58 protein-coding genes (2 of these 58 cut by a window edge) are annotated in these 57,671 nt (G+C 25.4%); 48 read left to right on the forward strand and 10 right to left on the reverse strand.

The features are described 5' to 3' along the window. The 8 genes in view from ACZ5OA_RS02225 to ACZ5OA_RS02260 are tightly spaced (at most 2 nt apart) and all read left to right on the forward strand, a layout consistent with a single transcriptional unit that may run on beyond the window. A protein-coding gene (locus tag ACZ5OA_RS02225; RefSeq protein WP_464907898.1) for an MATE family efflux transporter crosses the window boundary here: on the forward strand, positions 1-415 show its 3' end. Its footprint begins 785 nt before the window's first position; only the last 415 of its 1,200 coding nucleotides appear in the window; its start codon lies off the left edge, out of view; it ends in the stop codon at positions 413-415. Continuing rightward, positions 412-1,464 (forward strand): glycosyltransferase family 4 protein, encoded by a 1,053-nt coding sequence (locus ACZ5OA_RS02230; protein ID WP_464907899.1) that lies wholly within the window; start codon positions 412-414, stop codon positions 1,462-1,464. Before ACZ5OA_RS02225 ends, ACZ5OA_RS02230 begins: the two co-directional genes overlap by 4 nt. Next, positions 1,464-2,354, forward strand: coding sequence for a glycosyltransferase family 9 protein (locus ACZ5OA_RS02235; protein ID WP_464907900.1), 891 nt, complete (start codon positions 1,464-1,466; stop codon positions 2,352-2,354). Before ACZ5OA_RS02230 ends, ACZ5OA_RS02235 begins: the two co-directional genes overlap by 1 nt. Beyond that, positions 2,327-3,334, forward strand: a complete 1,008-nt coding sequence (locus tag ACZ5OA_RS02240) for a glycosyltransferase family 2 protein (RefSeq protein WP_464907901.1) — start codon at positions 2,327-2,329, stop codon at positions 3,332-3,334. Before ACZ5OA_RS02235 ends, ACZ5OA_RS02240 begins: the two co-directional genes overlap by 28 nt. Beyond that, on the forward strand, positions 3,318-5,444 hold the full coding sequence (locus ACZ5OA_RS02245) for an STT3 domain-containing protein (RefSeq protein ID WP_464907902.1): 2,127 nt from the start codon (positions 3,318-3,320) through the stop codon (positions 5,442-5,444). The genes ACZ5OA_RS02240 and ACZ5OA_RS02245 overlap by 17 nt, the downstream gene beginning before the upstream one ends. Beyond that, positions 5,441-6,031 (forward strand): sugar transferase, encoded by a 591-nt coding sequence (locus ACZ5OA_RS02250; RefSeq protein ID WP_464907903.1) that lies wholly within the window; start codon positions 5,441-5,443, stop codon positions 6,029-6,031. Before ACZ5OA_RS02245 ends, ACZ5OA_RS02250 begins: the two co-directional genes overlap by 4 nt. Positions 6,032-6,033: 2 nt before the next feature. Next, positions 6,034-7,113 (forward strand): aminotransferase class V-fold PLP-dependent enzyme, encoded by a 1,080-nt coding sequence (locus ACZ5OA_RS02255; RefSeq protein WP_464907904.1) that lies wholly within the window; start codon positions 6,034-6,036, stop codon positions 7,111-7,113. Beyond that, entirely contained in the window at positions 7,091-8,821 is a 1,731-nt protein-coding gene (locus ACZ5OA_RS02260) for a polysaccharide biosynthesis protein (protein WP_464907905.1), read from the forward strand. The genes ACZ5OA_RS02255 and ACZ5OA_RS02260 overlap by 23 nt, the downstream gene beginning before the upstream one ends. A gap of 104 nt (positions 8,822-8,925) precedes the next feature. On the opposite strand, the gene ACZ5OA_RS02265 is transcribed toward ACZ5OA_RS02260, so the two are convergent. Genes ACZ5OA_RS02265 through ACZ5OA_RS02295 form a run of 7 tightly spaced genes read right to left on the reverse strand, consistent with a single transcriptional unit; the run spans position 8,926 to position 17,889 of the window. Next, a complete protein-coding gene (locus tag ACZ5OA_RS02265) occupies positions 8,926-10,086 on the reverse strand; it encodes a TolC family protein (RefSeq protein ID WP_464907906.1) in 1,161 nt (386 codons plus the stop codon). Beyond that, a complete protein-coding gene (locus ACZ5OA_RS02270; RefSeq protein ID WP_464907907.1) occupies positions 10,083-10,634 on the reverse strand; it encodes a TetR/AcrR family transcriptional regulator in 552 nt (183 codons plus the stop codon). The genes ACZ5OA_RS02265 and ACZ5OA_RS02270 overlap by 4 nt, the downstream gene beginning before the upstream one ends. Positions 10,635-10,643: 9 nt before the next feature. Next, the gene (locus ACZ5OA_RS02275; RefSeq protein WP_464907908.1) at positions 10,644-11,852 is read right to left on the reverse strand and encodes an ABC transporter permease; all 1,209 of its coding nucleotides are present in this window, start codon (positions 11,850-11,852) and stop codon (positions 10,644-10,646) included. Beyond that, positions 11,843-12,505: an ABC transporter ATP-binding protein gene (locus ACZ5OA_RS02280; RefSeq protein WP_464907909.1), complete on the reverse strand. Its 663-nt coding sequence runs from the start codon at positions 12,503-12,505 to the stop codon at positions 11,843-11,845. The genes ACZ5OA_RS02275 and ACZ5OA_RS02280 overlap by 10 nt, the downstream gene beginning before the upstream one ends. Then, entirely contained in the window at positions 12,502-13,683 is a 1,182-nt protein-coding gene (locus ACZ5OA_RS02285) for an efflux RND transporter periplasmic adaptor subunit (protein WP_464907910.1), read from the reverse strand. Before ACZ5OA_RS02285 ends, ACZ5OA_RS02280 begins: the two co-directional genes overlap by 4 nt. Continuing rightward, the gene (locus ACZ5OA_RS02290) at positions 13,683-16,802 is read right to left on the reverse strand and encodes an efflux RND transporter permease subunit (protein ID WP_464907911.1); all 3,120 of its coding nucleotides are present in this window, start codon (positions 16,800-16,802) and stop codon (positions 13,683-13,685) included. Before ACZ5OA_RS02290 ends, ACZ5OA_RS02285 begins: the two co-directional genes overlap by 1 nt. Before the next feature lies 1 nt (position 16,803). After that, a complete protein-coding gene (locus tag ACZ5OA_RS02295) occupies positions 16,804-17,889 on the reverse strand; it encodes an efflux RND transporter periplasmic adaptor subunit (RefSeq protein ID WP_464907912.1) in 1,086 nt (361 codons plus the stop codon). A 102-nt stretch (positions 17,890-17,991) separates the two neighbouring features. On the opposite strand from ACZ5OA_RS02295, the gene ACZ5OA_RS02300 reads away from it, so the two are divergent. Further along, entirely contained in the window at positions 17,992-19,686 is a 1,695-nt protein-coding gene (locus ACZ5OA_RS02300; RefSeq protein WP_464907913.1) for a mechanosensitive ion channel family protein, read from the forward strand. A 1-nt stretch (position 19,687) separates the two neighbouring features. Then, entirely contained in the window at positions 19,688-20,752 is a 1,065-nt protein-coding gene (locus tag ACZ5OA_RS02305) for a mechanosensitive ion channel family protein (RefSeq protein WP_464907914.1), read from the forward strand. Between the two features lie 48 nt (positions 20,753-20,800). On the opposite strand, the gene ACZ5OA_RS02310 is transcribed toward ACZ5OA_RS02305, so the two are convergent. From ACZ5OA_RS02310 to ACZ5OA_RS02320, 3 genes are all read right to left on the reverse strand, one after another. Continuing rightward, on the reverse strand, positions 20,801-21,142 hold the full coding sequence (locus ACZ5OA_RS02310) for a helix-turn-helix domain-containing protein (protein WP_464907915.1): 342 nt from the start codon (positions 21,140-21,142) through the stop codon (positions 20,801-20,803). Between the two features lie 9 nt (positions 21,143-21,151). Further along, entirely contained in the window at positions 21,152-22,393 is a 1,242-nt protein-coding gene (locus ACZ5OA_RS02315; protein ID WP_464907916.1) for a type II toxin-antitoxin system HipA family toxin, read from the reverse strand. Positions 22,394-22,572: 179 nt separating this feature from the next. Next, positions 22,573-23,400: a M90 family metallopeptidase gene (locus ACZ5OA_RS02320; RefSeq protein ID WP_464907917.1), complete on the reverse strand. Its 828-nt coding sequence runs from the start codon at positions 23,398-23,400 to the stop codon at positions 22,573-22,575. Positions 23,401-23,506: 106 nt separating this feature from the next. On the opposite strand from ACZ5OA_RS02320, the gene topA reads away from it, so the two are divergent. From topA to yidD, 38 genes are all read left to right on the forward strand, one after another. Then, positions 23,507-25,711 carry a type I DNA topoisomerase gene (gene topA, locus ACZ5OA_RS02325; RefSeq protein ID WP_464907918.1) on the forward strand — a complete coding sequence of 735 codons (2,205 nt, stop codon included), beginning with the start codon at positions 23,507-23,509 and terminating at the stop codon, positions 25,709-25,711. Further along, on the forward strand, positions 25,708-26,220 hold the full coding sequence (locus tag ACZ5OA_RS02330) for a metallophosphoesterase family protein (protein ID WP_464907919.1): 513 nt from the start codon (positions 25,708-25,710) through the stop codon (positions 26,218-26,220). Before topA ends, ACZ5OA_RS02330 begins: the two co-directional genes overlap by 4 nt. Further along, positions 26,217-27,047: a biotin synthase gene (locus ACZ5OA_RS02335; protein WP_464908312.1), complete on the forward strand. Its 831-nt coding sequence runs from the start codon at positions 26,217-26,219 to the stop codon at positions 27,045-27,047. Before ACZ5OA_RS02330 ends, ACZ5OA_RS02335 begins: the two co-directional genes overlap by 4 nt. Beyond that, positions 27,047-28,198, forward strand: coding sequence for a cation:proton antiporter (locus tag ACZ5OA_RS02340; protein WP_464907920.1), 1,152 nt, complete (start codon positions 27,047-27,049; stop codon positions 28,196-28,198). Before ACZ5OA_RS02335 ends, ACZ5OA_RS02340 begins: the two co-directional genes overlap by 1 nt. 210 nt (positions 28,199-28,408) lie before the next feature. Then, positions 28,409-28,690, forward strand: a complete 282-nt coding sequence (locus ACZ5OA_RS02345; protein ID WP_464907921.1) for a DUF2018 family protein — start codon at positions 28,409-28,411, stop codon at positions 28,688-28,690. After that, positions 28,683-29,174, forward strand: coding sequence for a hypothetical protein (locus ACZ5OA_RS02350; protein WP_464907922.1), 492 nt, complete (start codon positions 28,683-28,685; stop codon positions 29,172-29,174). Before ACZ5OA_RS02345 ends, ACZ5OA_RS02350 begins: the two co-directional genes overlap by 8 nt. Further along, positions 29,167-30,018 carry a polyprenyl synthetase family protein gene (locus ACZ5OA_RS02355; protein ID WP_464907923.1) on the forward strand — a complete coding sequence of 284 codons (852 nt, stop codon included), beginning with the start codon at positions 29,167-29,169 and terminating at the stop codon, positions 30,016-30,018. Before ACZ5OA_RS02350 ends, ACZ5OA_RS02355 begins: the two co-directional genes overlap by 8 nt. Before the next feature lie 4 nt (positions 30,019-30,022). Then, positions 30,023-30,757, forward strand: coding sequence for a TIGR02757 family protein (locus ACZ5OA_RS02360; protein WP_464907924.1), 735 nt, complete (start codon positions 30,023-30,025; stop codon positions 30,755-30,757). 80 nt (positions 30,758-30,837) lie between these two features. Continuing rightward, complete coding sequence (locus ACZ5OA_RS02365) at positions 30,838-31,515, forward strand: F0F1 ATP synthase subunit A (protein WP_464907925.1); 678 nt, start codon at positions 30,838-30,840, stop codon at positions 31,513-31,515. 11 nt (positions 31,516-31,526) lie between these two features. Next, on the forward strand, positions 31,527-32,039 hold the full coding sequence (locus ACZ5OA_RS02370; RefSeq protein WP_464907926.1) for a thiamine phosphate synthase: 513 nt from the start codon (positions 31,527-31,529) through the stop codon (positions 32,037-32,039). Between the two features lie 28 nt (positions 32,040-32,067). Further along, on the forward strand, positions 32,068-33,015 hold the full coding sequence (gene waaC / locus ACZ5OA_RS02375; RefSeq protein ID WP_464907927.1) for a lipopolysaccharide heptosyltransferase I: 948 nt from the start codon (positions 32,068-32,070) through the stop codon (positions 33,013-33,015). Further along, positions 33,002-33,790, forward strand: coding sequence for a lipid A biosynthesis lauroyl acyltransferase (locus ACZ5OA_RS02380; RefSeq protein WP_464907928.1), 789 nt, complete (start codon positions 33,002-33,004; stop codon positions 33,788-33,790). The genes waaC and ACZ5OA_RS02380 overlap by 14 nt, the downstream gene beginning before the upstream one ends. Continuing rightward, positions 33,787-34,488, forward strand: a complete 702-nt coding sequence (locus ACZ5OA_RS02385) for a glycosyltransferase family 2 protein (RefSeq protein WP_464907929.1) — start codon at positions 33,787-33,789, stop codon at positions 34,486-34,488. The genes ACZ5OA_RS02380 and ACZ5OA_RS02385 overlap by 4 nt, the downstream gene beginning before the upstream one ends. Next, positions 34,485-35,543, forward strand: coding sequence for a putative lipopolysaccharide heptosyltransferase III (gene rfaQ / locus ACZ5OA_RS02390; RefSeq protein ID WP_464907930.1), 1,059 nt, complete (start codon positions 34,485-34,487; stop codon positions 35,541-35,543). The genes ACZ5OA_RS02385 and rfaQ overlap by 4 nt, the downstream gene beginning before the upstream one ends. Beyond that, entirely contained in the window at positions 35,540-36,595 is a 1,056-nt protein-coding gene (locus ACZ5OA_RS02395) for a glycosyltransferase family 4 protein (RefSeq protein ID WP_464907931.1), read from the forward strand. The genes rfaQ and ACZ5OA_RS02395 overlap by 4 nt, the downstream gene beginning before the upstream one ends. After that, a complete protein-coding gene (locus ACZ5OA_RS02400) occupies positions 36,592-37,344 on the forward strand; it encodes a polysaccharide deacetylase family protein (RefSeq protein ID WP_464907932.1) in 753 nt (250 codons plus the stop codon). The genes ACZ5OA_RS02395 and ACZ5OA_RS02400 overlap by 4 nt, the downstream gene beginning before the upstream one ends. Before the next feature lie 22 nt (positions 37,345-37,366). Next, on the forward strand, positions 37,367-38,410 hold the full coding sequence (locus tag ACZ5OA_RS02405) for a glycosyltransferase family 4 protein (protein WP_464907933.1): 1,044 nt from the start codon (positions 37,367-37,369) through the stop codon (positions 38,408-38,410). Next, the gene (locus ACZ5OA_RS02410; RefSeq protein WP_464907934.1) at positions 38,407-39,342 is read left to right on the forward strand and encodes a glycosyltransferase family 9 protein; all 936 of its coding nucleotides are present in this window, start codon (positions 38,407-38,409) and stop codon (positions 39,340-39,342) included. The genes ACZ5OA_RS02405 and ACZ5OA_RS02410 overlap by 4 nt, the downstream gene beginning before the upstream one ends. Continuing rightward, positions 39,339-40,334, forward strand: coding sequence for a glycosyltransferase family 9 protein (locus ACZ5OA_RS02415; protein WP_464907935.1), 996 nt, complete (start codon positions 39,339-39,341; stop codon positions 40,332-40,334). The genes ACZ5OA_RS02410 and ACZ5OA_RS02415 overlap by 4 nt, the downstream gene beginning before the upstream one ends. A 45-nt stretch (positions 40,335-40,379) precedes the next feature. Beyond that, positions 40,380-41,393 carry a glycosyltransferase family 9 protein gene (locus ACZ5OA_RS02420; protein ID WP_464907936.1) on the forward strand — a complete coding sequence of 338 codons (1,014 nt, stop codon included), beginning with the start codon at positions 40,380-40,382 and terminating at the stop codon, positions 41,391-41,393. Beyond that, positions 41,390-42,469 carry a glycosyltransferase family 4 protein gene (locus tag ACZ5OA_RS02425; RefSeq protein WP_464907937.1) on the forward strand — a complete coding sequence of 360 codons (1,080 nt, stop codon included), beginning with the start codon at positions 41,390-41,392 and terminating at the stop codon, positions 42,467-42,469. Before ACZ5OA_RS02420 ends, ACZ5OA_RS02425 begins: the two co-directional genes overlap by 4 nt. Then, positions 42,466-43,602, forward strand: a complete 1,137-nt coding sequence (locus tag ACZ5OA_RS02430; protein WP_464907938.1) for a glycosyltransferase — start codon at positions 42,466-42,468, stop codon at positions 43,600-43,602. The genes ACZ5OA_RS02425 and ACZ5OA_RS02430 overlap by 4 nt, the downstream gene beginning before the upstream one ends. Beyond that, a complete protein-coding gene (locus ACZ5OA_RS02435; RefSeq protein ID WP_464907939.1) occupies positions 43,592-44,803 on the forward strand; it encodes an O-antigen ligase family protein in 1,212 nt (403 codons plus the stop codon). The genes ACZ5OA_RS02430 and ACZ5OA_RS02435 overlap by 11 nt, the downstream gene beginning before the upstream one ends. Next, on the forward strand, positions 44,778-45,848 hold the full coding sequence (locus ACZ5OA_RS02440) for a glycosyltransferase (protein WP_464907940.1): 1,071 nt from the start codon (positions 44,778-44,780) through the stop codon (positions 45,846-45,848). Before ACZ5OA_RS02435 ends, ACZ5OA_RS02440 begins: the two co-directional genes overlap by 26 nt. Beyond that, on the forward strand, positions 45,820-46,827 hold the full coding sequence (locus ACZ5OA_RS02445; protein WP_464907941.1) for a glycosyltransferase family 4 protein: 1,008 nt from the start codon (positions 45,820-45,822) through the stop codon (positions 46,825-46,827). Before ACZ5OA_RS02440 ends, ACZ5OA_RS02445 begins: the two co-directional genes overlap by 29 nt. After that, positions 46,811-47,719 (forward strand): lipopolysaccharide heptosyltransferase II, encoded by a 909-nt coding sequence (waaF, locus tag ACZ5OA_RS02450; protein ID WP_464907942.1) that lies wholly within the window; start codon positions 46,811-46,813, stop codon positions 47,717-47,719. The genes ACZ5OA_RS02445 and waaF overlap by 17 nt, the downstream gene beginning before the upstream one ends. Continuing rightward, a complete protein-coding gene (gene gmhB / locus ACZ5OA_RS02455) occupies positions 47,697-48,185 on the forward strand; it encodes a D-glycero-beta-D-manno-heptose 1,7-bisphosphate 7-phosphatase (RefSeq protein ID WP_464907943.1) in 489 nt (162 codons plus the stop codon). Before waaF ends, gmhB begins: the two co-directional genes overlap by 23 nt. Further along, positions 48,182-49,174, forward strand: a complete 993-nt coding sequence (gene rfaD / locus ACZ5OA_RS02460) for an ADP-glyceromanno-heptose 6-epimerase (protein ID WP_464907944.1) — start codon at positions 48,182-48,184, stop codon at positions 49,172-49,174. Before gmhB ends, rfaD begins: the two co-directional genes overlap by 4 nt. Further along, positions 49,171-50,565 (forward strand): D-glycero-beta-D-manno-heptose-7-phosphate kinase, encoded by a 1,395-nt coding sequence (gene rfaE1, locus ACZ5OA_RS02465; protein ID WP_464907945.1) that lies wholly within the window; start codon positions 49,171-49,173, stop codon positions 50,563-50,565. The genes rfaD and rfaE1 overlap by 4 nt, the downstream gene beginning before the upstream one ends. Further along, positions 50,559-51,110: a D-sedoheptulose 7-phosphate isomerase gene (gene gmhA / locus ACZ5OA_RS02470; RefSeq protein ID WP_464907946.1), complete on the forward strand. Its 552-nt coding sequence runs from the start codon at positions 50,559-50,561 to the stop codon at positions 51,108-51,110. Before rfaE1 ends, gmhA begins: the two co-directional genes overlap by 7 nt. A 98-nt stretch (positions 51,111-51,208) precedes the next feature. Beyond that, positions 51,209-54,265: an SNF2-related protein gene (locus ACZ5OA_RS02475; protein ID WP_464907947.1), complete on the forward strand. Its 3,057-nt coding sequence runs from the start codon at positions 51,209-51,211 to the stop codon at positions 54,263-54,265. Positions 54,266-54,305: 40 nt separating this feature from the next. After that, a complete protein-coding gene (locus tag ACZ5OA_RS02480; RefSeq protein ID WP_464907948.1) occupies positions 54,306-55,481 on the forward strand; it encodes a M48 family metallopeptidase in 1,176 nt (391 codons plus the stop codon). Beyond that, positions 55,478-56,401 carry a DNA polymerase III subunit delta gene (gene holA / locus ACZ5OA_RS02485; protein ID WP_464907949.1) on the forward strand — a complete coding sequence of 308 codons (924 nt, stop codon included), beginning with the start codon at positions 55,478-55,480 and terminating at the stop codon, positions 56,399-56,401. Before ACZ5OA_RS02480 ends, holA begins: the two co-directional genes overlap by 4 nt. A gap of 43 nt (positions 56,402-56,444) precedes the next feature. Continuing rightward, entirely contained in the window at positions 56,445-56,681 is a 237-nt protein-coding gene (locus ACZ5OA_RS02490) for an antitoxin (protein ID WP_464907950.1), read from the forward strand. Further along, positions 56,674-56,985, forward strand: a complete 312-nt coding sequence (locus ACZ5OA_RS02495) for a type II toxin-antitoxin system PemK/MazF family toxin (RefSeq protein WP_464907951.1) — start codon at positions 56,674-56,676, stop codon at positions 56,983-56,985. The genes ACZ5OA_RS02490 and ACZ5OA_RS02495 overlap by 8 nt, the downstream gene beginning before the upstream one ends. A gap of 118 nt (positions 56,986-57,103) precedes the next feature. Then, positions 57,104-57,238 (forward strand): 50S ribosomal protein L34, encoded by a 135-nt coding sequence (gene rpmH / locus ACZ5OA_RS02500; RefSeq protein WP_464907952.1) that lies wholly within the window; start codon positions 57,104-57,106, stop codon positions 57,236-57,238. A gap of 53 nt (positions 57,239-57,291) precedes the next feature. After that, positions 57,292-57,540: a ribonuclease P protein component gene (locus ACZ5OA_RS02505; protein WP_464908313.1), complete on the forward strand. Its 249-nt coding sequence runs from the start codon at positions 57,292-57,294 to the stop codon at positions 57,538-57,540. Further along, positions 57,516-57,671, forward strand: partial view of a membrane protein insertion efficiency factor YidD gene (gene yidD, locus ACZ5OA_RS02510; protein ID WP_464907953.1) — the 5' end (the start) only. 159 nt of this gene lie beyond the right edge of the window; only the first 156 of its 315 coding nucleotides appear in the window; it begins with the start codon at positions 57,516-57,518; its stop codon lies off the right edge, out of view. The genes ACZ5OA_RS02505 and yidD overlap by 25 nt, the downstream gene beginning before the upstream one ends.

Here is a 57,671-nt window from a genome sequence, read left to right on the forward strand (position 1 = left end):
TAAATTTATTGCAAATAAAGAAATTTTTGAAATAGTTAGAATAGAAAAAAAACTTATTAAATATTTAATTATCTTTTTTCTATTACTTTGTTTAAGTACATTTTTTACAAAATTTATAATTACTTTTGTTTTTCCTCCAACATATAAAGATAGTTATAAATTACTTAATTATATGTTACCTTTTTTACCATTTATTGCTTATACAACATTTGCACTAAATATTATAAAGGGAAGTAATAGATTTGATTTAGCATTAATAGTTAGGGTAACAGGAAGTTTAACTTTTTTTATAGTTTTTTATCTACTTTTTAAACTAAATATAGAACCAGCTAAAACTTTAATCTTTAGTTTGGATAGTGCTTTTTTTATAATGTTTTTGTTTTCAGTTATATATAGAAAAAAGGTTTTGAAATGAATATACTTTTTATTCCACATGTTCCAAACACAACAGTTATAAATAGAGTTTATGAATTTGCAAAAAATAGTAATAGTTATTATTTATATTGGGAAATTAATAATTCATCTTTATTATCTAAAATAAAATCACAAATTTTATCTTTAAAATATGAAATTAATGGAAAAAAAATAAAGATTCCTTTATTATTCAAACCAGAAAAATTTGCAACTAAAATAAATACTTTTATGTTAAATAAACTTATTAAAAAATTAAAAATAGATGTTGTTGTAAATGCAAATGCACTATTATTTGATATAAAAAATATATTTGTTCCTGTTATTTATGATTTAGTAGATGACCATATTAGCGAAAATAGTGATATTGGACTAAACAAAACAAGAGTTAAAAAAATTAAAAAAGATATTAAAAATTCTAAAGGTGTTATTTGTGTTACAGAAATTTTAGAAGAAAAAATTAAAAGTTTAAATAAAAAGACTATAACAATAGAAAATGGTGTCTATATTGATAGATTTCAAAAAGCAAAAAGTTTAAAAAAAGAATTAAATTTAGAAGGAAAAAAAGTTTTTGGTTTCATTGGTGGAATTGAGAAATGGACAGGTATAGAAAAAGCAATAAAAGAGTATTTAAAAATAAAAAATAATTCAACTAAATTTTTGATTGTAGGTGGAAATAATGGAGAGTTTTATAAAAATTTAGTTAAAAAATATAATAAAGATGTTCTTTTTATAGGGAGAATTTCACCAAGTGAAGTAGCAAATTATTTTAAAACAATAGATGTTGGCTTAATTCCATTTGAATTAAATAATTTTACAAATAATGCTTTACCTATCAAAGCACTTGAATATGGACTAGCGGGAAGTTATGTTATTTCAACTCCTTTAAAAGGGTTAAAAATAAAAAATTTTCCTTTTATTGAATTTTGTGAAATAGATAAATTTCATAATTGTATGAAAAAAGAGTTTGATGAGGTTAAATATGATTTTAGTTCTTATGCTTGGAAAAAACAGAGTAAAAAAGTTGAAAAATTTATTAAAGGTTTAATTTGATGAAAAAAATATTAGTTCTTCACTCGTGGGGCATGGGAGATTTAATTTTGGCAACTCCTATGCTTAAAAGTCTTAAAGAAAGTGGATATAAAGTTGATTTAGCGGTTTTTGGAGGTTTTGCAAAAGTTATTTTAAAAAATAATTATTTTATAGATAAAATTTATGAATTAAAATCTTATAAAGAACTTATAAAATTTTTTATGAAATATGATTATTTAGTAGCAACTGCGGGAACAAATCCTAAAAAAATTAAATTTCTTGGAAAAATGTTAATGATTAAAAAAATATTTTCTATGGAACAAAAAAGAGATATTCACAGAATAGATATGAATTTGGAAATAGTTAAGCCACTTTTAAATACAATAGATAAAGAACCTTACATTTATATAAAAAATTATAAAGACTATATAAAAAAAGATGTAAAAAATGTAGGTTTTGCTGTAGGAAGTGGTTTTAAACAGAAATTTAAAAGATGGGATAAAGAAAAATATAGAGAATTAATAAATAAAATTGATGGAAATAAACTCGTTTTTATTGGAAATAATGAAAATGAGTTAGAAGAGTTTTTTAAAGATTTAGATGTAACAATAATAAAAGATAGTTTAGAAAATGTTATAGGAACTATTGCCAATTTAGATTTATTAATTGGAAATGATAATGGACTTATGCATATAGGTTATGCTACAAATATTAATACTATTACAATTTTTGGTATGACAAATGAAAAAGAGACAGGTGGATATAGAAAAAATAATGAAAGTATTTTTTTAAATATGGATTGTAGACCTTGTTTTGATCCGTCTACTGATAAATTAGTATGTGATAGGTATGATTGTTTAAAAAATTTAGAAAGTGAGAAAGTATGGAAAATTTGCCAAAAATATCTATAATAATTCCTATTTACAACGAAGAAAAATATATAGTAAAATGTTTAGACTCAATTGTAGAAAGTGATTATGATAAAAATAAAATGGAAATTTTGCTTGTTGATGGTGGAAGTTGTGATAAAACAGTTGAAATAATAAAAGAGTATCAAAAACAATATTCTTTTTTTAAATTATTAAATAATCCTAAAAAAATTGTTCCAGTTGCTATGAATATAGGAATAAAAGAGGCAAAAGGAGAATATATTATTAGACTTGATGCACATTCAAGTTATCCAAAAGATTATTTTAATAAGCTTATTTATTGGCATAAGAAACTTAATGCTGATAATGTTGGGGGAGTCGTTATTACCGAAATTAAAAATAAAAATAAAATTTCCAATTCAATAAAAAATGTTTTAAGTGATAGATTAGGAGTTGGAAGTGCTTTTAGAAGTGGAGTTAGTGAAATAAAAGAGGTAGATACAGTTCCTTTTGGGTGTTATAAAAGAGAGATTTTTGAAAAAGTGGGATTATATGATGAAAGACTTGTTAGAAATCAAGATATAGAATTGAATAAAAGAATTAAAAATAGTGATGGGAAAATTTATATTATCCCAGAGATTAAATGTACTTATTTTGCAAGAGAAAATTATAAAGATTTAGCAAAAAATAATTTTAATAATGGTTTATGGAATATTTTAACGGCTTTCTATACAAATTCATTAAATTCACTCTCATTAAGGCATTTCATACCTTTAATTTTTGTATTAACTTTAATTTTTACACTTTTATTAAGTTTTATAAATAAAATATTTTTATATCTGTTTTTATTTATTTCTTTGAGCTATTTAAGTATAATTTCATTTAGAAGTTTTCAAATAAAAAAGAATACAAACTTTTTCTATCAATTATCATCATTTTTAATTTTGCATTTTAGTTATGGAATTGGTAGTTTAATGGGTATATTTAAGGTTTTAAAGGAAAAATATGACAAAAGAAAATAAAATGGTTTTAGGTTTAATTATTGTAGCTTATATATTTAGTTATCTGTTTCACATTTATTGGATAGGTTGGGCGAGCAATTATCCTCAATTTTTCTTTCACAATCAACTTATGATAAATAATCCTGATGGATATTTTTTTGGAAGTGAAGCGCAAAAAATTGTTGAACATTTACATAAATATAATCCAAGGTTAACAGGTACTTATAGTTATGGAACAGCAGTTATAACAGCATATTTATCGAAATTTTTTCATATTAGTATTGATAATTTAATGCTTTATCTTCCACCAATAATTTCATCTTTAGTAGTTATTCCTATAATTTTGATTGGAAAACTTTATAAAAATATATATTGGGGATTTTTCGCAGCACTTATTGGAAGTATTGGATGGAGTTATTACAATAGAACATTAGCGGGATATTATGATACAGATATGTTTTCTGCAATGCTTCCAATGTTAATTTTATATTTTGTTTTAGCATCTATTAAGCATAAATCATTAATTTTTATTCTTTTAGGTGGAATTACGACTATTTTTTATCCTTGGGCATATGACCAAGGCCTTTCTATTGTCTATGGAATGGGAATTTTATCATTTTTATATTTACTAATTTTTAATTTCAAAGATGAATTTACTTATAAGTTTATTGCTATTTTTTCTATTGCTTTAATGGATATTAATTGGGAAATTAGAGTAATTGCTATTATTGGACTTTTTTATTTATTTAAAGTCAAAAAAATAGAACTTAAAAATTTACAAATTTTATCAGGAATTCTATTTTTAGGATTTTTTATAACTGGAAATGTTTTTGGGATTATTTTAGGTAAAATTTTATCCTATTCTACTTCTACTCAAAAAGCAGATGGCTTACAATTTCTAAATGTAAATAGAACAATTAGTGAAGCAAGTCATATTCCTTGGAATATTGTTTTTGATAGAATAATTGGTTCAAGTGTTGGAATCGTTATATCTATAATTGGTTATATTTTACTTGTAAAAAGATATAAAGAGTTTATAATTGCTTTATCTCTTTGGGGAATTGGGTTTTTTGCTTTTGTTGGAGGACTTAGATTTACAGTTTACGCGGTTCCTATTGCAGCTATTAGTGGAGTTTATTTTTTTGTATGGCTTGCTGAAAAATGGAAAATGGAAAATGGAAAATGGAAAATTCTAATTCCTATATTTGGAACACTTGTATTACTTCTACCAAATATTTCTCATATTGTAGGATGTTGTGAAAATAGTACATTTTTAAGTTCAATCCAAAAAATATATCCTTTAAAAAGTAGGCCATATCTTACACCTACTACTTTTAATAAAAATGAAGTAAAAGTTTTAGAACAGTTAAAAGATAAATCAACTCCAAAAGATTATGCAATTACATGGTGGGATTATGGATATCCTATTTGGTATTATGCACATATAAATACATTAATTGATGGTGGGAAACATAATGAAGATAATTTTTTAGTATCTAAAATTTTAACAACAGATAATCAAAAATTAGCAGCAAATTTATCAAAAATTTCAATTAAAAAATATGTAGAAACAAATACAACAGTTGCACCTCAATTATTTGCCAAAAATGGAAAGCCTATCGATGTGAGCAACTATTTAGATAAAATTGGAAATGAAAATCTAAATATAAAATTAAATAGAAATATTTATTTGATGCTTCCTTATAGAATGTTTAATATTTTACCAACGATTGCCTATTTTAGTAATAGAGATTTAAATAATGGAAATGTTTATAGAAGTCATTTTCTTTATCAAGGAAATATTAGAAAAAAAGGAAATTATCTATTTATTGGTAAAATTCCATTAGATTTAAAAAGAGGTATTTTATTTTTTGGGAGAAATAAAGTACCAGTAAAAACTCTTGCAATGGTTCAATATTCAAAAAGTGGTAAATTAATTAAGAAAGTTCAAAGAGTTTCACAAAATGGATTAAATTTAATTTTGATGAATAGTTATGGTAGAGCAATAATTGCGGATGATTATTATTATAATTCAACATTTATTCAAATGTTTGTGTTTGAAAATTATAATAAAAATTTGTTTGAGCCAGTTATTTTAAATCCTGTGATGAAGATTTATAAAATAAAATGAGTAGTCAAGATAAATTAATTAAAAGAAGTTTTGATGTTATTTTATCTTTAATAGGACTCTTTTTAACTTGGCCTATTATTTTAATTGTTTGGATTTTAGCAACTATTGAAACAAAATCAAATGGTATGTTTTCTCAAATTAGAATTGGAGAAAATGGAAAACCTTTTAAAATATATAAAATAAAAACAATGTCTTCAAGTAAAGGTACAACTATTACCACCGTAAATGATAATAGAATTACAAAATATGGTAAAATATTTAGAAAATATAAAATAGATGAATTACCTCAACTCTGGAATGTTTTAATTGGTGATATGTCATTTGTGGGGCCTAGGCCAGATGTTCCAGGATATGCTGACAAATTAGAAGGTGATGATAGAATAGTTTTAAGTATAAAACCTGGAATTACGGGACCAGCAAGTTTAAAATATAAAAATGAAGAAGAAATTTTAGCACAAGTTGATAATCCAACTGAAAATAATGATAAAGTTATTTGGCCAGATAAAGTTAAAATTAATAAAGAGTATATTAAAAATTGGTCATTAAAAAAAGATATAGAATTTATTAAAAAAACTATAAAAGGTTAATTATGAATAATAAAATATTTCTTTCACCTCCTCATATGAGTGGAAATGAGCAAAAATATATTGATGAGGTATTTAAAAGTAACTATATTGCACCAGTAGGGCAGTTTATAAATAGATTTGAAAAATCTGTGAGGAATTATGTAGATTCTAAAAATTCAGTAGCACTTTGTAATGCGACAAGTGGGCTTCATTTAGCACTTAGAACACTTGGGATTAAAGATTCACAAGTTGCAGTTTCATCGTTTACTTTTATTGGGTCAATAAATCCTATTTTATATGAAAGAAATGAACCTATTTTTATAGATAGTGATGAGTATTGGCATATGGATGTGGAGTTGCTAAAAAAAGCAATTAAAGAAAATGATATAAAAGCAGTACTTTTACCTCATATTTATGGACAAGTTGCTGATATCGATGCGATTTTGAAAGTTTGTCAAGAGAATAATATCTATTTAATTGAGGATGCAGCGGAAAGTTTAGGTGCGATTTATAAAAACAAGCAATCAGGAACATTTGGGAAAGTTGGGGCTTATAGTTTTAATGGAAATAAACTTTTAACTGCTTCAAGTGGTGGAATGGTTGTAACTGATAATGATGAATTAGCTAAAAAAATAAAACATCTTTCAACGCAAGCAAAAGAACCGGAATTTGTGGAGTATGTGCATAAAGAAGTTGGATTTAATTATAGAATGAGTAATGTTTTAGCTGCTATTGGGGTTGCTCAAATGGAAGTCTTAGATGAAAGAATTGCTAAAAAAAGAGAAATTTTTGAGTGGTATAAAGAGTTTTTAGATGAAGAATTTATGCCAGAATTTCCAGATACAAAAGGAACGAGATGGCTTACAACTGTGATTTTTAGAGATAAAAATCCGTGGGAAGTAATGAAAGTTTTAAGTAAAAACAACATAGAAAGCAGACCTCTATGGAATCCTATGCATTTACAGCCACTCTTTAAAGATGCAAAAGCTTATTTAAATGGTAGAAGTGAAGAACTTTATAAAAAAGGACTTTGTCTTCCAAGTGGAACTACTTTAACAAAAGAGCAAGTAAAGGATATTTGTGAAATTATCAAATATGTTTAGACCTACTAATTTTAAAAGAACAATTTTCTTTTTAGTAGGAGATATCTTTTTATCTGTAATTTCTATCTATTTATCATATTTATTAAGATTTAATTTTGATATTCCAAATAGTTTTTTTAGAACAATACCTGATGCAATTTTACTTGTTTTAATTGTTAAGATTCCTTTTTTATATCTATTTAGGCAATATTTTGTTACCTGGAGATTTTACTCTTTTGTCGATGCTAAAAATCTTGTGAAAGCTCATCTAATTTCATATATTTTTATTCTTATTTTATTTATAGCTACTCTAAATCAACTTCATATTCCTAGAAGTATTGCACTGATTGATATGTTTATTTCATTAACTTTTTTAGGTGGATTTAGATTTTTTAAAAGAATATTAGTTGAGACTTCTTTTACTGATCATAATCCTACTATTTTTATTGGAATTAATAATAAAAGTGTAGATTTGATAAAGTCTGCTTTAAGAGGAGAAATAGATATATATCCTATTGCAGTTTTAGATGAAAATCCAAATGTTACATATCTATCTAATATAAAAGTTTTTGATATGAATGAATTGGAAAATATGGAAAATATAAAAACAGCTATTATTACAAAAGAGTTGTCGCAAAAAGAGTTGGATAAATTAACTAATAGATTAACTAAGTTAAATATTTATGATATAAAAATAGCTACTAATTTTAGAAATAAACTAAAAGATATCTCTATAGAAGATTTACTTGCAAGAAAGCCAAAAGATATAGATACAACTGAGATACAAAAATTTATAAAAGATAAAATAGTTTTAATTACTGGAGCTGGTGGAAGTATAGGAAGTGAAATAGTTCGTCAATGTGATAAATTTGGTGCAAAACAGATAATTATGGTAGATAAATGTGAATATAATCTATACAAAATAGCAAATGAAGTGAAAGCAATTAAAGTTTTATGCTCAATTAATTCTCCTATTTTGGAAGATGTCTTTAAAGAGTATAAACCAGAAATTGTAATTCACGCGGCTGCTTATAAGCATGTGCCTTTATGTGAAGAAAACCCTAAAAGTTGTATTTTTAACAATGTTTTTGGAAGTATAAAATTTATCAATTTAGCTATAAAATATAAAGTTAAAAAGTTTGTAAATATCTCTACAGATAAAGCTGTTCGTCCTACAAATGTAATGGGGGCAAGTAAAAGAATAATTGAAAAATATGCTAAAAATGTTCCAAGTGGTGAAACTGAAATTGTTTCAGTTCGCTTTGGAAATGTTTTAGGAAGTAGTGGAAGTGTTGTTCCATTTTTTAAAGAAAAGATAGCAAATAATGAAAATCTTCCAGTAACTCATCCTGAAATTACAAGATATTTTATGCTAATCCCTGAAGCGTGTAGTTTAGTTTTACAAGCAGGGGCTATAGCAAAAGGTGGAGAACTTTTTATTTTAGATATGGGTGAGTCGGTAAAAATTAGAGATTTAGCCCAAAAGATGATAGATTTAAGTGGTAAAGATTTAAAAATAGAATTCGTTGGACTTCGTCCGGGGGAAAAACTTTATGAAGAGTTATTGATCAATGATGCTGATTTAAAAACGAAATATGAATCAATTTTGATTATAAATGAGCCACAAATTGACTTTGAAACTTTAAAAAATAATATAGAGAAATTAAAAGATGATATAAAAATATTACCTAAAATTGTTCCTGATTATAAAGGGAGCTTAGCTAATTGAAAATTGATAATGCATAATTTAGAATTGATAATAAATAAAATCTTAGTACTGACTAAATCCTTGTTCCCACGCTCTGTGTGGGAATGTATAATTTTTATAAGGAATTACTCTTTCACATCAAAATATAGATCTATTTTTTGTAAAGTGATATTATATTTTTGAATTTCTACTTCTAAATTTTGAATCTCTAATGAATTTTTAAGTGATGCTACATCATATACTGTTTTTAAACCTGCATTAAATTGCTCTTTTACAACATTATAAAGAGTTTCATATGATCTTTTAATCTGTTTAGCTATTTTTATTTTTTCTCCTAGGATATTTATGTTATCAATTACTTCATTATATTTTTGGGATAATTCATTTTTTTTGTCATTTATATCAAGTTTACTTTTTAAGTAATTAATTTTAGCACTTTGAATATTTGCTTTGTAATTTATATCAAGTGGTATACTGAGAGTTAGTCCAGCACTCCATGGATTATCGATATTATCTTGTGAATCAATTTCAGAGTCGTAATCACTATGATTTGCTTGAAGATTAGCTGTAAGTTTTGGTAAGTATGATGCAGTTGTTATTTTTGCTTTTGTATAATCACTTTTTGATTTGTCATTTAATGTTTTAATAGCTATATTTTGTTTTATATATTCATCTTTTGTAATTAAAGGAAAATTTTTTATTTCAAATTTTTTATTTGTAAGTTTTGCTAACTCTTTACTTTCATTTTGAATAGATTGCTTTAGTGTTAAATTTGTCATTTTTTGAGTGTCTCTTTGCACTAAAATATTATTCATATCGCTAATATCTGCATTTCCTGCTAAGTAGTTATCTTTTGTAACTTTCACATTAATTTCTAAATTTGCTAATTTTAATACATTTTGTTTTAGTAAAAGTTTATCTCTTAAAATTTGAGTTTTTAAAGTAAAAGCTGTTTTTATTAAGTTTAGTTTTTGTTGTTTAATTAAATCTAAATTATAAATACCAAGAGCTTTTGCATATTTGATAGCATAATAGATACCACCACTTCTGAAAATATCCTGATTCCAAATAATTTGGATACTTTTTATATCTGTTGAAATTTTGTTTTGAGTATTTTTTGTATAACTCATATTAATGAATGCTGGGCTTATCCAACTGTTTTTTAGTGCTTTAGTATCTTGTCCAGCTTTATTAGATTCTTGTTTAAATATATTATCTTTTGTATCACTTAAAACTGATGCAAGTGATAAAGATGATATTAAACTCATTGTTATTATTTTTTTCATATTAATCCTTTTGTTGTATTAAATAGTTTTTCTTTAAATTCTTCTTTTGTTTTTAATTTAATATTTTTTTTGACATTTTCTAAGATATTTTTTTTCAAATTATATGATAAAATATGATGATTTGTAGAACCTATAATTAAATCCAAAACAAATGGAATATCTTCTTTTTTTGTTGTTATTTGTCCAAAAATATTATAAACTTCAAACATAAGTTTTAAATTCTCTTTTTTTATGTTTTTACTTCCATCTAACATTTCCCTTTCCATTAATTTAACAAGTTCTATTTTTCTATTCATAAAAATATCTATAAAAGTTTTTAATTTTGCCTCTTTTGACTTTATATCTGAAATAGTTTTTAATTTTTCAATTAATTTTGAAAACTCTTCTTCGATTATAAAATCAAATAGCTCTTTTTTACCTTTAAAATAGTAATACAAGGTTGATTTATTTACATTAGCTTTTTCAACTAAACTATCTACACTAATTCCATTATATCCTTTTTTGGCAAACATTTCCAAAGCTGTATTTATTATTTTTTGTTTACTCATAATTCTCCTTTATTCATATCTTAATGCATCTATTGGATTTAAATTTGCTGCTTTTCTTGCTGGAATAAATCCGAAAAATATTCCTATAAATACAGAAAATAGGGTTGCAATAATCATAATTTCTATATTAAAAACAAAATCTAAATGCATAAATTTTTCTACAAAATAGCTAATTGTTACACCTAAAATTATACCAATAATTCCTCCAATTGATGATAAAACTGATGATTCAATCAAAAATTGAGATAAAATATCATTTTTAGTAGCTCCCACAGCCATTCTTACCCCAATTTCACGAGTTCTTTCAGTAACAGAAACGAGCATTATATTCATAATTCCAATACCTCCTACAATCAAACTAATAGCTGCAACTGCTCCTAACATCAAAGTAAGAGTGGAAGTTATTTTTTGAAGTGTATGTAAAAGTGCAGTTAAATCTCTGATGGAAAAATTATCTTCATCACCTTTTTTAAGATTTCTAATTTGTCTTAAAATTTTAGCTATTTGAGTTTTTGCTAGTTTTAATGGAATATCTTTTTTTACACTGGCTACCATTAAATTTACTTTATTACTTCCTGTAAATCTTCTTTGAACAAATTTAATAGGAGCAAATATTACATCATCTTGGTCTCTTCCGAATGTATCGGCACCTTTTGGCTTCAAAATTCCTACAATCTCGCAAGAAAATTTATTTAAATTTATAGTTTTTCCAATAGCATTTTTATCAATAAAAAGTTTATCATAGACAGTTTGTCCAATCACACATTTGTTTTTTCCAGCACTTAAATCACTTTTGTTAAAAAACCCTCCATTTTTTAGATGATAATCTTTAATTTTAAAAAAATCATCATTTATTCCCCTTAGCATAGTTGAATAGTTTCTATTTTTGTATATTGAAAGCACACTAACTGTTTCAAGTGGCGAAATCGCATCTATTGTATAAAGAGATTTTTTTAAAATAGCAACATCTTTTAGATCGAACAGAGGTGCATTATGAGTTCTACCACCTGCCCCTTTAATTTGTCCAGGTATTATAAATAGATTGTTAGTTCCAAGTTTACTAATGCTTCCTGTAATTGTTTTAGATGCACTTTGTCCGATATTTACCATAGCTACAACTGATGCAATTCCAATTATAATTCCAAGGGCTGTTAGGAGGGAGCGAAATATATTTCTTTTTATTTCTGCAAGTGCTTGAATTAGGGCGTTTAACAGCATAGTACACCATCTTTCATATGCACTATTTTTGAAGCATATTTAGCCATATCTTCTTCGTGAGTTACCATAATTATAGTTATTCCTTTGTTATTTAAGGCTTTTAAAAGCTCCATAGTTTCCCGGCTTCTAATAGAATCTAAATTTCCGGTAGGTTCATCTGCAAACAAAATCTTTGGTTTTGCAACTATAGCTCTAGCTATTGCAACTCTTTGTTGTTGTCCTCCACTTAATTGGTTTGTTTTATAATTAATTCTATTACTTAAATCCACTTCTTCTAGAGCTTTTTTTGCTTTTATAATTCTCTCTTTTTTGGAGAGCCCTTGATAAATTAGTGGCACTTGAACATTATCCAAAGCTGATGTTTTTTTAAGAAGATTAAAGCTTTGAAATACAAATCCAAAAACATATCTTCTAATCATAGCTCTTTGAGTTGAATTTAATTTAGAAACATCATTGTCTTCTAAATAATATTCTCCACTTGTTGGCACATCAAGTGTTCCTAAAATATTCATAAGAGTTGATTTTCCACTTCCGCTTGGTCCCATCAAAGCTATGAATTCACCTTCTTTAATCTCTAAATTAATTCCTTTTAAAACTTCTGTTCGTGTTTCGCCACTTCCATAAGATTTTGTTATATTTTTTAATTTAATCATTTTTTTTCTGCAATTATAACTTTTTGATTTACTTCTATTTTATCCGATTTAATAGCACATTTTTCATTACTAAATCCTAAAATTTTTACTTTTATTTCTATTGGTTTGTTGTTTTTTAAGATATAAATTGTATTGTCTTTTTTTGGATTATAAAGCAAGGCAGCACGAGGGATTATTTTCACATTTTTCAAAGTTTGAGTAATAATATCTATATTTGCACTCATTCCTGGTTTTAAAAGTAAATTTGAGTTATTTACATCTACAATTGCGGTGTAAGTTACAACTCCATTTATATTCTGTGGTGCAAGTCTTATTTGTGAAATTTTACCATTGAAGAATCTGTTTTCATAAGCATCAACGCTGAATCTTACGATATCATTGTTTTTAACTTTTGCTATATCGTTTTCATCAATACTAACTTCAAGTTGCATTTTAGTAAGATTTTCAGCTATTTTAAAAAGAGTTGGAGTTTGGAAAGAAGCTACAACTGTTTGACCAACTTCAATATTTTTATTTAAAACGATTCCATTTACGGGGGAATAAATTTTTGTTTTAGATAAATTATAGATAGCAAGATTTAGATTTTCTTGTGCCATTTTTATAGCTTCTTGAGATGATTTTATCTCTTCATTTGCTACTTTTATATTTTCTAAAGATGTTAAATAAATAGTTTTATCATTATCAAAAACTTTTTGTGACGGAGTTTTGTTGTTAGTTGCTTTTCTTAATTGTTCATCTCTTTGAAAGTTTTTTTTACTGTTTTTTAGTTTTATTTGTGCTATTTTTAGATTAATTTTAGCTTTATTTAAGTTTGCTTTTGTACTTTTTAGATTAGCCTCAGCTTGATTTTTGGCTATTTTGTATTTAACATCATCGATTGTAGCTATTATGGCACCTTTTTTTACAACTGAGTTATAATCTACAAAAATTTTCATAACTTTTCCAGAAATATCTGTACCAATATCCACTGTATCTGTTGGGTTGATATTTCCAGTCTCTGATACAGTGGTATTTATATCTCCTATTTTAACAACCTTTGTTATGTAACTTTTTGTTTTTTGTTTTTTAGTATGAAAAGCAAAGTAACTTCCAATACCAATTAGAATAATTAAGATTGAAATAATCCACCATTTTTTATTTGATGATTTTTTGTTTATAATTGCTTGAATGTTTGACATTATTTTCCTTTTGTAAACATTAGTTTAATTTTCATAACTACATAAAATAAAAATGGAATAAATAAAACTCCAACAAAGGTCGCCATACTCATACCAAACACAACAGATGCCCCTAAAACATGTCGGCTATTTGCCCCGGCTCCTGTGCTTAAAAGTAGTGGCAAAGTTCCTAAAATAAAGGCAAGGGAAGTCATAATAATCGGTCTAAATCTAAGTTTTGCTGCTTCAAGTGTTGCATCAAGTAAAGTATAACCTTTTTTTAATCTCTCAACTGCAAATTCTACTATTAAAATAGCATTTTTAGCAGATAAACCTACTAAGGTAATAAGTGCTACTTGATAATAAATATCTGCTTCAAGATGCATAAATTTAAGTAGATAAATTCCAAGGGCTGCACCTAATATTCCAAATGGAACACTTAAAATTACTGACAAAGGAATTGACCAGCTTTCATAAAGTGCTGCCAATATTAAAAATACAAATATTATAGAAAATAGAAGTGTATAATTTGTATGATTTTTTAATTTAGCTTCTTGATATGAAGTTCCTGACCAAGAAAGAGTATAACCTTTTGGTAAAATTTTATCTGCTATTTTTTCTATTTCATCCATGGCTTCCCCTGAAGAATATCCTGGTTTTGCAGAACCCATTACAAAAGCCGAATTAAACATATTAAATCTTTGAATAACATCTGCGCTTACAATTCTTTTTATTTTTATAAGTTCAGTTACTGGTATCATTTTTCCTGTCATTGATTTTACAAATATAGAGTTTAAACTATTTAAATCTTTTCTATATTCATCAAGTGAAGAGATATTCACATGAAAAACTCTACTATAAAGATTGAAATCATTTACATAACTTCTTGATAAAGTTGAATTTAAAGTAGAAAATAGATCAGCAAGATTTACATTCATAGATTTTGCTTTTTCTCTATCTACTGTTAAATAATATTCAGGCGTTCTTGTATTTAATGTTGTTCTTACCATCATAAGTTTAGGGTCTTTGTTAGCTTTATCAACTATTTTTTGTGCTAAAGCTGAAAGTTTTGTGATATCTCCTCCGGTTCTATCTTGAATCCACATTTGAAATCCTGCAGTCATACTCATACCCATAATTGGAGGAGGATTAAATGCTAATACCATAGCATTTTTATTGCTATAAAATTGTCCCATAAATTTACCTGCAATTGCCATTGATGATTGATTAGGTGCTTTTCTTTCATCCCAAGGAATTAGTTTTGCAAACATAAATGATGCATCAGGTTTAAAGGCCATTGTCATCAAATCAAGCCCACTAATTCCAGCGGCTTCTGTAACGAAAGGATTTTTCATAACTTGTTTTTCTACATCAACTGTAGTTTTGTCTGTTTCATTTAGAGAAGTTCCAGGCATATTATATTTAAAAATCATAAGTACACCCTTATCTTCTGTTGGAACTAATCCAGTTGGAAGTATTTTATTTATTTTATATGTTGCAAAAACTAACACCCCATAAATTAAAAATGTAAAAGCACCAATTTTAATTAAAAATTTTGTAGTTTTTGTATATTTATCAGTAGTCCAACTAAAAAATTTATTGAATATTCTTATAGGTAAAATAGGATTTTCATTTTTTTTGATTAAAATAGCTGCAAGAGCTGGCGTTAAAGTTAAGGCAGTAAATCCTGAAATAATTACTGCAATAACAATTGTAACAGCAAATTGTTTATAGAAAACTCCTGTAAATCCAGCTGTAAAAGCAGCAGGAATAAATACTGCACTCAAAACTAAAACAATCGCTACCAAAGGAGAGGTTAGCTCTTTCATAGCATTAATTGACGCTTCTTTAACACTTATATCGGGATGCGTATGTAGATTTCTTTCTATATTCTCAATTACAACAATAGCATCATCAACTACAAGTCCAATTGCTAAAACTAATCCAAACAGTGTTAGTAAATTTATAGAAAAGCCAAACATATAAAGTCCTGCGAATGTTCCTATAATAGATACTGGAATAGCAAGAACTGGAATTAAAGTTGCTCTTAAATTACCTAAAAATATAAAAACAATTAAAATTACTAAAATAATTGATTCAAAAAGTGTATCTATAACTTCTTTCATGGATGCTTTTACAAATGGAGTTATATCGTAAGGCACATGATAACTTATATCCTCTGGAAATCTTTTTGATAACTCTTTTAGTGTTTTATCAACTTTTTGTGATACATCTAGTGCATTTGCACCAGGGGAGAGAAATATACCCATACCAGACATTGGTTCTAAATTATAAGTACTTTTTACATTATAAGTTTCTCTTCCAAGAGTTACTTTTGCTATATCTTTAAGTTTTAATGAAGCTCCATCTGGTTTTGAGTGAATAATGATATTTTCAAATTCTTCTGGAGTTTTAAATCGACCTTTTGTAGTGATAGAATATGTATATGATACTTTTTGAGTAGTTGGAGATGCTCCTAAACTTCCGGCAGTATATTGATTGTTTTGTTCTCTTATTACATTCATCACTTCACTTGGAGATAAATTATAAAATTTTAGTTTTTGTGGGTCTAGCCAAATTCTAATAGAATAATCTCTATCTCCAAATACAATAGCATCACCAACTCCCGGAATTCTTTTTATATCATCAACTACATTTATTTTTATATAGTTATGAATAAAAGTTAGATTGTGAATTCCATTTTTTGAAGTAAAAGTGATAAACTTCAATACATCTGGAGATCTTGCATCTACATTTACACCCAATCTTTTTACTTCTTCAGGCAATTTAGCAAGTGCTAATTGAACTCTGTTATTTATATCAACTTTTGCTTGATTTTTGTCTGTTCCAGTTTTGAAATAAACCTTAATTGTAGCTCTTCCACTTGGAGACAAAGTTGAGCTCATATAAAGCATATTATCAACACCATTTATTGCTTCTTCAAGTGGTGTGGCAACTGTTTTTGCTAAAGTTTTAGCATCTGCTCCGGGATACATTGCAGTTACTACAATTTGAGGAGGTGTTAAACTTGGATACTCTTGAATAGGTAAAAGTTTCATTGAAACTATACCTGCTATAATTATTATTGTAGCAATAACAGTGGAGAAAATAGGCCTATTTATAAAAAACTTTGAAAACATACTATTCTCCTATCACTTTATCAACTATGATTTTGCTATTTGGTTTGATATGAAAAAAGTTATTTATTATAACTGTATCATTTGGTTTTAATAACCCTTTTACAATATATTTGTTTTTGTATTCACTAAAACTAAAAATCGGTCTAATTGCTACTTTTCCATTTTGTGCTATGAAAACAATTGAACCTTTTTGAGTTTGTAAAAGTGCTTTTTGAGGGATTAAAATTACATTTTTTTCATAAACATTTGCAAGTTTTACTTTTACAAAATCTCCTGGAAAAACTTTATGTTCTTTATTATCTAAAATTGCTCTTAATTGAACTGTTGAAGTTTCTTTATCAAATTTATTATCAATATAATCAACGTTTGCTGTAGCTATTTTTTTACCATTTTTTAAAATATCTACTTTTAATTTTCCATCAATATAATACTCTTTATTTAATTTTTTAAATTGAGATTCAGGTAAAGAAAAATATACATAAATTTTGTCAATATTATAAACATCGATTAAAGGTAAACCAATAGTTACATAATTTCCAATATCAACTCTTTTGATAGTGGTAAGTCCATTAATTGGTGATTTTACGCTTGTATAATCAAAATTAATTTGAGATTTATTTAAAGTGGCTTTTGCCATTTCTACTTGAGATAGGGCTACTTGATAAGCACTAAATGATATATCATTTGCTTGAACACTTGTTGCGTGTCTTTCAAAAAGTCTTTTTGTTCTTAGCCATTCTTTTTTAGCTTTGTATAGAGTGGCTTGGGCCATTTGTAAATTTGCTTTTGCTTCTAAAAGATTTGCTTTGTAAATAGAATCATCTATTTTAAATAGAGTATCTCCTTTTTTTACTTTATTTCCTTCTTTTATAAATATTTTTTGTAAAGTTCCATTTACTTTGGCTACAACTGTGGCATATCTATAAGCTTTTGTTTGTGCTGGATATGTCAAATCATCAATTTTTATAGATTTTTGAGGAGTAATTTTGTAAACATCGACATGAGGTGTTGGCATTTTGTGCATCATAGGATTTGCAAATAGAGTTGAGGTAAATAGTGTTAAAAAGAGATATTTTAATTTTTTCATTTTTATCCTTTAGATAATATTTTTCGGAATTATACCAACTATTTTGTTGGAAAGCAATTTTTTATCTATTTTATTGTATAATTTCATAAAAAAGGAATTTTAGTGAAAAAAATATTAATTTTTTTTATTAGTTTATATCTTTTTGCATCTCCTTCAAGTGAGATTTTAAAAAATATTACAAAAACATCACCAGATTATACTTTTGCTCTTACATTGGTTAAGAAAACAAATTTATTAAAAGATAAAAATATAACTTTTGATTCAAAAGTCTCTAATCAAGATGAATATGTGGATAAATTTTTAGAACTTGTAAATTTATATGTATTACAAAATACTTTACCTCAAAAAATAGACTCTTTAAATGATAAAATTGATATTTTGACAAGTTCAGAAAAACCAATTGATAAATTACAACTATTATATTATAAAAAATTATTACAAATAACTCAGAGTAAATTAGATTTTATAAAAAAGAATTTTGTAACTTATGAAAATCAATTATTTAAAACATTAAAACATATCAATTTTGATAAAAAAATAGCGGATAAAAATATAAATTATTGGTTTAATTTGTTAGCTCAAAAACAAAAAGAGTTTGAGCAATTAAATATAAATTTACAAAAATGGCAATTATTGAATTATAAAGATAATATAAATAAAACTCAAAATTATATTTTAATAAATTTAAATAAACAAAAAAGTATTTATAAAAATATAGTAAAAAATAGTTTAATTTTGTTTTTTGTTGATTTAAAAAATCAAGATAAAAAAGCTTTTACAGATTTAACAAAAACTTTAAATTATGCTAAAAATATAGATAAAAAGTTTTATAAAGCAATTCTAGATATTGGAACAACTTATGAAAAAAAAGTATTTGGAGCAACTACTCTTTTTTATTCTGCAAAAGATAATATTATCTATTTTTATGATAAATTTTTGAATATTGTAAATCATCCAATTTTTAAAGTAGGTAATAGAAATATAACGCTTGTTAACTTTATTTTGTTTATTTTAGTAACTATTTTTGCTTTTTATATAGGTAGAAAATATAAAGAATTAATTTATAGACTTAGAAAGCAATATGAAATTTCATATTCTACAGCTACACTGCTAGCAAATCTTGGATATTATGCAATCATAATAATATCGTTTTTAATAGCATTAAAAATCGTCGGATTAGACTTAAGCTCTCTTGCAATGATAGCTGGTGCTTTATCTGTAGGTATTGGTTTTGGTCTTCAAAATATTGTAAGTAACTTTATTAGTGGTGTTATAATGATGTTTGAAAAGACAATAAAAGTGGGGGATTATATAGAAATTGATGAAAATACCAGAGGGGCAATTGTTGATATTTCTATGAGAAGTACAGTTATTAGAACAAATGATAATATTAATTTAATTATTCCAAATCAATCATTTGTCACAAATCAAGTAATAAATTGGACATTAGGAGATAATAAAGTTAGATTTAGAGTGCCTTTTGGAGTGGCTTATGGCTCAAACATTGATGAAGTTGAAAAAGTTGTTTTAAATGCATTAAAAAGTTCTAATTTACCATATTTAAAAGGTAAAGAGTATGAGCCTTTAGTTATTTTTGAAGAAATGGCAGATAGTAGTTTGAATTTTGAGCTGTTTGTTTGGGTAAAAGATGTTTATGCCAGACGCCCAAGAAGAACAAAAAATAAATTTTTAAGAGTAATATATAAAGCATTAAATGATGCAAATATTACTATACCTTTTCCTCAACAAGATTTATATGTAAAAGAGTTACCAGAATTGAAAATAAAAAAGGATTGAAATGAAAGAATTAATTGAGATTATGAATTATACTATTTTAAGTACTCCACTTTATAAATTTGCCTTAGCATTTTTAGTGTTTATTATGTTTTTATTTATGAGAAAAATTTTCACTTTAACAATTGTAAAAACAGGTAAAATTTTAGTAGGAAAAACTAAAACAGATATTGATGATAAAATTTTAGATTCACTTATAAAGCCGATGGATTTTTTATTTATTGTTTTTGGTATTCATATAGCATCTATGATTTTAAAAATAGATGATAAAGTTATAATATTTACAAAAAGTATGATAATTATTGCGTTTTTTTGGTTTTTATTTGATTTAGTTAAATCATTTGAAGATAAAATTTTGCATTTATTTAGCAAAAAAGTATCTCGTGAGATTGGTATGTTTTTGGTAAAAGCTACGAAAGTTTTTATTATTACTCTTGGTATCGTTGCATTTTTGCAAAATTTAGGAATTAATGTAAGTGCTTTTATAGCTTCACTTGGACTTGGTGGTTTAGCATTTGCATTAGCTGCCAAAGATACTGCAGCCAATCTTTTTGGTGGTTTTGCAATTTTAACAGATAATATGTTTAAGATAGGGGATTGGATAAAAGTTGGAAATGTGGAAGGGACAGTCGAAGATATTGGTATGAGAACTACAAAAATAAGAGCTTTTGATAAAAGACTTATAACTTTACCAAATGCAACAATAGCAAATAGTGCTGTAGATAACTTCTCAAGAAGAGATAGAAGAAGAATTGTCGCAAGAATTGGGCTTGTTTATTCTACAACTCCTGCGACTATAAATAGAATTCTAAAAGAGACAAGAGAAATGCTTCAAAATCATCCTCTTATTCATGATGACCCACTTTTTGTCTATTTTGATGAATTTGATGATAGTAGTTTAAGTCTGTTTTTTTATCTGTTTACAAAAACAGCAGATTGGGAAAAATATCTTCAAATAAGAGAAGATATAAATCTAAAAATTATGGATATAGTTGAAAAAAATGGAAGTAGTTTTGCTTTTCCATCTCAAAGTATTTATTTTGAGAATGATTTAGAGGTGAAAAATTAAAGTTTTTATTATTTGTAAGGCTTTTATTAAAAAATAATTTTTATATTTTTAATTTTTCTTTCTCGCTCTTTTTCTCTCTTTTTTTCTTTTTTCTTCTAAAACTTCAAGAGTTTCAGCTATTTCTTCTTCTATTGGAGTATCTACAACTAATCTCAAGGCATCTTCCATTCTCAATTTTTTTAATATTTTTATAAAAGTTATAAGTGAAATTTGTTTCTTATAAACAAAATTTCTATAAGTAGCTACTGGAATTCCTGTTTTTTCACTTAGCTCTTCTTGTGTGATATTTTGTTTGAGTCTTTCTTTTTCAACTCTTTGGACAATTTTTTCCATAAGTTCTTTTGGAGTATAAAGTAGTATTGGTGTTGGGTCTTTAAAAGAGTAATCCATTTTTATCCTTTAATATTTTCTTATATTTTTATAGATTTCTTCTACAAAATCTTTATTTATATCTAATTCTAATGCTCTTTTCTTAAATTCTGAAAATTTATCTTCAATATTTTCTACAATAAGATTTACTTCTTTTTTTGGAATACCCATACTATCAGCTACTTTATATAAATCTTTTAAATCTATATTTGAAGTTTTTCCATTTATTGTCATTTGATGATTTTTTGTATAACCACTTCCGCAAGAATAGGTAATATCATAAGCAGGAGATAAACTCCAATTACCAGTTTCATCCATTAAAAAAGAAAAATTCTTTGCATGGTCGTCTTGATTTCTTCCTATTACATTAAAAACCATTCTTTTAAATAATTCTTTTACTTGTCCGTAATCATTAGTTAAAAAATCTGTAAGTTTCAATGCATTCAAATAGCTATAATGGGATGGAATATTAAAATTAATATGGTCCATAGAAGCTAATGTATGAAGATGAAACTTTTCTCCTTTTTCTCTATCAAATCTTTTTATTGCATAATGAATTAAATTATCATCTGTTTTAATTAAATCAATTTCAGGAACATTTATGCCTACTTCTTTTGCCATAGACATATAAAGATATTCAAGTTGCATAAATCCATAATATTTATCTGAATTAGAAACTCTCTCATCAAACTTTAAAAGCCACTCTTCAAATCCATTTTCTTTGCAATCTTTAGATTTAATAATATTTTTTTCTTTATTCCAAGAAATTAAAACTTTTGGTCTTGCTCCGCCAGCACTTGCAAAAGAACTTGCGTGTTTTATCCAATCATTTGTAAATTCATTAGGATTATTTTCTATAATAGCTTTTGTTTGGTCATATAAATCTCTTATTTCCAATATCTCATTTACTTCTTCATCAAAAGTTGAAGGAACATATTCTAATGCTCCAATCCCATTTTTACCAATAAAAGCTAACTTTTGTAAAGGAGTTAAACTTTTTGGATTTATTCCTTTTTGTTCATAATATTTTTCAATTGCTTTTGTACCAAATCTATCTGGTAACGAATCAAAAAATACTCCAGATAAATAGTTGTAATATTCAATATAATCTAAATTAGTATAAGCCCTTGTACCCAAGGTTAAAGGAAGTTTTAGTGGAGAAATCTCGATATTTTTGAATAAAAATTCTTTATCATACTTAAAATAAATTTGATTTTTAATTTCGTATAACTCACCAACTTTATTGCTAAAAATAAAAACATTAAGTTTCAAATTATTCCTTTAATTTCTTTTATAAGAATAATTATATCCAAAAATTTAGTTAAATTAGTAAATAAGATAAATTATTTTTAAATTTGTAACTATATGTTACGAGTAATGGTAAAATATACCACAAATGCAATATAAAAATATATCAGTAAAAGTACAAGATTTTGAAAATGAGTTAGAGTTTAAAAATCAAAATATTTTGCAGAATCAAAATTAAAAAATTCTTTATACTCTTTGTAAATATCTGGAAAGTGAAGTTTTAGAGTTTTTGGCTTTGTCCAAAACATTTCACTAACAACGGCAAAAAATTCAGCTTCGTTTGTAGCTCCATAAGGATTGATAAGCTTATATTTTTCTAAATTTTTATGATTAGAGATTCTTTTTGCAAATTCTTGATAATCTTTATAAATTATATTTATCCATTCATTATATTTGCTTTTTTCAAGTGGAGGTACTCCATTTACTGTTCCACTTTCGAAGTCTAATTCGTGTGTAAATTCGTGAACTATTACATTTTGATGTCTTAAATGATAAGCATCTTTTTTGGCTTCATCCCAAGAAACTATTACACTTTCTCCTATTGATTCTCCACTTATTAAAAATTTCTCTTTTGTGTAAATTCCTCCACTATTTCTAATATTATCTAAAATCATTGTGTGTGGATAAACATAGATATATTCAAGTTCTTCATAACAACTATTTTTTTTGTTTATTACAATTAAACAAGCATAAAATGAGATAATTACTTTTATTTCATCAGTTACTTCCACATAAACACCTATAAATTTTTTAAGATTTATAAACAGTAGAATTGAATACTCGATTTTTGTTTTTAACTTTTTTGGTAATTTTTGATAGTGTGGTATATTTTGTAAATATTTTCTATAAACATCAGGAAATTTGGTAGTTTTTAGTTTTTTTAATAAATATTTATATTTTAAGTAATCAAATAGTAAATAAGCTAAATAAACAAAAAATATGATCCAAAGTGCTATAATTAATTTTATCATTTTTCCATAATTATAACTAAAAAAATTAGAAAAATTACAAAATGAAACTTGATTTTATTTTAAAATTCGTGTAAATTTACAAAAAACTTTTTAGAAAGGCATTATTTTGGCAAAAAATTTAGTAATAGTGGAATCACCTGCAAAAGCAAAAACAATTAAGAATTTTTTAGGAAAAGATTACGAAGTGTTAGCAAGTAAGGGGCATATCAGAGATTTACCCAAAAGTAGTTTTGGTATAAAAATGGAAGAAGGAAAGTTTGTTCCTGAATATAGAGTTACAAAAGACCACGCGGATATTGCAAAAAAAATAAAAGAATCAGCAAAAAAAGCAGATACTATTTATATCGCAACCGATGAAGATAGAGAGGGAGAAGCTATTGGATATCATATTGCTTATATGCTAAGTAAGGGAAAAGATATAGAAAAGTTCCCAAGAATTGCATTTCACGAAATTACAAAAAAAGCTATCAAAAATGCTCTTGAAAATCCAAGAAGTTTGGATATGGATAATATAAATGCACAGCAAGCAAGAAGACTTCTTGATAGAATTGTTGGTTACAGACTTTCTCCACTTTTAGGTCAAAAAATTCAAAGAGGGCTTAGTGCTGGAAGAGTTCAAAGCTCAGCTCTAAAATTAATTGTAGATAAAGAAAGAGAAATTAAACAATTTGTGCCAGTGGAATATTGGACAGTTTTAGGGTATTTTAAAAAAACTGAGAGTAGCTTAATTGAATTTGAAAATAAAAAAATTTCTAAATTATCAATTAAAACAAAAGAAGAATCTGATAATATTTTAAATGTTTTAAAACCTCTTACATATAAAATAGAAAATATTGAAAAAAAACAAAGAAAAACAAATTCTTTGCCACCTTTTATGACTTCAACTTTGCAACAAACTGCTTCAAGTATGCTTGGATATTCTCCAAAAAAGACGATGCAAGTTGCTCAAAAACTTTATGAAGGGGTAAAAACACCTGTAGGAAATATGGGGGTTATTACTTATATGAGAACAGATAGCTTGAATATTGCCAAAGAAGCACAAGATGCGGCTATTGAGTTTATCAAAAATGAGTTTGGAGATAAATATCTGAATCCAACTGTTTATAAATCAAAAGCCCAAGGTGCTCAAGAAGCTCATGAAGCTATTCGTCCAACAGAAGTAAAATTGACTCCAGATGATTTAAGAAATTATTTGAGTAATGATGAATTTAGATTGTATCAATTAATTTATAATAGATTTATAGCTTCACAAATGAAACCAGCTATTTTTGAGATTCAAAATATTATTTTTGCTAGCGAGAAAGGAAAATTTAAAATAAGCGGTAGAAAACTAATTTTTGACGGATTTTATAGAATTTATGGGGATAAAGATAGAGATAAAGTTTTACCTGATTTCCAAGTAGGTGAAGAGCTAAAACTGGAAGATATTAAAGAAGAACAACATTTTACAGAGCCACCAAGTAGATATTCAGAAGCAAGTTTGATTAAAGAGCTTGAAAGCAAGGGAATTGGAAGACCTTCAACTTATGCACCAACTATTACTCTTTTGCAAAATAGAGAATATGTTAAAAATGAAAAAAAACAATTAATTCCAACTGAAATAGCATTTAAAGTTATTGAAATGTTAGAACAATATTTCCCAAATATTGTAGATGCAAATTTTACTGCTAAAATGGAAGAAGAACTTGATGAAGTTGCTGAACATAAAAAAGATTGGCAAGAAGTTTTAGAAGAGTTTTATGAACCATTTATTGCAAAAATTGCAGATGGTAAAAAGAACATTCCTTCTCAAAAAGTAGCCAAACCTTTAGAAGGTGAATTCTGTCCAGATTGTGGAAGTCAACTTTTGCTTAGAAAAGGAAGATATGGAGAATTTATAGCGTGTAGTAATTTCCCTAAATGTAGATATACTAGACAAATGGATGGGACAGAAAAGCCAAAACCAAAAGAAACTGATATTAAATGTGATAAATGTGGGGCTCCAATGGTAATAAAAATGAGTAGAAAAGGTGAAGAATTTTTAGCTTGCAGTAATTATCCAAAATGTAAAAATGCTAAACCTTTAAAAGAGCCGGAAAAAATAGGGATGAAATGTCCAGAATGTGGCAAAGAAATAGTTGAAAAGAAATCAAAAAAAAGTGTTTATTATACTTGTGAAGATTATCCAAATTGTAAATTTTCTTCGAATTTCAAACCAACTGACAAAAAATGTCCAGAATGTGGCTATATAATGGGTGAGAGAACTTTTAGAAATAAAGATATTTATGAATGTTTAAATAAGAAGTGTAAACATAGAGAGGATAGAAAATGAAAATAGGAATTATTTCAGATACACACAAAAAAGTAGGTCGTGCAAAAAAAGCTATTGATTTATTACTGGAAAATGGCGCTGAATATTTAATTCATGCAGGAGATATTGTAAAAGAAGAAGTTTTACAATATTTAGAAGAAAAAACTCCTTATGTATCAGTTTTTGGAAATAATGATTACCATTTATATCCATTAATTAATAAATATAATTTGCATTATGAGCCATTTAAATTTAATTTAGCAAATCATACATTTAAACTTATGCATTATCCGACTAAAATGTTTCCTTTGGATACTCAAATAGTGATTTATGGACATACTCATCAAGAGGATATTAGTTACAATGGAAGAAATTTAATTTTGAATCCAGGTGAAGCTTGTGCAAGAAATAGGGATTATAGTAGTTGTATGATGTTAGAGATTTTGGAAGATAGATATTTGGTTACTCATTATTATAGAAGAGTAGGGGCTGATGAATGGAAAAACAGTTTAAAAGAGATAAAAAAATGATATATTTATGTGCAATTTCTAATATTAGTAGTGGAAATTGTAGTGAAGATTGTAAATTTTGTACTCAATCAGCTCATTATAATGTTGGAATTGAAAAATATAAAGAAAAATCTATTGATGAGGTTATAAAAGAGGCAAAACTTGCTAAAGCAAATAAAGCTGTTGGATTTTGTTTAGTAACGGCTGGAAAAGGTTTAACTGATAAAAAGTTAGAATATGTTTGTGAAGTGGCTTTTGCTGTAAAAAAAGAGGTTGATATTTCATTAATTGGTTGTAATGGAACAGCAATTAAAGAGCAATTAATTGAGCTTAAAAAAGCAGGGATAAAAAATTATAATCATAATTTAGAAACTTCAAAAGAGTTTTATGAAAATATTTGTACTACTCACTCTTGGGATGAAAGATTTGAAACTTGTTTGAATGTGCAAGAAGTAGGGCTTAATCTCTGCACTGGTGGGATTTTAGGCTTAGGAGAAAGTGAAAAAGACAGATATTCAATGCTAGAGAGTATAAAAGAGTTAAATCCAATGAGTATTCCACTTAATTTTTTTATTCCAAATGAAAAACTTCCTTTGACAAAAACTAAAATTACAAAAGAAGAAGCACTTTTTTGGATAAGTGAATATCGTAAGACTTTACCTGAGACTATGATAATGTTAGCTGGTGGAAGAGAATTAATGTTTGAAGATAAATGGATAGAAGCTTTGAGAGCAGGTGCAAATTCTATTGTAATAGGAAATTATTTAACTATAAAAGGCGAAATTGCTAACAAAGATATACAAATGCTCACAAAATATAATTATCAAATAGCTAAGAGTTGCCAATAATGGGTGAGATTGAATTAATTGTAATAATTTCAATTTTATTATTAATTGCTCCATTTGTTTCGAATATTTTGAAACTTCCTATAGCTGTTGTAGAAATTATAATGGGCTCATTAGTGGGAAGCTTTGGACTTTTACATGACAGTCATATGTTTGAATTGTTAGCAGAAGTTGGGTTTTTATATTTAATGTTTTTAGCTGGAATGGAAGTAAATCTAAAGCAGTTTGTAAAAATTGATAAAAAAATATTTTTATTAGGTGGCTTATTTATATTTTTTATATTTTTATTAACTCTTATTTCTGTATCAATTTTTCATCTAAGTAATATTTTTATAGTTATTTTACCAATGATTAGTGTAGGGCTCATTGTAAGTGTGCAAAAAGAGGTTGGAAAAAGTAAGTGGATAGAAATGGCAATTACTATTGGAGTGATTGGAGAGTTAGTTTCTATTATGGTTTTAACAGTTATTAGTGGTATTTTCAAACTTGGAGTTGGAAGTGCTATGTATTTTTCGATTTTGAAATTAATTATTTTAATTACTATTTTGATAGTTGGATTTTATATTACAAAAGTTTTATTTTGGTGGTTTCCAACTATAAAACATTATATTATGCCTAATGATGATAAGTATAATCAAGATATAAGACTTAGTTTTGCTCTATTTTTTATAATGATTTCTATAATGATTTATCTTCATTTAGATATGGTTTTAGGGGCTTTTGTAGCTGGTATGTTTATTACATCATTTTTTGAGCATAATGTAGAGTTAGAACATAAATTATCTCCATTTGGATTTGGATTTTTAATCACAATATTTTTTATTCATGTGGGAAGTACTTTTGACTTGAGATATTTAATTGATTTGAAAATGTTAAAAATTACATTTTTAGTTGTAGCTTTAATGTTAGGTATTAGAATATTTGCAACTTTAATTTTTATAAAACTTATGAGTTTGAAAGAAATTTTACTGTTTGCTTTAAGTCTTTCTATGCCTTTGACTTTATTAATTGCAACATCTACTCTTGCATATCAATCAAAAAGTATTGATTTAATGCACTACAATGCCTTTATTTTGGCTTCGATTTTAGAAGTATTAATCTCTATGATTGGGATTAAACAGGTTTTGAAAATAAAAATTGACAAAAATAGATAAATTTTGTATTATAAAATAAATATTAATTAATGTACTTATTAAATACTCGGGGCAATAGAGCAAATTTCTTAACACTACAAAAAGCTAAAAAAGGGAGCGCAAGCGCCCTTTGGGTTTGAAGCACACTTTTTTTAACGCTTTTTTTCGTTAAAATTTGCAGTTGTTTCGTTTTATTTAATTTAGTACAAAATAAAAGTAAAAGGATTTGATATGATTAATGAATTATTTCCAGAAGATGATGGTATGTTTATGGGAAGTCCAAAAAGTAAATTTTTTGATATAGTTTATAATGCGAATAGAAATTTAGTAGAGCAAGAAATCGAAGATATAATTGAGCGAATGTGTTTATTAGAAATGATAGCTGAAGAAAACGAAGAAAATTTAGAGCAAAAATTATCAGAAGTTAAATTTAGTAAATCACAAGAATTAGAAGATAAAAAATTTGATTCTTTTATAAATAGCACAGGAAATATTCTTTCTCAAAATGAGTAAAGTTTTATTCCTATTTTTTTCTATTTCTCTTTTTGCATTTGATCCAACAAAATATTGGTGGATAAATGATACAATTTATCTCAAAAAAGATTACCCTGCAATTTATAAAATTTTTTACAATAATAAAATTTATATATTAAAATTTCGATGGACTTTGTATAAAAATAGAGGTCTTGTTATGCTTTATAATTATGAAACTCACCCTTTTCAAAATATTTTATATAAAAATTATCAATTAAATGGATATAAAATCTATATTGCTAAACAAAATAAGGTAAATGATCCATATTTGATGATTTATTTCAAAAATTTCAAAAATAAAATTGCACAATTTAATATTTTAATATATAATCCAAAAAAAAATATAAGAATTAAATTGAATGAGCCAAGATATAGAAAAATAGAGTGGGTTAAGAAATTAAAACCATTATATCAAGGTCAGTTTAATGGTGAAGTTCCATATAAAGAGGTTAAAGATGAATAAAGTTTATGAATATATGAATGAAATGTTTAAAGATTTAAAGTATTTTGATGAAATTCCAAAAGGAAAAGGAGTTAGAGCTAAATTAATTACTACAATTAATCCTAATGCAGTTGTTTTAGCAGCGTCCGTGGAGTCAATTCATTTAGCGTCACTTTTACACGATGATGTAATTGATGAAAGTGAATTAAGAAGAGGTGGAAAGTCAATTAATGCAAAATATGGAGATAAAATAGCCATAATGCTTGGAGATATGCTTTTTGGTAAAGCACTTGAAAAACTAACAAATTATGATAAGAAAGCAAGTGAAAGTTTAGCTAAAACTATTTATATATTAGGTTTAGGTGAAATGGAAGATGTAGCTTTAAGTGAAAATATGAATTTAGATAAACAAAAATATATGAATATGATTTATAAAAAAACAGCAGTTTTGATTGAAATGGCTTGCCTGGAATCTGCTAGACTTGCCAATTTTGATAGTCAAAAATATGCTCTTTATGGACGAAATTTAGGAATTGTTTTTCAAATAATTGATGATATTTTAGATATTGTAAGCGATGAAAAAACATTAGGAAAGCCTGTAATGAATGATTTGTATGAAGGTAAAATGACTTTGCCCTTTATTTATATGTATGAAGAATTAGATGAAAAAGAAAGAATATATTTTAAAACTTTATTTAAAAAAAGATTAAATAAAGAAGAAGAAAAATGGATAAAAACAAGAATTCTAAATGCAATTAAAAAAAGTTATGAAGAAGCTAAAAATTTGGCAAATGAAGGAATTAAAGAAATAACAGAGCCATTTTTAAGAGAGATTATGATGAAATTAATAGAAAGAAAATTTTAAATAGATGGATATAAAAAATTTACTTGAAAATGAGATAAAAAATAGAGATTATTACAAGGTAAGTGAAGAAAATCCTGACCCAATTTTGATAGCACAAAAATACAAAGATGAAAAAATATCTTTAATCTGTGCTTTGTTTGCTTATGGAAAAGCAAGTTTAATTGTTAAATTTCTAAAAAAAATAGATTTTAATATTTTAAAAGAGAGTGATGAAGAGATAAAAAAATATTTTATAGATTATAAATATAGATTTCAAACAAATTTAGATATAGCTGAGTTTTTTATAACTTTAAAAAGAGTGGGTAGCTTAGAAGAACTGTTTTTAAAAGGTTATAAAAAAGAAAACTTTGTAATCGATGGAATTGATACAATTTTGGAAGAATTTTATAAAATTAATTCTTATGATTCAAAAGGCTATAGATTTTTAATAGGTAATAGATATAAAGGTAAAACTAAAGGAAGCTCTCCATATAAAAGATGGAATATGTTTCTCAGATGGATGGTAAGAAGTGATAATATTGACTTTGGATTATGGAAAAACATAAAAAAATCTGATTTAATAATTCCACTTGATACTCATACTTTTAATGTCTCACATAAATTAGGATTATTAAATAGAAAGACTTATGATTTAGAATCAGCTATTCTTCTGACAAATAGACTAAAAATTTTTGATGAAAATGACCCTGTAAAATATGATTTTGCTATTTATAGATTGGGACAAAATGAAAATTTGTAACAAATTAAGGATAATTTTGAAAAATTATATTCATAATCTATTAATTTATGATAAAATTTCAATAAAAAAAGGAAATGTCAATGAATGAACCATTTTTATTTTTAGGTTTTGGTAGTGGCCCTATGACAGTGCTTGTAATTCATTCTGTTTTAGCAATGATTATTGCATTAGTTGTGGCAAAAATGGCTACGAGAAATTTACAAACTGTTCCAAGAGGTTGTCAAAATGTTATGGAAAGTTTAGTAAGTGGTATTTTAACAGTTGGAGGTGATGTAATCAGAAAAGATTTAGCAAGAAAATATCTTCCATTAACTGGTGCATTAGCTATTTATATTTTTATTGCAAATATGTTAGGAGTTTTCCCTGGATTTGAATCTCCAACAGATAATGTAAATCTTACACTTACTTTGGCTTTAATTGTATTTTTTTATTATCATTATGAAGGTATTAAGAAAAATGGGGTAATTCACTATTTTGCTCATTTCGCCGGGCCTGTTAAAATATTAGCACCGCTTATGTTTCCAATTGAAGTAGTTTCTCATATTTCAAGAATTATTTCATTATCATTCAGACTTTTTGGGAATATGAAAGGTGATGATTTATTTTTAGCAGTATTATTAATGTTAGCACCTTGGATTGTTCCTTTACCAGCATTTGCATTACTTACATTCTCAGCAATTTTGCAAGCATTTGTATTTATGATTCTTACTTATGTTTATCTTGCAAGTGCTACAACATTAGAAGAAGAAACTCTTTAAGAGTTTTTTCTTTGAAAAAATATTTAATTACTGACCCTAAATTTTATCCAAACTTTAAACTTGATTTAACTAATTCTATTGAAAAATATAACCCTGATTATATTTGTTTTCGTGATAAAAATAGTGCAAAAAATGCAAAATTAGCAGTTGAAATAGCAAAATATTATAAAATTCCAATTGTCGTAAATCAATATGTAGAATTACTTAATTTAGGATTTGATGGAGTTCATCTTACTTCAAATCAACTTCATTTAATTGATAAGTTTAAAAATTACTTAACTTTTGCTTCTACTCATTCAAGTGAAGAAGTAAAAAAAGCTAAAAATTCAGATTTCATTACTTTTTCACCAATTTTTAATTCAAAAGGGCGTGAAGGTTTAGGAATAGAAGTTTTAAATAAAATATGTGATAAGGCTAAACCAAAAGTATTTGGGCTTGGTGGAATTGTAAGTGAAAAAGAAATAGAGCAAATTAAACTTTCAAAAGCTTACGGATTTGCTAGTATTCGCTACTTTTTGGTATAATTAAACAATTAATTAACAAAGGATATTTTTGGATGCAATTGTAAGACTTAGTGCTTTAGGAGATATTATTCATACTGCTATTGTTTTACAATTTTTACCAAAAAAAGTTGATTGGATTGTAGAAGAAGGCTTTGCAGAAATTTTAGTAGGAAATCCAAATATAAATTCTATACAAAAAGTAAATTTAAAAAGTTTAAAAAAAAGTAAATTAAATATTTTTAGTGAATATAAAAAGCTTAAGAAATTTCCAAAGTATGACAAAGCAATCGATTTTCAAGGACTCATAAAAAGTGCAATTATTAATAAAAATATCTCTAAAAAAACAATAGGTCGAATGGATGTTAGAGAAAGTTTAGCAAAAATATTTTATGATGAAAAATTAAAAACTTCTACTCATACAATTGATAGATATCGTGAAATGATAAATCAAATATATAATTTAAATATTTCACAAAATGAATTTATAAATCATAAACATTTTTTGTTTTATAAAGATTTCAATACAAAAGAATTTTTTTCTAAATCAAAAAAAAATATTGTTTTTATAGTTGGAAGTACAGCAAAGAATCGTCAATATCCTACAAAAAAATGGATAGAGTTAGCAAATAAATTAAATGAAAATATTTTAATTCCTTTTGGAAATATTGAAGAAGAAAAAATAGCTTTTGAAATATCTGAAAAATCTAATGCAAAAGTTTTGCCGAAAATGAATCTGGACAATCTAAAAGCTACTATTTCAAATGCTGATTTAGTTATAGGAAATGATACGGGGCCAACTTATATAGGTTGGGCAAATAATATTCCTACGATTTTACTTTTTGGAACAACTCCAATTAGTAGAATGTTTGAAAACAGCACTACAAAAATAGTTAAAAGTAAAACGGCAAAATATTTAGATAAATTAGATAAAGAAGATTATTCTATAAATGATATTGAAATAGAGGAAATTTTGGAGAAAATAGATGAATTTAAGTAAGATTATAGGAGATATTTTATATCTAATTCCAAATAGAAGAAAAAAAGATTTGTTTACAAATTTAGATTTAGTTTATCCAAATATGCCTCAAATTGAAAAGGCTAAATTAGCTAAAAAAGTGTATGAAAATTTTGTTTATAATATATTTGAACTTTTTAGAAATAGAAATATTACAAAAGAAAAGTTAGCTAAAAAAGTAGAATTTATTGGATTTGATAAAGTTAAAAATTATTTAGATAAGCCTGTTGTTTTTATTTCTGCTCATTATGGAAATTGGGAGATGATGCCTTTAATCTTAGGTGGAATTTTAGAAATTCCGATGAGTGTAGTTGTGAGGAATTTAGACATTGAATCTTTGAATAAATTTGTTAAAAAAAATCGTGAAACATTTAATATAGAAACATTTGATAAAAAGGGTGCTTTAAAAAATTTAATAAAAGCTCTTAAAAACGGCAGAAGTGTAGGTATTTTTGTGGATCAAAATACAACTAAAGAAGAGGGTGTTGATGTAGAAATGTTTGGATTAAAAGCATTGCAAACTCCTTCTGCAGCTCTTTTATCAAAAAAATTTGATGTGCCAATTATTCCTGTTTTTATCCAAAGAGAAGGAAATAGATATAAAATTGTTTTTAAAGATGCTATAATTGAAAAAGATATAAATAAAAATGTACAAATGCAAAGTAAAGTTATTGAAGAAATGATTAAAGAAAAACCAGAAGAGTGGTATTGGCTTCATAGAAGATTTAAACATTATTATGAAGAGAAATACAAATGATAAGTGTTGTAATTATTACAAAAAATGAAGAAAAATTTATTGCAGATGCTGTGCATTCGAGTTTATGGGCTGATGAAGTTGTGATTTTGGATAGTGGAAGCGAGGATAAAACTTGTGAAATTGCGAGAAATCTAGGAGCGAGAGTTGAAACAAGTGAATGGCTTGGATTTGGAAAACAGAAACAAAAAGCAGTGGAACTCGCAAAAAATGATTGGGTTTTTGTCCTTGATAGTGATGAAAGAATTACAGAAGAGCTAAAAAATGAAATTTTAAATGAGATTAAAGAACCGCAATTTGATGCCTATTTTGTAGCAAGATTAAACAATTTTTGGGGTAAAGATATTAAATATTTAGGACTTTATCCTGACTATTCAATTAGGTTTTTTAACAAGAAAAAAGCAAAATTTAATGATAGAGTTGTGCACGAAAGTGTGGAGTGTAATTGTAAAAAAGGTTATCTAAAAAATCATATGATTCATTTAGCGTATGAAAGTATTGAAGAATTTATAACTAAACAAAACAGATACTCATCAATTGGAGCAAAGAATAATAAATTAAAAGCACTCTTTTCACCTGTTTGGACATTTTTTAAATTATATTTTATAAAGCTTGGATTTTTAGAAGGATGGGATGGCTTTGTGATAGCAAAACTTTATTCTGAATATACTTTTTGGAAATATATCAAAGGTAAAAAATGAAAATATTGGTAATAAAATTTAGAAATATAGGTGATGTTTTACTCACAACTCCACTTATTAAAAATTTAAAACTTTACTATCCTAAGGTAAAAATTGATATGGTTGTCAATAAGGGTACAGAGTCTATGATAACAAATAATCCAAATATAAATGAAATTTTTGTTTATGATAGAAATTATTATAAAAGTTTGCCAACATTAAAAAAAATTATAGAAGAGTTTAAATTTTTAAGAAGTTTTAAAAATTATGATATGGTTATCAATACAACAGAAGGTGATAGAGGTGCTTTTATAGCAAAATTTAGCAATGCAAAAATGAAAATTGGTTATCCTGTGAAAAAGAATTGGTATTTAAAAAATGTGTTTAATTTAGAGATGTCAAGACCGACACTCATTCGTCATATTGTAGATAATAATCTAGATGCTATCCGCGAGCAAAATTTGGAAGTTTTAGAAAAAAAAGTAGAAATTTACTGGGATAAAGAGGATGAAAAGAGAATAGATGAATTAAATTTAGATGAATTTGTGCATATTCATCCAGTTTCAAGATGGATGTTTAAGTGTATAAAAGATGAAATAATGGCGGAAATTATTGATTTTATCGAAAGTAAAGGTAAAAAAGTAGTTTTGACGGCTTCTCCTGATGAAAAAGAGATTAAAAAAATTGAATCAATTTTAAGTTTTACAAAAAGTAGTCCAATTAATTTAAGTGGAAAATTATCTCTTAAAGAGGTAGCTTATTTATCAAGTAAAGCTAAACTTTTTGTAGGAGTTGATACTGCAATTATGCATATGGCTGCAGCTGTAAATACGCCAGTAGTTGCTTTTTTTGGTCCAAGTGGTGCTTTTAATTGGGGACCTTGGGATAACGAAGTGATGGAAAGTGGCTATACTAATAAAAATGGAATTCAAAAAATGGGAAAACATATTGTTATACAACACAATTGGGATTGCATACCTTGTGGACAAGATGGGTGCAATGGTAGTAAGATAAGTGATTGTTTGATGCAATTTGATATGAAAGAAGTTAAAAATATTATAGAGGAGAGATTGTGAATATCTTAGAAATAGAATACTCAAAAGGTTGGGGTGGTCAAGAAAAAAGAACAATTAGACTTATAAATCATTTAGATAAAAAATATAAAGTTTTTTTTGTAGCTCAACCTGATAGCAATATTGTAAAACATCAAAATGAAATAAATGCAAAAGTAATTCCTATGAAAATGGGACAAATTTACAATATTTGGACTATTTTAAAATTGGCGTTTTTAGTTCGAAAATATCATATTGATATCATTTCTACTCATTCCGGAAAAGATGCTTGGCTTGGGGCAATTGTAGGAAAAATTACAGATACTCCTGTTGTTAGAGTAAGACATTTACTTACTAAAATAAATTCACCAAAATCTTATAATTTAAGCACAATCACAATTGCTGTTTCAAAACAAGTTGAAGAGTATTTAAAAAGTATGGGTGTGAAAAATGTTAAAACTATCTATACTGGAATTGATACAGAACTTTATAAACCAAATAATTTACATAAATTAAGAAAAGAATTTAATATTGATGAAAACATTATAATTGTAGGAATTGTAGCAGTTTTAAGGTCAGCTAAAAGGCATAAAGATTTAATAGAAGCAGTCTCTAAAATTGATAGAGATGTAAAACTTATAATTGTTGGAGATGGTCCTCAGAGGGAAAATTTACAAAACTTAATTAAAGAAAAAAATTTAGAAGATAAAGTAATTATGACTGGACAAAGAGATGATGTTCCTGAAATTTTGAGTGATTTTGATATTTTTGTATTGCCTTCAAAAGAAGAAGCATTGGGGACTTCTATTTTGGAAGCTTCATCTGCTGGAGTTCCAGTTATTGGTAGTCGTGTAGGTGGTATCCCAGAGTGTGTAAGAGAAGATAAAAATGGACTGCTTTTTGAACCGATGAATGTAGAAGATTTGAAAGAAAAATTATTAGAATTAATTGATAACAAAGAAAAATTAGAATTTTATAAAAATAATTCAAGAAAATTTATTGAGGAAAATTTCTCAGTTGATAAAATGGTAAAAGAGACTGAAAATTTGTATGATGAATTAAAGGCTAAATCGTGAGTGTTCCAGTTTTGATGTATCATCATATATTTCCAAAAGAGAGTTTTATTGCCTCAAGTGTAGAAAATTTTGAAAAACAGATGAAGTTTATTTCAGAAAATTATCAAAGTTTAACAAGTGAAGAGTTTGTAAAATATAAAAAAGGTGAATTAAAACTAAATAAAAAAGCGGTTTTGATTACTTTTGATGATGGTTGGAGAGATAACTATATTTATGCATATCCAATTTTGAAAAAATATAATTTAAAAGCTACTCTTTTTGTAATTACGGGATGGATTGATAAAGCAAGTGAAAAAAGTTATGAATTTGTTACAAGAAAACATAATGAATGTAAAAAAATAGTTCAAGAAAGAGCAAATGAAGTAGTTTTAAATTGGGATGAGATTGAAAAAATGAGAAATGTTTTTGATATTCATTCACATACCCATTTTCATAGAGACGATTATTTTGGTAAAATTTCACTTAAAGAAGAATTGGTTTTAAGTAAAGAAAGATTAAAAGAGCATAATATTTTTTCAAATCAATTATGTTGGCCTCGTGGAATTTATAGCGATGATGATATAAAACTGGCAAAAAGTATTGGTTATGAAGTTTTATACACAACAAAAAGAGGAGTTAATATTCCGAATAAAAACTTAGATGAGATTAAAAGAATATCTGTTAAAAAAGATGATAAATGGATAAAAAAACAACTTTTTATTTTTAGTAATAATATTTTAGGAAGTTTGTATGCAAAGGTTAAAAAGTGAGAATAGTTTTTAAGGAATTAATTTGAAAGTTTGTATGGTAGATTTTCATGCTGATTTAATTTTAAATAATGAAGGAAGTGCTCAAAAAGTTATTAAAAGTTTTTGTGATAATTTAGATATTGATATTAGTTGTTTAAGTATGAGTTATGATTTGTATAAAGAAAAAATAATAAATAATATAAAATATTATACAATTCCAGAAAATAGATTAAAAAACAAAATTTTTAATAAATTTTTAAATTTAAAAGTATTTACTTATGAAGAAATGATAGATATTATAGAGAAGGAAAAATATGATATTTTACATTTTCATAATAGACTTGAATTAGTTGATAAATTAGTTAAAAGACTTTCTTATAAACCCAAAATAGTTTGTCATTTTCATAGAGAATTTAATAATCCAATTATTCCAAAAAATGCAGATTTAATTTTAAGAGTTAGTCAAAGTTTGGTTAATGATATAAAACAAAAAATAAATACTATTAAAAAAGTAGAATTTATTCATAATTCTATTCCTCATGATGTTTTTAAATTTAAAAAAGAAGAATTTAATGAAATAAAAGAACCTATTCAATTACTTTTTGCTTTTGGAGATAACGATAAAAAAGGATATTTAGAAGTTTTAGAAGCAATTGAATTACTTGATAAAAAAGGTATAGATTATCAATTAAATATTTGTGGTAATAAAAAAGAGTTAAATTTTGATAATAATAAAATAAAAACTTATGGATTTTTAAAAAATAAAGAACTTTTTAATTTGATGAAAAAAATAGATATATTGCTTGGCCCATCACATAAAGAAGCATTAGGTTTAATTTATTTAGAAGGTTTATATTTTGGTTGTTATGTTTTGCCAAGTAAAGTTGGTGGAATTCCTGAAATATTTGGTGAAAATTATGAATTTTATTGTGATTTGAATGGCAATAGTGTTTATAAAAATATAATTAAACTTTTAAAAGTAGATAAAGCTCAATATTTGACTATGAGAGATAATATTTTAAATAAATTTGAAATAAAAAATTTAGCAAAAGAATTAGTAGATAAATATAAGGCTTTAATAAAATGAAAATTTTACTTGTTAGAAATGATAATATTGGTGATTTAGTTTGTACGACTCCTGCAATTGAAGCTCTAAGAAAAAAGTATCCACAAGCTCGAATCGATATTGTGGTAAATAGTTATAATTATATAGCAATTGATAAAGATCCATTTGTCGATACAATTTATTCATATACTAAGCCAAAACATAAAAAAGCTTTTAGTGATAAAATTTCTGCACTTTTTGGAAAAATTAAAATAATGTCAAAAATATTTTTTACAAAATATGACGCGGTAGTTGTTTTTAGAAGTGGATATTCTTCTTCGGCTGAGCAGTTTAGTAATTTAAGTAGAGCAAAAATTAGAATTGGTGTAAAAGATACAAAAAATAGAGATAATTTTACTCATCATATAGAAGTTAATCCAAATGAACACGAAGTAGAGTTTTGTTATAAATGTTTAGAACCATTGGAAGTAAAAAAAGGGAATGAAAAATCATTTTTTTATGTTCCAGAAGAATTAAAAGAAAACTATAAAAACTATAAAAATTATCTTTTATTTCATATTTCTTCAAGAATTAAAGAAAACAGATATTCAAAAGAGAAATTTAAAAAAATTATTGATAATTTAGATGAAAATATAATTATTACGGCTGAGCCTGATGATTTTGAAAGTGCGAAATGGATTGAAAATAATACAAACGCTAAATGGATAAAAACTAATTCTTTACTTGATTTAACAGGACTTATTGTAAATGTAAAATTGTTTGTTACTTTTGATGGTGGTGCTATGCATATTGCTCCGGCACTTGGAGTAAAAACTATTGCAATTAGTGGAAAAACAAATATGAATAAATGGTATCCATGGGGATATAGAGATTTAGTAATTCAAGATAAAAGTAAAATTGCTGAAAATATTGAACCTGAATTAGTTGTTAATAAAATTAAGGATAATTTATGAAATTTATTTATAAAAAGTATGCAAAAAAAATAGATAAAAGTATGCAAATCTCAAAAGATGAAATAGAACAGTCTAAAACTATACTTTTCAGTGTTTTTAGTAGATATGGAGATAGTATTATTGCTTTTGTAATAATAAAAGAGTTTATTTTAAAACATTTAGATAAAGAATATATTTTAATTACATCTTTACAACATTATTCTTATGCTAAAGAGATTTTAAAAGATTTTCCAAATATAACTATAAAATATTTTAATAAAAAAAATCCATTATCCATATTTATACTTACTAAATATTTAAAAAATGAAAGTATTGATTTAGGATTTAATCCTTGGAGTTTTGGGGAAGATGGTGAGTATTTTATTTTATTTACAAAAAAATATTCTTCTTTTAAACATTTTAAATCTTTTACAAAAATAGATAATTTATACGATAGAATTAGAGAATATTTTTATTTAAAGACAATAAAAGAAAAACAAGCTATTAATTTTAAAATTGATAAAAATATGAAAGTATTAATTGCTCCAATTTCAACAGATATCACTAAAAATTTGTCTGTTGAAAATGTAAAATTTTTACAAACTTATTTTAAAAATAGTGTGTTAGCTTTACCAAAAAATGAAGCAAAAAATTTTAAAAATAATAATTTATTTATATTTAAAAAAACTCAAAAATCTTCGCAACAATTTATTGATTTATTAAAAGAAGTGGACTTATTTATAGGTGTGGATTCTGGACCTTTACATATAGCTTTAGCATTAAATAAAAAAAGTATAGGAATATTTGGCCCAACTTCTCCTTATGTTGTTTTAAATAATAAACAAGAAATTAAAATTATAAGAGACAAAAGGTTAAAAGGGGTGTTTTGTTTTCAAAAGTGTAATGAACCAAAATGTATTTATGATATTATAAAAGAAAAAATGTTTGATATTGATTATAAAATGGAAAACGAAGTAATTTTAGAAGAAGACATATGTCCATTAACAAAGTAAAAAAGGAATATTTTAAGTCTATTTGAAAAATCTATTAATTTATTTTTGAAATCTGCAAAAGAAATTGAAACTTTAAAAATAAATGAAAATGATACTTTTGTAGTAGTTTCTAATACGGCATTGGGTGATACTATACTTTCTACTCCTGCTATAAAATCATTAAAAAAATCATTTCCTAATAATAAAATAGTAGCAGTTTTGAAAAGTAGTTATGCTCCTTTATTTAAAAATTTTAAATATATTGATGAAATTATTGAATATGATGGGAAATATAAAAACTTTTTTAAAGCAGTTATTAAATTAAAAAAAGTTAAGCCTAAAATAATTTTTATTTTTCATTCAAATGGACCACAAGATATTCAATTGTCTATTTTAAGTGGAAGTGAATATGTTTTAAAACATCCTACTAAGACTTATTTAAAAAAATATTTATCGTTTGATTTCTCTAAAAAACAGCAACATACAATTGAAGATAGATTAGATTTAGTTAGAAAAATTGGTGGTAAAGTAATTGATCCAACTATGGAAATAGGAGAAATTGAAGATAACCCTAAATTTGATAAATTTAAAGAATATATTGGCTTTCAAATAGGTGCAGCAGATATTTATAAAATGTGGCCTATTGATAGATTTATAGAATTGGCAAAAAAATTATTAGAAAATGGTGAAAAAATTGTAATTGTTGGTACTCAAAATGAGAGTAACTTAGCTGATGAAATAATTGATAAAGTAAAAAACAAAAATATTATAAATATGTGTGGTAAGACTAATATTATTGAACTTGCAAATTTAGTTAATAATTTAAAAATGCTTATAACCAATGATACTGGGACTATGCATTTAGCAGTTGCGTTAAAAACTCCAACTATTTCTCTATTTTCTCCAACATCATCAGAAGAGATAGGACCTTATCAAGATTTAAATATTCATGAAGTTATTCAAGAAGAAGGAAGTTTTATACAAAAATTACCAAAAAAAGATAGAGATAATTCTGCTATGAAATTAATTGAAGTAGATGAGGCTTATAAAAGTTATTTAAATTTAAAGGACAAAATTTGAAATTTTGTATGTATAACATAACAACAACAATAAAAAGTGGTGGAATTGAAACATTTTATTGGGAAGTTAGTAAAGAGCTTATAAAACAAGGTCATCAAATAGAACTAATAGGTGGAGTTGGAAAATATATAAAATATGAAAACATTCCTTTAAAAATGTTTAAATTTACTTCAAGAGAAAAAATTTTAGATTTAGGAAATAGGTTTAAAAAATTGGGAGAAAGAGTTAGCTTTTTTAGAAATGCTTATTCTTATTTAAAAACTCAAAAATATGATTTTTTTTTAATTCATAAACCATTGGATTTTTTTACTTGTTATTTTATGAAAAAAATTAATCCTAATATTAAAACAGTTTTTATTTCAGGTGGGGAAGATTTTTATGGATTTGATAAATTTTTTGCGAAATATGTGGATTTTATGTTTGCTGTAAGTAATGCAAATAAAAAAATTATAGAAAATAGATATAAAAGAAAAGTTATAATTCTATCTAACGGTGTTGATATAAATATATTTAAGCCTAATTTAATAATTAGAAAAGACTTTAGAAAAAAATACAATTTGGAAAATAAAAAAATTTTGATAAGTGTTGGAAGAATTGTAGGATGGAAAGGATTTCAGATAGTTATTAAAGCTTTGAAAAATATAGATGCTTGTTATATTTTAATAGGAAAAGGCGAATATTTAGATAAATTAAAAAATTTAGCAAAAGATTTAGAAGTAGAAAAAAAAGTTCTTTTTTTAGGAGAAATAGATAACAAACTTTTACCTGATTATCTAAATATGGGTGATATTTTTGTTCAACCGAGTATAGGACATGAAGCTTTTGGTATAACTCTTATAGAAGCAATGGCGTGTGGATTGCCTGTGGTGGCTAGTAAAAATGGTGGTATGATTGATATTGTAAAAGATGGTGAAAATGGATTTTTATTTGAAATAAATAATATTAATGATTTAAAAGAAAATATAATCAAAGCTTTAAAAAATAGAAATAATTTGTCAGTAAATGCTCGAAAGTATGTAATAGATTATTATACTTGGGAAAAAACTATTCAAATTTTAATTGGAGAAATAGAATGAAAAAAGTTGTAATGTTTAATGCACCGATACATCCAGTTCCACCTACAACAGGTGCGGCAGTTGAAAGTTGGATTGATGAAGTTTCAAAAAGAATTATTTCTTATCAAACACATATTATTTCATTGAGTAGTAAATTTTTACCACTAAAAGAATATAAAAATGGAGTTTATTATCATAGAATTCATTTAAGTAGAATTTACAAAAGAATTTTTCAAAAAATTTTGGCATGGGATGTTTATTCTTATAATAAAAGAGTTTTTAATATTATAAAAGATATAAATCCTGATATAGTTCATATTCATAATTATTATGACTCAAAAGAAATTATTGATTGGATAAGAAAATTTAATCCAAATATAAAAATTATTTTACATATGCATAATGAAAGTAATAAATTTTCAAAAAATCCATATCCAAAAGTTGATGCTTTTATTGGGTGTAGTAACTATATTAAAAACTCTTATAAAAATAAAAATATTATTAAAAGTAATATTTTTAAAACTATTTATAATGGAGTAGATTCTAAGAAATTTAAAGATATAGAAGATTTTTCACAGAATATTAAATCCATTTTAAAAAAGAAAGAAGATGAAATTAATGTTTGTTATTTTGGAAGAATTAGTCCCGAAAAAGGAGTAGAAAAATTTATTAAACTTGCAAATTTATTCAAAGATAATGAAAAATATAAATTTTATTGTTTTGGAGAAATTTCAAAATCTGGTGATAGAAGAAATTTTTATGATAATTTGATTAAATATATAGAAACAAATAAATTAAATAATATATTTTTTAATGATTATATCCCTCCACAAAAGATGTATTTGGCTTATAATTTTGCTGATTTTGTAATAGTATCATCTAAATTTAATGAGCCATTTGGAATGGTCGCACTAGAAGCATTAGCTGCTAACAAAACAGTTATTGCTTCAAAAAAAGGTGGATTAGTAGAATTTTTAAGTGATAAAAACTCATTTTTAATTGATGATTATGATAAATTTGAGTATGTAGCAAAAGATATAATTTTAAACAATAAAAATTTAGAGCATATTAAAGAAGAAGCATTAAAAACAGCAAATAAATATGACTGGTTTAATATTGCTTTTTCACTGGAGGGGTTTTATAATGAATTATAAAAATATTCAATTTTTAATTATTATTTTTTTAGGTATGTTTTTATTTGGAAGTTTTGTTCAGGGATTAACAAAAATAAAATATATAGGTCTTTATGGTGCAATACTATTTTATTTTATTGATATATTTAAAAATAAAACTTTTTTATATAAACAATATTTTGTAGAAAATAAATCTTTATTTATTACTCTGTTTTTATTTTTATTTTCAATTATATTATCTATAATATTTTCGTTTTCAAATAGTGTTGAGTCAATTAAAGAATTTGAAGTTGAATTTTTAAATACTTCTATTTTTGTTATTATAGCTTTGAATATAAAAGATAAAAGACTTATGATGAAAATTTTATTTTATATGATTATTTTAGCATTTGCTTATGATACTATCAGATATGCTTATATATATATCAAAAATAATCCTAATTTTAATTTATCAATAAGATTATCCAGAAATTATAGTGACTATTTTTTAACTATATATCCTTTTATTTTAAGTAGTTTTTTTATATTTAGAAATAAGCTCAAATATATTACTTTAATATTATTAGCAATAGGTTTTATAGAACTGCTTTTAACAGGGGCTAGAGGGGCATGGGTAGGTGTGATTGGTGAAACAGTAATATTTATTATTGCTTTAAGTTATTTAAAAAAAGAGTATATAAAAAGAATTATTGTAAGTGTTGGAGTAATATCTGCTATTTTAGTAGGAAGTGGATATTATATCTATCAGCATTCATCTTTATTAAAACAAAAACTTTATCAAGGAGTATCTCCAAATGGAAGAGATGTAATTGTTAAAACTAGATTACCTATATTTTTAAAATATGGTAATTTAATTACAGGAATTGGTGGTCCTGATAATTATCAATATGATAAATTTCTTAATTTTTACCATGCACCTAAAAAGTTTGGTGTTAAAGAAGGAAATAAATTACGTTATTTTAGTGATGAACCATTTTTATTACAAATTTTTTATAAAGAAGGAGTTATAGGTGTTATAACATTTTTAATTTTTGTATTTATATTTTTATATAAAAGTTACAAATCACTAAATTTATATACATTATCAATAACAACATCTTTTATTGGTTATTATTTAATAAGAGGATTAGTAGAAGGAAGAGAATTGAAATTTTTGTTAATATATTTTGGTTTATTTTTAATTGCAAAGGCTAAAAATGAAAATAGCATATATTTATCCTGAAAAATTGCCATCAAAAAAGGCAAGGACAATTTCTGTAATAAATACAAGCTGTGAATTGTCTAAAATAATTGATACAACACTTGTTTATGAAAAAAGTGGGGAAAATATTTTAGATTTTTATGGTTTAAAATGTGATCTAAGTTTAAAACCTTTATCTAAAAAATTTTTAATAAGAAGTAATAAAATTTTTAATTTTAATTTAAAAAAAGAGATTCAAAATTATGACTATTTTTATGTAAGACATTTAAAAATAGCTAAATTTTTAATTAAAAATGGGGCAAAAGTTATTTTTGAAGCACATGAAATTTTTTCTAATACAAATAAAAAGATAAAAGATATAGAAAAATTTGTATATAAAAATAGTTTAGCTCTTACTTTTATAAATCAATCTTTACAAGAAGAGATAAATAAGTATTTTAAAACTACTAAATTTCAAAAAGTTATCCATAATGGTACTAATTTTACAACTGAATATATAAAAAAAGATTTTTCTAAAATAGAGGAAATTTATTATATTGGTTCTTTTCAGAAATGGAAAGGAGTTGATTTTTTAATAGGTGCGGTTAAAAATTTAGATATAAAACTTAAAATAATTGGAGATGGAGAAAGAAAAGAAGAATTACAACAAAAAGCAGGTAAAAATATGGAATTTTTGGGATTTAAAACTCACGATGAGATTAAAAAGATATTAAAGAAAAGTAAATTAACGGTAATTCCAAACATTAGTTCTAGTTATAATAATTTTTCAACACCAATAAAACTTTATGAGTATTTAATGACATCTAATATTGTTTTATCCAGTGGTTTTAAACCTATTAAAGAAATAATTAGAGATGGAGAAAATGGATTTTTATTTAAAGCAGGTGATAAAAAGGATTTTTTAAATAAATTAAATTATATTTTAAATTTAGATAAAGAAAGATTAGAAATTATTTCAAAAAATGCTTATGAAATGGGAAAACAATTTACTTGGGAAAATAGAGCAAAAGAGATAGTACAATTTATGAAGGAACTTAATGCAAAAAATAACCTTCCTTCGTCTTAAAAAAAACAAATTTGGAGGGGCGGAGAATTATTTAGTTCGTCTGAGTGATGGATTAAAAAAGTTGGGAATAGAAGTTGAAATAAAATATTCCTCTGCTCCAAAATTTTTAGCAAGTTGGATAAAGGCTATTTGGTATAATTTAGAAGTTTGTCTAAATAAAAAAGATAAATTCTATTTTTCACTTGAAAGAGTTGTTTGTCCAGATATTTATCGTGCAGGGGACGGAGTTCATAAAGTTTTTTTGGAAGTTGAGAAAAAGTCAAAATTTAATCCTCTTCATTTAGTTTATCTTTTTATTGAAAAAAGAATGTTTAAAAATGCTAAAAAAATAATAGCAAATTCACAAATGGTAAAAAAGCAAATTATCAATACTTACAACATAAATCCACAAAAAGTTGAGGTAATTTATAATGGTGTACCGATTAAAAAAATAGCGAATTTTGATGATATAAAAAAAGAATTTAATATCCAAAATGAGAAAATTTTGCTTTATGTTGGAAGTGGATTTAAAAGAAAAGGTGTTGAAGAAGTTTTAGAAATTGTTTCTAAACTAAAAAATTATAAACTTTTTATAGTTGGTAAAGAAAAAAAGATGGACTATTATAAAAATTTAGCAAAAGAATTGAATGTAAATGCTATTTTTACAGGTCCAAGAAGTGATGTAAATAAATTTTATTCAATGGCCGATATTTTTATTTTTCCAACTCATTATGAACCTTTTAGCAATGTAGTTTTAGAGGCAATGAGTTATAAATGTGTAGTTTTTACGACTGCTCAAAATGGTGCAAGTGAGATCTTGGATAAAAGTTTTGTAATGAAAAATCCAAAAGATTATAAAATAGAATTAATTCAAAAACTTTTAGATGATGAAAATTATTTAAATGAAATTAAAGAAAAAAATTATCAAATTGCTCAAAATTTTTCTATTGAAAAAAATGTAAATGAAACTTTAAAGGTAATAAATGAAACTATTAATTGAAGTTCCTACTTGGCTTGGTGATGCTGTTATGGCAAGCGGGGCAGTAGATAAATTAATTGATAATTTAAATCCAAATGAAGTTATAATCTTTGGTAGTTTTGTCTCAACTGAACTTTTTAAAAATCATCCAAAAGTAGATAAAATTGTAGTTGATGATAGAAATCACCGATTTAAACAACTTTTTAAAATTCGAGCTAAGTTTGGAGTAAGTTTTCGAAGTAGTTTTTATTCAAAAATTTTCATGAAGTTTTCTGCTAAAAAAAGTTTTAATTTTTCTAAAAATTATGAAGGCCATCAAGTAGAAAAATATAATAAATTTATAGATAATATACTTAATAAAAATTTAGAAATTTATAAACCAAAACTATATTTTACTCCTTTTAAATATAATAAGCCAACTCTTGGAATTAATCCAGGGGCAACCTATGGAAGTGCAAAAAGATGGTATCCTGAAAAATTTGCAAAAGTAGCGAATGAGATGGCAAAAGAGTATGATATTATTATTTTCGGTGGTCCAGGGGAAGAAGATATCGCAAAAGATATTGAAAAAAATTTAATGATTAAAAATTATCAAAATTTATGTGGAAAACTCTCAATTCGAGAACTTTGTGAAAGAATAGCGGGGCTTAGTATGTTTGTAACAAATGATAGTGGTCCGATGCATATTGCTTCTGCATTTAATGTGCCAATAGTTGCAGTTTTTGGTCCTACAAAATATAAAGAAACTTCTCCATATTCACAAAATTATAAAATAGTAACGAAAAACTTAAAGTGTGCACCTTGTATGAAAAGGGAGTGTCCTTTGAAAACTCATGAATGTATGAAATCAATAAAAGCTAATGATGTAATAAAAGCTATAAAGGAGTTAAATGAAAGCCTTGTTTCTAGATAGAGATGGAGTAATTAATATTGATTATGGATATGTTGGTAAAATTGAAAATTTTCATTTTAGAGATGGGATTTTTAAACTTGCTAAACATTTTCAAGATAAAGGGTATAAGATTTTTGTAGTTACCAATCAATCTGGAATTGCAAGAGGATATTACACTGAAGAAGAATTTTTAAATTTAACTAAATGGATGAAAGATGAGTTTCTAAAAAGAGGAATTAAGATTGAAGATGTTATATTTTGTCCTCATCATCCAGATATTAGTGGAGTTTGTGAATGTAGGAAACCTTCTCCAAAAATGATTTTAGATTTAACGAATGAATATAATATTGATTTAGCAAATTCAATTTTAATAGGTGATTCAAGTAGAGATATTGAAGCAGGTCAAAAAGCTGGAGTTGATAAAAATATATTAGTTAGTAAAGAGGGAAATATTTTTGATATAATTAGTAAAAAAGGATTTTTATGAAATATATTGATACAGATTTTAATAATAAAACAATTTTAATAACAGGTGGAGCTGGATTTATAGGTAGTAATTTAGCTTTTTATTTTCAAGAAAATTATCCCGATGCAAAAGTAGTAGTTTTTGATAAATTTAGAAGTGAAGAGACTTTTAGCAACGGAAATCTTAAAAGTTTTGGACATTTCAAAAATTTGCTTGGATTTAAAGGTATTGTAATTAGTGGTGATATTACTAATAAAGAAAATTTAAAAAGATTAGAAGAGTATAACTTTGATTATATTTTTCACGAAGCGGCTATTTCCGATACAACTGTTTTAGATCAAAAAATTATGATTGACACAAATGTAAATGCGTTTAGAGATTTACTTGATATGGCTGTAATGATGAAAGCAACAGTGGTTTATGCAAGTAGTGCAGCAACTTATGGAAATAGTGATATTTTTGAAGTGGGGAAAGAAAATCCGAATAATGTATATGGATTTTCAAAATTGATGATGGATAATTTAGCAAAAGAGTATTATGACAAAATAAAACTTGTAGGGCTTAGATATTTTAATGTTTATGGAGAAAGAGAATATTTTAAAAATAAAACTGCATCAATGATTCTACAATTTGGCTTACAACTTCTAAAAGGTGAAAATGCAAAACTTTTTGAAGGAAGTGATAAAATTAAGAGAGATTTTATTTATGTACAAGATATTATTCAAGCCAATGTAAAAGCTACAACTGCAAAAAATGGGGTTTATAACGTAGGAACAGGAATTGCGAGAAGTTTTCAAGATATTGTAGATATTCTAAAAAAAGAATTAAATATAAAAAGAGAAGATAAATATATTTCAAATCCATTTGCAAGTCAATATCAATATTTTACTCAGGCGAATATAGAAGATACTAAAAAAGAGTTAAATTATAATCCACAATTTAGTTTAGAAGAGGGTATAAAATCATATATTCCAGAAATTAAAAGAATTTATGAAGCAGAAGTAAAATGAAACAAAATATTTTAGTAATTGGTGATTTTATGATAGATCACTATTTATGGGGAAAAAGTGATAGAGTTTCGCCCGAAGCACCAGTGCCAGTTGTTGAGGTAATAAAAGAAGAAGATAGACTTGGTGGGGCTGGAAATGTTGTGAATAACTTAATTAGCTTGGGTGCAAATGTAATTGTCTCAACTGTTTTAGGTGATGAAAATGAAAGAATGTTTAAACTTTTAAATGAAAAAAACATAGATACAAGTGGTGTTTTTGTAGATGAAGACAGAAAAACAATTATAAAAAGTCGAGTTATCTCATCTCATCAGCAAGTTATTAGATATGACAAAGAATCAAAAGAAGATATTTCAAAAGAAAATGAAGCTAAAATTATAAATTTTGTAAAAGAGAATATTTCAAAAATTGATGTTATTTTACTTAGTGATTATGCTAAAGGAGTTTTAACAGAGAATTTAACTCAAAATATTATAAATTTAGCAAATGAAAATGGTAAAAAACTTATAATTGATCCTAAAAATAGGTTTTATAAATATCAAAATGCTTATATGATAAAACCAAATAAAAAAGAATTATCAGTAGCAACTGGAATAGAAATTAATTCAAAAGAGGATTTATTAAGAGCAGGATGGGCTTTGAAAGAAGAGCTTAATTTAGAATATCTTTTAGTTACTTTAAGTGAAGATGGAATGGCACTTTTTGGGGATAAATTTATTCAAATTCCAACTCTTGCGAAAGAAGTTTTTGATGTAACTGGAGCAGGTGATACTGTTTTAGCAAGTTTAGGATATTTTTTAGCTCAAAATGATAATTTAATTGATGCTATGCACTTTGCAAATGCGGCTGCTGCTGTGGTTGTAGGAAAAGTAGGAAGTGCAGTTGTTACAATTGATGAAATACTTCATTATGAAAAAAACATTGATAATTCAGTAGAGCATAAAATAGTTAATTTTGATGAAATTGAAGAATTAAGTGAATCTTTACATAAAGAAAATAAAAAAATGGTTTTTACAAATGGATGTTTTGATATTCTTCATTTAGGACATGTGAAATATTTACAAAAAGCAAGAGCTTTAGGTGATGTTCTAATTGTGGGAGTGAATTCAAACTATTCTGTATCAAGATTAAAAGGTTCTACTCGTCCCGTGAATGATGAATTTGATAGAGCTTATTTACTTGCAAGTTTGGAAGTGGTGGATTATGTCGTAATTTTTAATGAAGATACTCCATATGAACTTATTAAAAAAGTTAAGCCCGATATTTTAGTAAAAGGTGCGGATTATAAAGATAAAGAAGTGGTAGGAAGTGACATCGCAAAAGAAGTGAAACTTATTGAATTTGTAGATGGAAAAAGCACTACAAGTATAATTGAAAGGATGAAATTATGTTGAAAAATTGTTTAAATGCTCATATTGAAACAGCAAAAAAGATGGAAAATTTATTGCCATTAATTCAAGAAGCAGGAGTTTTAGCTACAAATACTCTTAAAAATGGTGGTAAAGTTTTAATTTGTGGAAATGGTGGAAGTGCTGCTGATTCTCAACATATTGCAGCGGAATTAAGCGGAAGATTTAAAAAAGAGAGAATTGCTCTTGCTGGAATTGCACTTACAACCGATACTTCAGCACTTACCGCAATTGGAAATGATTATGGATATGAGTATGTTTTTTCTCGTCAAACAGAAGCACTAGCAAATGCAGGAGATTTACTTATAGGAATTTCTACAAGTGGAAACAGCTTAAATGTAATAAAAGCAATCGAAAGTGCTAAAAACATAGGTTGTAAAGTAATAACTTTAACTGGTAAAAGTGGTGGAAAGATGAAAGATTTAGGCGATATAAATTTAGTTATACCTTCAAATGATACTCCAAGGATTCAAGAAATGCACATAATGGTCGGTCATATGATTTGTGCAATTGTTGATGAGGAGTTTTAAGTTATTTTTTCTCTTGCTCAGTGTGTTTAAGTCAGCGTTTGTTACGAAACTCTTCAATTTGTGATATAATATCCTCTTACAACTTTTAAAGGTTTATAATGCTAAAATTGACTACACAAGAAATTCAAATGAAAATATTACTGTTTTTTTATAAAGAAGGTTTAAAATTATTTAAAAAAGGAGCTGTTTTAAAGTGTAATATAATAGAAAATAGTGATAATTTTGTTAGGTTAAATTCTACTATAAAAGATGATAAAGAGTATATTCAAGATATTAAAATTACAAAAGATGAAACTCTTAATATAGAAGGAAAATGTTCATGCCAAATAGGCTATAATTGTAAGCATGTAGCCGCGTCTTGTTTATATTATCAAAAAAATTTACAAGATATGAAATATTCATCTCTTGATTTGTGGATTAACTCTCTTGAAAAAGTTAACTTAAATGAAGAATTTTATATATATAAATTAATTAGTGGTGCTATTTATCTTTATCAGGTTAAATTATTAAAAACAAAAGTTCCATCAAAAGGTAAAAAAGTAAAACTTTTAGCTCATTCTTCTTATTTAGAAGATGAATATGATAAAGAAATTTTACCAATTCTTAGAGGATTAAGTGATTTGGATAGTAGAGATTGTTGTGTAGATAATTTTAGAGGGAAATTAGGTAATTTTGCATTAAAAACAATAATAAAGTTTAAAAAATTATATATTGAAGATAATAAAGAGCCAGTAACTCTTAAAAAAACAGATAATTTAAAATTAAAATTTGAAAAAAATGAAGAAGATAAATATGTTTTAAAAGTAGATAGTAATAAAGAATTAATCTCATCAAATCCTCCATTTTTTATAAATAAAAAAGAAAATTGTTTAGAAGAAATAGATATTGACGGTAATAACTTATCTAAGATTTTAGCATTAAAACCAGTTACATTTAAAGATATTACAAAAGTTGCAAATGTAATTTTGAAATATTTAGATGTGGATTTGTTAGTTCCAAAAGAGATAAAAACAAAAATTGTTGAAATTTCTCCAATACCAAGAATTTTTCTTTTTAATGATTCTTTTAAATTAGATTTTAAATATGATGATTATATATCTTTTTTTTATCCAAGGCGAGATAAAAAAGAGTTTTTCGAAGATGATCATAAAATTATAATTATTAGAAATTCACAAAAAGAAGAAAATTATAAAAAATTAATAGAAGATAGCTTTGGTTTTGAATTTGATAAATCTAATAATAATATTTTTGTTTATTTAGAAAAAAATAGTAAAAAATTGGAACTTTGGAATATATTTTTCAATAGTTTAGAAAAATTGAAAAATGATGGGTGGATTATTGAAAAAAGTGAAGATTTTGATTTGGTTTTTGATAAGAATTCTAAAATAGTTTTAGAATCAGATGAAAAAGATGGATGGTTTAATCTGTCTTTTGAATTTGAATTTAATGGTAAAAAAGCACCACTTGCACCATTGGTATCGTCAATTATAAATGAATTTGAAGATTTAGAACTTTTGCCTAAAAAATTATTTTTAGAAGTTAATAAAAACTATTTTGTTGAGGTAGAAAGTGATACTTTAAAACCTATTATTAAAACAATAATGGCTTTGTTTGAGAAAAAAGAAAAAAATGGATTGAAAGTAACTCTTGCAGATGCTGTTTTATTGGATGAGCTTGAAAAGTTAGAGATAAAAGGTAGTAAAAAAATATTTGAAGTTGCTAAAAAACTTAAGAATTTTGAAGGGATTAAACAAGTAAGCCTTCCTAAAAATCTAAAAGCAGAGCTTAGAGATTATCAAAAAGATGGTCTTAATTGGCTGAATTTTCTATGGGAATACTCTTTTAATGGAATTTTAGCTGATGATATGGGACTTGGAAAAACAATTCAAACATTAGCGCATTTACTTAGATTAAAAGAAAATGAAAAATTAAAAACTTCACTCATTGTAGTTCCAACTTCCTTGTTAGCTAATTGGAAAAATGAGATAGAAGAATTTACTCCAGATTTATCTAAAATATTATTATATGGAAATAATAGGAAACATATTTTTGGTGAATTAGATAAATATGATATTGTAATTACTACATATGCTGTTTTAACAAGGGATATTAATAAATTAAAAGAGTTTGAATTTGATTATATTATTTTAGATGAAGCTCAAAAAATAAAAAATCCAAATGCGAAAGTTAGTTTGAGTGTAAAACTTTTGAAATCCAAACATAAATTAGCATTAAGTGGAACACCAATTGAAAATCATTTAGGGGAAATTTGGTCAATTTTTAGCTTTTTAATGCCAGGATTTTTGGGTAGTTATAAATTTTTCAAAGAATATTTTCAAAATCCTATAGAAAAAGAGAAAGATTTTGCTAAACAACATTTGCTTCATAGAAAATTAAAACCATTTATTTTAAGAAGAACGAAAGAGAATGTAGTAAAAGAGCTTCCACCTAAAACTGAGATTATAAAATATACACAATTTAATGAAAAACAGGCTAAACTTTATGAGACTATTCGTGTAACTATGGAACAAAAAGTAAAAGAAGCTATTTCAAAAAAAGGTTTAAATTCAGCTCATCTGACTATCTTAGATGCACTTCTCAAACTTAGACAAGTGTGTTGCGACCCAAGGTTACTAAAACTTGAAAAAGTAATAAATCAATCAGCAAAGCTTGATCTATTTCTAGAAATTGTAGATGAATTATTACTTGAAAATAGAAAAATATTAGTTTTTTCACAATTTACTTCTATGCTTAAAATTATTGAAGAAGAACTTCAAAAAAGAGAAATAGAGTATGTAAAACTTACAGGTGCTACCAAAAATAGAGAGAAAGTGATAAATGAATTTAAAAAAGAGAATATTCAAATATTTTTAATTTCACTAAAAGCTGGGGGAGTTGGCCTAAACCTAACAGAGGCAGATACTATTATTCATTATGACCCTTGGTGGAATCCAGCTGTGGAAAATCAAGCAACAGATAGAGCTTATAGAATAGGGCAAGATAAACCGGTATTTGTCTATAAATTGATTGTAGAAAATACAATTGAGCAAAAAATAATAGAACTTCAAAATAAAAAAGCAAATATGCAAAAAATTATTTATGATGAAAATGATTCAACTTTCGATAAAAGTGAATTGTTGGATCTTTTGAAGTGAGTTTTTAAATAGTGTATAATTTCATAAAAAAAGGAAAAAAATGTTAATAGGATTTTTGATAATATTTACTCTTTATATTTCATTTAGAGTAGGACTTGATATTCACGAAAGTTTTTACATAAAAGAAGAAGCTAGTAAAGAAGCTGTGTTGATGCAGAGGAAAGAGTATTTAGAAGCTGGACTTTATGCAGTTTATAAAAAAATTATAGATGTATTTGATGCATTAAGTTCATTTTTGATTGTTGTGGTTTTGCTTTCAGGTGGGCTTTGGCTTATAAACTATTTTGATAATAATAATTCTTTAGTTACTATTTTTTCATATTTTGCATTAGTTTATATAGTTTCATTGCCGGTTGTTATTTATTCAAAAATTATAGACAAAAAATTTGGATTTAACAAATCAAGTTGGAAACTTTTTATAGTTGATGAGATTAAAAAAATAGCTCTTTTTATTATTATTGGTGGGGCTGTGTTTTGGGCACTTGTTTACTTCATAGATAATTTCAAAAACTGGTGGCTTATTAGTTTTGCTTTTGTATTTGTTGTGATTTTAGCAATCAATATGCTTTATCCTATTTTTATGACGCTATTTAATAAATTTACTCCATTAGACAATGAAGAGTTAAAAGAAAGTATTGAATCTATTATGGATAGAGTTGGATTTAAAGCGAGTGGAATTTTTGTAATGGATGCAAGTAAAAGAGATAGTCGTTTAAATGCCTTTTTTGGTGGGTTTGGAAAAACTAAAAGAGTAGTTTTGTTTGATACATTAGTGCAAAAACTTACTCCAAAAGAGATTTTAGCAGTTTTAGGACACGAGCTTGGTCACTTCAAACATAAAGATATAATCAAAAATATAGCAATGATGGCAGTTATGATGTTTGGACTTTTCTTTATAATTGGAAATTTACCAGATAGTTTATTTGATGGACTTCATATTCAAAAAAATGCTGGAAATATTTTAGTTTTAGCTTTTATTGTTGGAGAAGTTTATTTCTATTTCTTATCACCTATAATTAATTTAATATCAAGACATAATGAATTTGCAGCCGATGAGATGGGTGCCGAGCTTGGAGATGCTTCTAATTTAAAATCAGCTCTTATTAAACTTGTAAAAGAGAATAAATCATTTCCAAAATCAAGTAAAATTTATTCACTTATGTATCATTCACATCCAAGTGTTTTAGAAAGAATAGAAGAGTTGGATAAAAAATGAAAATATGGGAAGTTGCTAAATTAAACACTTTTCCAAATTTTTTTCTATTTTATGGGGATGAGTTTTTTTTATCGATTTATGAAGATAAGATAAATGAACAGACCAAAAATAGTGAAGTTTTAAAGTTATATTTTGATGAATATAATTTTGATATTGCAAAAAGACATATTTCTCAAAATTCTCTTTTTGGAGATAGTAGCACTCTTATAATCAAAACAGATAAATGGCCCAAAGATATTGATAAACTTATAAAACTTTTAAAGGGGAATAATTTATATATTTTTTTTAGTGGAGAAGATAAAAAAGCGAAAACTAAACCTTTTGGTAAAAATTTTGTCAGATTTTTCAAGCCTGAACTAAAAGATTTGATAATCGCTTCAAACGAATATTTGGCTAAACGAAATAAACAAATAGATATAAATCATCTAAAATATTTAATAGCAAAAATTGATTATAGATTTTTGTTTCGTGAACTTGATAAACTTATGCTAGTGGAAAAAATAAATAATGATATCATCGATAAATTAGTTTTTAATTTTAATCAAACAAGTTTTGATGATGTATTTGATACGCTGTTTGAAAAAGGTGATTATTTAGAAAAACTTAGATTTTTACTCGGTCAAGGAGTTGATGAAACTCAAATTTTGATGGCTTTTAGTAGATATGTTAAAAATTTATATCTTTTTCATCTGTATATTAAAAATTTTTCTTATCAAAATGTTTCAAAAGAAAGTTTAGGTTATCAAATTCCACCTCAAATGGAAGCTAAAAGAAAAACATTTGCTTCATCTCTAAAAGAGCAACAATTTTATGAATTTCTTAAGATTTTACTCAAATCTGAACTTGACATCAAATCAAGTAAAGATAAAACAGCAGTGCTTTTCGCTACATTTATAAAAATAAAATTACACTTTAATTGACAAAAAGTACTTATTTGTATATACTTAATAAAAAAGGTTGAATATGGAAGCAATTACTAAAGTTTTTAGAAGTGGAAATTCTCAAGCTATTAGAATTCCTAAAGAATTTAGATTAAATACAGATACAACAAAGATTATTTCAAAAGGTAATTATCTTATTATCCAACCTATCAATCAGAATGTAAGAAAAGGATGGGATGAAGCATTTAAAAAAATGAGGAAAAACAGTGATGATACTCTTTTAATTGATGATGTATTTGACGAAGATATAGATGTATAGTCAATATTCAATAGTTTTAGTAAATTTAGATCCAATTATCGGAGCAGAAATAAAAAAAACTAGACTTTGTGTTATTATCTCTCCAAATGAAATGAATTTTAATATCAATACTATTATAGTAGCTCCAATGACTTCAAAGTCAAGAAATTATCCTACCAGAGTGAAAGTTAATGAAAATTCTTATATTGTTTTAGATCAAATTAGAACAATAGACAAACAAAGAGTAATTAAAAAATTAGATGAATTAGATATAGAAATAATTTTACAAATTAAAGAAGTTATAAAAGAGATGTTAATTGAATAAATAATAAGATAAAAAAACATTAAAAAAAGAAATAATAAAAATAAAATCACAGTTTAATTGAATTTAACGAAAAATTATAGTAAAATTGCAAACTTAAAATTATAATAAGGAGAACTTGATGAAAAGAACATATCAACCAAGTAAAATAAGCAGAAAAAGAACTCATGGATTTAGAAGTAGAATGGCTACAAAAGGTGGAAGAAGAGTAATTAATGCTAGAAGAGCAAAAGGTAGAAAAAAATTAGCAGTTTAATCACTTTAAAAACAAAATCTGAATTTAATAATATTTATAGAAAAGGTAAAAGAATCAATACTAAATGTTTTTCATTGATTTTTTTACCATCAAATGATGTTAAATTTGCCTTTGTAGTTTCTAAAAAAGTAGGAAATGCTGTTATTAGAAATAAAATAAAAAGAAGATTAAGAGCTATCAGTAGAGAGTTAGATATAAAAAATGGTACTTTTTTATATTTAGCTAAACCAAATATAAAAGAATTAAAATTTGAAATTTTAAAGAATGATATAAATAAATGTCTTTTGCAATTAAAGCAATAAATGTATATCAAAAATATATTTCCCCTATAACAGGAAGTAATTGTAGATTTTATCCAACATGTAGTGAATATTCAAAATGGTTGTTTGCTAATAGTGATGTAATTACAGCTACTTTTAAAACAACTACAAGA

The sequence above is a fragment of the Thioreductor micantisoli genome, from assembly GCF_055392745.1.

What these genes read in the sequence shown, in the direction of transcription:
- gmhA (WP_464907946.1), top strand. Translation starts at nt 50,559, where the DNA reads ATGTTGAAAAATTGTTTAAATGCTCATATTGAAACAGCAAAAAAGATG.
- ACZ5OA_RS02335 (WP_464908312.1), top strand. Translation starts at nt 26,217, where the DNA reads ATGATATATTTATGTGCAATTTCTAATATTAGTAGTGGAAATTGTAGT.
- ACZ5OA_RS02245 (WP_464907902.1), top strand. Translation starts at nt 3,318, where the DNA reads ATGACAAAAGAAAATAAAATGGTTTTAGGTTTAATTATTGTAGCTTAT.
- ACZ5OA_RS02295 (WP_464907912.1), bottom strand. Translation starts at nt 17,889, where the DNA reads ATGAAAAAATTAAAATATCTCTTTTTAACACTATTTACCTCAACTCTA.
- ACZ5OA_RS02360 (WP_464907924.1), top strand. Translation starts at nt 30,023, where the DNA reads ATGGATATAAAAAATTTACTTGAAAATGAGATAAAAAATAGAGATTAT.
- rpmH (WP_464907952.1), top strand. Translation starts at nt 57,104, where the DNA reads ATGAAAAGAACATATCAACCAAGTAAAATAAGCAGAAAAAGAACTCAT.
- rfaD (WP_464907944.1), top strand. Translation starts at nt 48,182, where the DNA reads ATGAAATATATTGATACAGATTTTAATAATAAAACAATTTTAATAACA.
- rfaE1 (WP_464907945.1), top strand. Translation starts at nt 49,171, where the DNA reads ATGAAACAAAATATTTTAGTAATTGGTGATTTTATGATAGATCACTAT.
- ACZ5OA_RS02275 (WP_464907908.1), bottom strand. Translation starts at nt 11,852, where the DNA reads ATGCTGTTAAACGCCCTAATTCAAGCACTTGCAGAAATAAAAAGAAAT.
- ACZ5OA_RS02475 (WP_464907947.1), top strand. Translation starts at nt 51,209, where the DNA reads ATGCTAAAATTGACTACACAAGAAATTCAAATGAAAATATTACTGTTT.
- ACZ5OA_RS02440 (WP_464907940.1), top strand. Translation starts at nt 44,778, where the DNA reads ATGAAAATAGCATATATTTATCCTGAAAAATTGCCATCAAAAAAGGCA.
- ACZ5OA_RS02235 (WP_464907900.1), top strand. Translation starts at nt 1,464, where the DNA reads ATGAAAAAAATATTAGTTCTTCACTCGTGGGGCATGGGAGATTTAATT.
- gmhB (WP_464907943.1), top strand. Translation starts at nt 47,697, where the DNA reads ATGAAAGCCTTGTTTCTAGATAGAGATGGAGTAATTAATATTGATTAT.
- ACZ5OA_RS02265 (WP_464907906.1), bottom strand. Translation starts at nt 10,086, where the DNA reads ATGAAAAAAATAATAACAATGAGTTTAATATCATCTTTATCACTTGCA.
- ACZ5OA_RS02445 (WP_464907941.1), top strand. Translation starts at nt 45,820, where the DNA reads ATGCAAAAAATAACCTTCCTTCGTCTTAAAAAAAACAAATTTGGAGGG.
- ACZ5OA_RS02380 (WP_464907928.1), top strand. Translation starts at nt 33,002, where the DNA reads ATGAATTTAAGTAAGATTATAGGAGATATTTTATATCTAATTCCAAAT.
- ACZ5OA_RS02280 (WP_464907909.1), bottom strand. Translation starts at nt 12,505, where the DNA reads ATGATTAAATTAAAAAATATAACAAAATCTTATGGAAGTGGCGAAACA.
- ACZ5OA_RS02250 (WP_464907903.1), top strand. Translation starts at nt 5,441, where the DNA reads ATGAGTAGTCAAGATAAATTAATTAAAAGAAGTTTTGATGTTATTTTA.
- ACZ5OA_RS02415 (WP_464907935.1), top strand. Translation starts at nt 39,339, where the DNA reads ATGAAATTTATTTATAAAAAGTATGCAAAAAAAATAGATAAAAGTATG.
- ACZ5OA_RS02410 (WP_464907934.1), top strand. Translation starts at nt 38,407, where the DNA reads ATGAAAATTTTACTTGTTAGAAATGATAATATTGGTGATTTAGTTTGT.
- ACZ5OA_RS02285 (WP_464907910.1), bottom strand. Translation starts at nt 13,683, where the DNA reads ATGTCAAACATTCAAGCAATTATAAACAAAAAATCATCAAATAAAAAA.
- ACZ5OA_RS02320 (WP_464907917.1), bottom strand. Translation starts at nt 23,400, where the DNA reads ATGATAAAATTAATTATAGCACTTTGGATCATATTTTTTGTTTATTTA.
- ACZ5OA_RS02340 (WP_464907920.1), top strand. Translation starts at nt 27,047, where the DNA reads ATGGGTGAGATTGAATTAATTGTAATAATTTCAATTTTATTATTAATT.
- ACZ5OA_RS02365 (WP_464907925.1), top strand. Translation starts at nt 30,838, where the DNA reads ATGAATGAACCATTTTTATTTTTAGGTTTTGGTAGTGGCCCTATGACA.
- ACZ5OA_RS02355 (WP_464907923.1), top strand. Translation starts at nt 29,167, where the DNA reads ATGAATAAAGTTTATGAATATATGAATGAAATGTTTAAAGATTTAAAG.
- ACZ5OA_RS02495 (WP_464907951.1), top strand. Translation starts at nt 56,674, where the DNA reads ATGTATAGTCAATATTCAATAGTTTTAGTAAATTTAGATCCAATTATC.
- ACZ5OA_RS02290 (WP_464907911.1), bottom strand. Translation starts at nt 16,802, where the DNA reads ATGTTTTCAAAGTTTTTTATAAATAGGCCTATTTTCTCCACTGTTATT.
- waaF (WP_464907942.1), top strand. Translation starts at nt 46,811, where the DNA reads ATGAAACTATTAATTGAAGTTCCTACTTGGCTTGGTGATGCTGTTATG.
- ACZ5OA_RS02240 (WP_464907901.1), top strand. Translation starts at nt 2,327, where the DNA reads ATGGAAAATTTGCCAAAAATATCTATAATAATTCCTATTTACAACGAA.
- ACZ5OA_RS02230 (WP_464907899.1), top strand. Translation starts at nt 412, where the DNA reads ATGAATATACTTTTTATTCCACATGTTCCAAACACAACAGTTATAAAT.
- holA (WP_464907949.1), top strand. Translation starts at nt 55,478, where the DNA reads ATGAAAATATGGGAAGTTGCTAAATTAAACACTTTTCCAAATTTTTTT.
- ACZ5OA_RS02345 (WP_464907921.1), top strand. Translation starts at nt 28,409, where the DNA reads ATGATTAATGAATTATTTCCAGAAGATGATGGTATGTTTATGGGAAGT.
- ACZ5OA_RS02435 (WP_464907939.1), top strand. Translation starts at nt 43,592, where the DNA reads ATGAATTATAAAAATATTCAATTTTTAATTATTATTTTTTTAGGTATG.
- ACZ5OA_RS02270 (WP_464907907.1), bottom strand. Translation starts at nt 10,634, where the DNA reads ATGAGTAAACAAAAAATAATAAATACAGCTTTGGAAATGTTTGCCAAA.
- ACZ5OA_RS02385 (WP_464907929.1), top strand. Translation starts at nt 33,787, where the DNA reads ATGATAAGTGTTGTAATTATTACAAAAAATGAAGAAAAATTTATTGCA.
- ACZ5OA_RS02255 (WP_464907904.1), top strand. Translation starts at nt 6,034, where the DNA reads ATGAATAATAAAATATTTCTTTCACCTCCTCATATGAGTGGAAATGAG.
- ACZ5OA_RS02305 (WP_464907914.1), top strand. Translation starts at nt 19,688, where the DNA reads ATGAAAGAATTAATTGAGATTATGAATTATACTATTTTAAGTACTCCA.
- ACZ5OA_RS02310 (WP_464907915.1), bottom strand. Translation starts at nt 21,142, where the DNA reads ATGGATTACTCTTTTAAAGACCCAACACCAATACTACTTTATACTCCA.
- rfaQ (WP_464907930.1), top strand. Translation starts at nt 34,485, where the DNA reads ATGAAAATATTGGTAATAAAATTTAGAAATATAGGTGATGTTTTACTC.
- ACZ5OA_RS02350 (WP_464907922.1), top strand. Translation starts at nt 28,683, where the DNA reads ATGAGTAAAGTTTTATTCCTATTTTTTTCTATTTCTCTTTTTGCATTT.
- ACZ5OA_RS02430 (WP_464907938.1), top strand. Translation starts at nt 42,466, where the DNA reads ATGAAAAAAGTTGTAATGTTTAATGCACCGATACATCCAGTTCCACCT.
- ACZ5OA_RS02490 (WP_464907950.1), top strand. Translation starts at nt 56,445, where the DNA reads ATGGAAGCAATTACTAAAGTTTTTAGAAGTGGAAATTCTCAAGCTATT.
- ACZ5OA_RS02330 (WP_464907919.1), top strand. Translation starts at nt 25,708, where the DNA reads ATGAAAATAGGAATTATTTCAGATACACACAAAAAAGTAGGTCGTGCA.
- ACZ5OA_RS02480 (WP_464907948.1), top strand. Translation starts at nt 54,306, where the DNA reads ATGTTAATAGGATTTTTGATAATATTTACTCTTTATATTTCATTTAGA.